The 57,671-nt window shown below is 51.5% G+C and carries 49 protein-coding genes (2 of these 49 running past the window's edge); 33 read left to right on the top strand and 16 right to left on the bottom strand.

Annotation, left to right across the window (positions count from 1 at the left end; translation table 11 throughout):
- The 8 genes from ACYVJQ_RS19600 to ACYVJQ_RS19565 form a co-directional block, all read left to right on the top strand.
- Positions 1-458, top strand: partial view of an ABC transporter ATP-binding protein gene (locus ACYVJQ_RS19600; RefSeq protein WP_460894816.1) — the end only. The gene continues 1,372 nt to the left of window position 1, outside the view; the window shows 458 of its 1,830 coding nt (coding positions 1,373-1,830); the start codon falls outside the window, past its left edge; it ends in the stop codon at positions 456-458.
- A gap of 431 nt (positions 459-889) precedes the next feature.
- Positions 890-1,384 (top strand): hypothetical protein, encoded by a 495-nt coding sequence (locus ACYVJQ_RS19595; RefSeq protein WP_460894815.1) that lies wholly within the window; start codon positions 890-892, stop codon positions 1,382-1,384.
- Positions 1,385-1,984, top strand: a complete 600-nt coding sequence (gene lpcA / locus ACYVJQ_RS19590) for a D-sedoheptulose 7-phosphate isomerase (protein ID WP_460894814.1) — start codon at positions 1,385-1,387, stop codon at positions 1,982-1,984.
- A gap of 182 nt (positions 1,985-2,166) precedes the next feature.
- Entirely contained in the window at positions 2,167-2,703 is a 537-nt protein-coding gene (locus ACYVJQ_RS19585) for a putative periplasmic lipoprotein (protein WP_460894813.1), read from the top strand.
- Positions 2,704-2,956: 253 nt separating this feature from the next.
- On the top strand, positions 2,957-4,495 hold the full coding sequence (locus ACYVJQ_RS19580; RefSeq protein WP_460894812.1) for a YifB family Mg chelatase-like AAA ATPase: 1,539 nt from the start codon (positions 2,957-2,959) through the stop codon (positions 4,493-4,495).
- Positions 4,496-5,047: 552 nt separating this feature from the next.
- The gene (locus ACYVJQ_RS19575; RefSeq protein WP_460894811.1) at positions 5,048-5,608 is read left to right on the top strand and encodes a porin family protein; all 561 of its coding nucleotides are present in this window, start codon (positions 5,048-5,050) and stop codon (positions 5,606-5,608) included.
- 362 nt (positions 5,609-5,970) lie between these two features.
- The gene (locus tag ACYVJQ_RS19570; RefSeq protein ID WP_460894810.1) at positions 5,971-6,618 is read left to right on the top strand and encodes a porin family protein; all 648 of its coding nucleotides are present in this window, start codon (positions 5,971-5,973) and stop codon (positions 6,616-6,618) included.
- A 204-nt stretch (positions 6,619-6,822) separates the two neighbouring features.
- Complete coding sequence (locus ACYVJQ_RS19565; protein ID WP_460894809.1) at positions 6,823-7,473, top strand: porin family protein; 651 nt, start codon at positions 6,823-6,825, stop codon at positions 7,471-7,473.
- Between the two features lie 145 nt (positions 7,474-7,618).
- Here the strand turns inward: ACYVJQ_RS19565 and ACYVJQ_RS19560 are convergent, their stop codons facing one another.
- The 6 genes from ACYVJQ_RS19560 to uvrA form a co-directional block, all read right to left on the bottom strand.
- Positions 7,619-8,986 (bottom strand): dipeptidase, encoded by a 1,368-nt coding sequence (locus ACYVJQ_RS19560; protein WP_460894808.1) that lies wholly within the window; start codon positions 8,984-8,986, stop codon positions 7,619-7,621.
- A 217-nt stretch (positions 8,987-9,203) separates the two neighbouring features.
- On the bottom strand, positions 9,204-9,848 hold the full coding sequence (gene plsY / locus ACYVJQ_RS19555; RefSeq protein WP_460894807.1) for a glycerol-3-phosphate 1-O-acyltransferase PlsY: 645 nt from the start codon (positions 9,846-9,848) through the stop codon (positions 9,204-9,206).
- Between the two features lie 218 nt (positions 9,849-10,066).
- Positions 10,067-15,082, bottom strand: a complete 5,016-nt coding sequence (locus ACYVJQ_RS19550; protein WP_460894806.1) for a hypothetical protein — start codon at positions 15,080-15,082, stop codon at positions 10,067-10,069.
- A 19-nt stretch (positions 15,083-15,101) separates the two neighbouring features.
- A complete protein-coding gene (gene prmA / locus ACYVJQ_RS19545; RefSeq protein ID WP_460894805.1) occupies positions 15,102-15,938 on the bottom strand; it encodes a 50S ribosomal protein L11 methyltransferase in 837 nt (278 codons plus the stop codon).
- 452 nt (positions 15,939-16,390) lie between these two features.
- Positions 16,391-17,155, bottom strand: a complete 765-nt coding sequence (gene tpiA / locus ACYVJQ_RS19540) for a triose-phosphate isomerase (RefSeq protein WP_460894804.1) — start codon at positions 17,153-17,155, stop codon at positions 16,391-16,393.
- Positions 17,156-17,402: 247 nt separating this feature from the next.
- Positions 17,403-20,216 carry an excinuclease ABC subunit UvrA gene (gene uvrA / locus ACYVJQ_RS19535; protein ID WP_460894803.1) on the bottom strand — a complete coding sequence of 938 codons (2,814 nt, stop codon included), beginning with the start codon at positions 20,214-20,216 and terminating at the stop codon, positions 17,403-17,405.
- Between the two features lie 275 nt (positions 20,217-20,491).
- Here uvrA and ACYVJQ_RS19530 point away from each other — a divergent pair, with 275 nt between their 5' ends.
- Positions 20,492-20,617, top strand: coding sequence for a 30S ribosomal protein THX (locus ACYVJQ_RS19530; RefSeq protein WP_460894802.1), 126 nt, complete (start codon positions 20,492-20,494; stop codon positions 20,615-20,617).
- A 365-nt stretch (positions 20,618-20,982) separates the two neighbouring features.
- Here ACYVJQ_RS19530 and ACYVJQ_RS19525 read toward each other — a convergent pair whose 3' ends face one another.
- From ACYVJQ_RS19525 to ACYVJQ_RS19510, 4 genes are all read right to left on the bottom strand, one after another.
- On the bottom strand, positions 20,983-22,140 hold the full coding sequence (locus ACYVJQ_RS19525) for an efflux RND transporter periplasmic adaptor subunit (protein WP_460894801.1): 1,158 nt from the start codon (positions 22,138-22,140) through the stop codon (positions 20,983-20,985).
- Positions 22,141-22,142: 2 nt separating this feature from the next.
- Positions 22,143-26,510 (bottom strand): CusA/CzcA family heavy metal efflux RND transporter, encoded by a 4,368-nt coding sequence (locus ACYVJQ_RS19520; protein WP_460894800.1) that lies wholly within the window; start codon positions 26,508-26,510, stop codon positions 22,143-22,145.
- Between the two features lie 382 nt (positions 26,511-26,892).
- Entirely contained in the window at positions 26,893-27,276 is a 384-nt protein-coding gene (locus tag ACYVJQ_RS19515) for a hypothetical protein (protein ID WP_460894799.1), read from the bottom strand.
- A 617-nt stretch (positions 27,277-27,893) separates the two neighbouring features.
- The gene (locus tag ACYVJQ_RS19510) at positions 27,894-29,153 is read right to left on the bottom strand and encodes an MFS transporter (protein ID WP_460894798.1); all 1,260 of its coding nucleotides are present in this window, start codon (positions 29,151-29,153) and stop codon (positions 27,894-27,896) included.
- Positions 29,154-29,328: 175 nt separating this feature from the next.
- Here ACYVJQ_RS19510 and ACYVJQ_RS19505 point away from each other — a divergent pair, with 175 nt between their 5' ends.
- A complete protein-coding gene (locus tag ACYVJQ_RS19505; RefSeq protein ID WP_460894797.1) occupies positions 29,329-29,763 on the top strand; it encodes a hypothetical protein in 435 nt (144 codons plus the stop codon).
- A gap of 79 nt (positions 29,764-29,842) precedes the next feature.
- On the opposite strand, the gene ACYVJQ_RS19500 is transcribed toward ACYVJQ_RS19505, so the two are convergent.
- A complete protein-coding gene (locus ACYVJQ_RS19500) occupies positions 29,843-31,495 on the bottom strand; it encodes a peptide MFS transporter (RefSeq protein ID WP_460894796.1) in 1,653 nt (550 codons plus the stop codon).
- Positions 31,496-31,680: 185 nt separating this feature from the next.
- On the opposite strand from ACYVJQ_RS19500, the gene ACYVJQ_RS19495 reads away from it, so the two are divergent.
- The 12 genes from ACYVJQ_RS19495 (at position 31,681) to ACYVJQ_RS19440 (ending at position 40,718) form a co-directional block, all read left to right on the top strand.
- Positions 31,681-32,076, top strand: a complete 396-nt coding sequence (locus ACYVJQ_RS19495; RefSeq protein WP_460894795.1) for a group III truncated hemoglobin — start codon at positions 31,681-31,683, stop codon at positions 32,074-32,076.
- 113 nt (positions 32,077-32,189) lie between these two features.
- Positions 32,190-32,525: an ArsR/SmtB family transcription factor gene (locus ACYVJQ_RS19490; protein WP_460894794.1), complete on the top strand. Its 336-nt coding sequence runs from the start codon at positions 32,190-32,192 to the stop codon at positions 32,523-32,525.
- Between the two features lies 1 nt (position 32,526).
- The gene (locus tag ACYVJQ_RS19485; protein WP_460894793.1) at positions 32,527-33,087 is read left to right on the top strand and encodes an ArsI/CadI family heavy metal resistance metalloenzyme; all 561 of its coding nucleotides are present in this window, start codon (positions 32,527-32,529) and stop codon (positions 33,085-33,087) included.
- Positions 33,088-33,242: 155 nt separating this feature from the next.
- Entirely contained in the window at positions 33,243-34,013 is a 771-nt protein-coding gene (locus tag ACYVJQ_RS19480) for a metallophosphoesterase family protein (RefSeq protein WP_460894792.1), read from the top strand.
- Positions 34,014-34,138: 125 nt separating this feature from the next.
- Positions 34,139-35,185: an ACR3 family arsenite efflux transporter gene (gene arsB / locus ACYVJQ_RS19475; protein WP_460894791.1), complete on the top strand. Its 1,047-nt coding sequence runs from the start codon at positions 34,139-34,141 to the stop codon at positions 35,183-35,185.
- 769 nt (positions 35,186-35,954) lie between these two features.
- Positions 35,955-36,587, top strand: a complete 633-nt coding sequence (locus tag ACYVJQ_RS19470; protein ID WP_460894790.1) for a DUF6799 domain-containing protein — start codon at positions 35,955-35,957, stop codon at positions 36,585-36,587.
- A gap of 25 nt (positions 36,588-36,612) precedes the next feature.
- Positions 36,613-37,500, top strand: a complete 888-nt coding sequence (locus tag ACYVJQ_RS19465; protein WP_460894789.1) for a YitT family protein — start codon at positions 36,613-36,615, stop codon at positions 37,498-37,500.
- Between the two features lie 292 nt (positions 37,501-37,792).
- The gene (locus tag ACYVJQ_RS19460; protein WP_048922433.1) at positions 37,793-38,392 is read left to right on the top strand and encodes an RNA polymerase sigma factor; all 600 of its coding nucleotides are present in this window, start codon (positions 37,793-37,795) and stop codon (positions 38,390-38,392) included.
- Positions 38,367-38,597 (top strand): hypothetical protein, encoded by a 231-nt coding sequence (locus ACYVJQ_RS19455; RefSeq protein ID WP_460894788.1) that lies wholly within the window; start codon positions 38,367-38,369, stop codon positions 38,595-38,597. The genes ACYVJQ_RS19460 and ACYVJQ_RS19455 overlap by 26 nt, the downstream gene beginning before the upstream one ends.
- Positions 38,598-38,615: 18 nt before the next feature.
- Positions 38,616-39,290 (top strand): endonuclease III, encoded by a 675-nt coding sequence (gene nth / locus ACYVJQ_RS19450; RefSeq protein WP_460894787.1) that lies wholly within the window; start codon positions 38,616-38,618, stop codon positions 39,288-39,290.
- Between the two features lie 215 nt (positions 39,291-39,505).
- Positions 39,506-39,958, top strand: a complete 453-nt coding sequence (locus ACYVJQ_RS19445) for a nuclear transport factor 2 family protein (RefSeq protein ID WP_460894786.1) — start codon at positions 39,506-39,508, stop codon at positions 39,956-39,958.
- 118 nt (positions 39,959-40,076) lie between these two features.
- Entirely contained in the window at positions 40,077-40,718 is a 642-nt protein-coding gene (locus ACYVJQ_RS19440; RefSeq protein WP_460894785.1) for a hypothetical protein, read from the top strand.
- Positions 40,719-40,789: 71 nt separating this feature from the next.
- Here the strand turns inward: ACYVJQ_RS19440 and ACYVJQ_RS19435 are convergent, their stop codons facing one another.
- Together ACYVJQ_RS19435 and gldB are read right to left on the bottom strand one after the other, a co-directional pair.
- The gene (locus ACYVJQ_RS19435; RefSeq protein ID WP_460894784.1) at positions 40,790-41,989 is read right to left on the bottom strand and encodes a glycosyltransferase family 4 protein; all 1,200 of its coding nucleotides are present in this window, start codon (positions 41,987-41,989) and stop codon (positions 40,790-40,792) included.
- A 216-nt stretch (positions 41,990-42,205) separates the two neighbouring features.
- Entirely contained in the window at positions 42,206-43,195 is a 990-nt protein-coding gene (gldB, locus tag ACYVJQ_RS19430; protein WP_460894783.1) for a gliding motility lipoprotein GldB, read from the bottom strand.
- A 61-nt stretch (positions 43,196-43,256) separates the two neighbouring features.
- Here gldB and ACYVJQ_RS19425 point away from each other — a divergent pair, with 61 nt between their 5' ends.
- Complete coding sequence (locus tag ACYVJQ_RS19425; RefSeq protein ID WP_460894782.1) at positions 43,257-43,955, top strand: porin family protein; 699 nt, start codon at positions 43,257-43,259, stop codon at positions 43,953-43,955.
- 110 nt (positions 43,956-44,065) lie between these two features.
- Here ACYVJQ_RS19425 and ACYVJQ_RS19420 read toward each other — a convergent pair whose 3' ends face one another.
- The 3 genes from ACYVJQ_RS19420 to ACYVJQ_RS19410 all read right to left on the bottom strand — a co-directional run bounded on the left by ACYVJQ_RS19420 (position 44,066) and on the right by ACYVJQ_RS19410 (position 47,135).
- Positions 44,066-45,670 carry an Rne/Rng family ribonuclease gene (locus ACYVJQ_RS19420; protein WP_460894781.1) on the bottom strand — a complete coding sequence of 535 codons (1,605 nt, stop codon included), beginning with the start codon at positions 45,668-45,670 and terminating at the stop codon, positions 44,066-44,068.
- Between the two features lie 217 nt (positions 45,671-45,887).
- Positions 45,888-46,769, bottom strand: coding sequence for a tetratricopeptide repeat protein (locus ACYVJQ_RS19415; RefSeq protein WP_460894780.1), 882 nt, complete (start codon positions 46,767-46,769; stop codon positions 45,888-45,890).
- A gap of 60 nt (positions 46,770-46,829) precedes the next feature.
- Positions 46,830-47,135, bottom strand: coding sequence for an HU family DNA-binding protein (locus tag ACYVJQ_RS19410; protein ID WP_048922421.1), 306 nt, complete (start codon positions 47,133-47,135; stop codon positions 46,830-46,832).
- Between the two features lie 189 nt (positions 47,136-47,324).
- Here ACYVJQ_RS19410 and mutY point away from each other — a divergent pair, with 189 nt between their 5' ends.
- The 10 genes from mutY to ACYVJQ_RS19360 form a co-directional block, all read left to right on the top strand.
- On the top strand, positions 47,325-48,401 hold the full coding sequence (gene mutY / locus ACYVJQ_RS19405; RefSeq protein WP_460894779.1) for an A/G-specific adenine glycosylase: 1,077 nt from the start codon (positions 47,325-47,327) through the stop codon (positions 48,399-48,401).
- 45 nt (positions 48,402-48,446) lie between these two features.
- Complete coding sequence (locus tag ACYVJQ_RS19400) at positions 48,447-48,932, top strand: single-stranded DNA-binding protein (RefSeq protein ID WP_460894778.1); 486 nt, start codon at positions 48,447-48,449, stop codon at positions 48,930-48,932.
- 26 nt (positions 48,933-48,958) lie between these two features.
- Positions 48,959-50,320 carry a transporter associated domain-containing protein gene (locus ACYVJQ_RS19395; protein ID WP_460894777.1) on the top strand — a complete coding sequence of 454 codons (1,362 nt, stop codon included), beginning with the start codon at positions 48,959-48,961 and terminating at the stop codon, positions 50,318-50,320.
- A complete protein-coding gene (gldD, locus tag ACYVJQ_RS19390; RefSeq protein ID WP_460894776.1) occupies positions 50,307-50,906 on the top strand; it encodes a gliding motility lipoprotein GldD in 600 nt (199 codons plus the stop codon). The genes ACYVJQ_RS19395 and gldD overlap by 14 nt, the downstream gene beginning before the upstream one ends.
- Positions 50,907-50,985: 79 nt before the next feature.
- Positions 50,986-51,288, top strand: coding sequence for a nucleotidyltransferase family protein (locus ACYVJQ_RS19385; RefSeq protein ID WP_460894775.1), 303 nt, complete (start codon positions 50,986-50,988; stop codon positions 51,286-51,288).
- Entirely contained in the window at positions 51,278-51,610 is a 333-nt protein-coding gene (locus ACYVJQ_RS19380) for a HepT-like ribonuclease domain-containing protein (protein WP_460894774.1), read from the top strand. The genes ACYVJQ_RS19385 and ACYVJQ_RS19380 overlap by 11 nt, the downstream gene beginning before the upstream one ends.
- A 124-nt stretch (positions 51,611-51,734) precedes the next feature.
- Positions 51,735-52,538, top strand: coding sequence for a pseudouridylate synthase (locus tag ACYVJQ_RS19375; protein ID WP_460894773.1), 804 nt, complete (start codon positions 51,735-51,737; stop codon positions 52,536-52,538).
- 76 nt (positions 52,539-52,614) lie between these two features.
- Entirely contained in the window at positions 52,615-55,440 is a 2,826-nt protein-coding gene (locus tag ACYVJQ_RS19370) for a M16 family metallopeptidase (protein WP_460894772.1), read from the top strand.
- Positions 55,441-55,697: 257 nt separating this feature from the next.
- Positions 55,698-56,681: a hypothetical protein gene (locus tag ACYVJQ_RS19365; protein ID WP_460894771.1), complete on the top strand. Its 984-nt coding sequence runs from the start codon at positions 55,698-55,700 to the stop codon at positions 56,679-56,681.
- Between the two features lie 800 nt (positions 56,682-57,481).
- A protein-coding gene (locus tag ACYVJQ_RS19360; RefSeq protein ID WP_460894770.1) for a hypothetical protein crosses the window boundary here: on the top strand, positions 57,482-57,671 show its start. The gene runs 209 nt beyond the window's last position; the window shows 190 of its 399 coding nt (coding positions 1-190); the start codon lies at positions 57,482-57,484; the stop codon falls past the right edge of the window.

The following is a 57,671-nucleotide window of genomic DNA, read 5'->3' as shown; positions in this document are numbered from 1 at the left end:
TCAATGACACCATTTTCAACAACATCGCCTTCAACAAGACAGACGCCACCGAGGCCGAGGTCATGGCCGCCGCCAAGATTGCCAATGCCCATGAGTTTATCATGCAGTCTCCAGAAGGGTACCAGACCATGATTGGCGACCGCGGCGGCAAGCTCTCGGGGGGCCAGCGCCAGCGCCTGAGCATTGCCCGCGCCATTCTCAAGAACCCGCCCATTTTGATCATGGATGAGGCCACCTCGGCCTTGGACACCGAGTCTGAGAAACTGGTGCAGGAAGCCCTCACCAACCTCATGAAAAGCCGCACCTCTATTGTCATTGCCCACCGCCTCAGCACCATTCAGCATGCAGATGAGATCATTGTCTTGCAGGGCGGCCGCATCGTGGAGCGCGGCAACCACCAGGAGCTGGTACGCCAAAGCGGCCTGTATTATAAGCTTACCCAGATGCAGACTACTTAATTGATTGCTGGTTGTTGATTGCTGATTGTTCGCATTTCGTCCCCCTTTGAAGGGGGTTGGGGGATGATTACACCTACTGGGCTAATTTTATAAGTACTTTGAAAAAAGCATTTGAGGCTCTCGCCTTACTGAAGTTGAAAACTTCAGTCCAAGGTAGGTCCAAGTTAAAAACTTGAACCAGAAGACATGGGTTAGTGAATCTCAGCACACGAAGTCATCCCCTTAACCCCTTCAAAGGGGGACGATATGTGTGTACTGCAACTGGTGAAACAATTAGCAATCAACAATCCCTTTTAAGCCTGTTTTCCTGAAAGTAGCCCCAAACCATACACCGTTTCCAAAAGAAACAAACAGAACCACAGCTAAATCCTGGTTTTCCCGTAAAGGTTAGAATATTCATAATATCTAATGTTTATTCAACCTCAGCCTATATGGAATCATTGAAAAAGCTCTTAAATATTCTGGTGATGGCCTACTTGCTGGTCGCTTTTCTGTTTTTGCTGCGCATTTTAAGCGTGTCTAAGTTTGTGGCCCTGTTTGACATGACAGACAACGCCGAGTTCTTTAACCGCATGCTGTGGATGGGCGCTATCTTGCTGCTGGCAGAACTGATTGTGGAAAACACGTATATTGCTACCCTAAAGCGGGGCCTGGAGAAAGAGCACCGGCAAATTACAGAGCTAAAGGCCCAGCTGTATGACCAACGCCTGAAGGCTACCCCAGTAGTGCCCGTGACCGCTGTTCCAGACCAAACCTGGACCAGACCCGAAGACACTACTTATACCCAGACTTCCAACCCGCACCACACGGATACCACTTTTGAGGACGAACAGGGACCTATCATCACGCCGGCTCCTATTCCGCCCACGCTTAACCCAGACGAGAACCCAAACCTGCCGCCGACAGACCACCGGCCTCATTACTAAATGGAAACCACCCCTTCCGCCCTCATTCTGCAGGAACTGCAACAAGCCCAACAGGTACTTTCTGATTTTTTAGCCCAACCCAGCACCCTGGCTTCTATTGAGCAGGCGGCGCAGTTCATGGCTACCTGCCTGCAGAACGGAGGCAAAATCTTGTCTTGCGGCAACGGCGGCTCCATGTGTGACGCCATGCACTTCGCTGAGGAATTGACCGGCCGTTACCGCGATGACCGCGCGCCCATGGCCGCCATCTCCATCTCAGACCCCAGTCACCTAAGCTGCGTCTCCAATGATTATGGCTATGACCAAGTGTTTTCCCGCTACGTGCAGGCCCTCATTCGTCCCGGCGATGTGCTCCTGGGCATAAGCACCAGCGGCAATTCAGGCAACGTCTTAAAGGCAGCCCAGGTAGCCAAAGAAATGGGTGCCCACGTGATCACGCTCACCGGCAAAGACGGCGGCCAGCTGGCTCCTTTAAGCGAGGTAGAAATCAGGGTTCCCCACTTCGGCTACGCCGATAGAATCCAGGAAATCCATATCAAGGTCATCCATATTCTCATTCTGCTCCTGGAAAAGCACATGGCTATTTCTATTGCCCGGTAGGCCGGACAAGAGCAGCGTATACCGATAAAAAAGCAGCCCTTATGATCCGTCAGTTCCTGATGCTTTTTCTTGCTGTGTCTTGTCTGGCCTGTGGCCGCCCTGAACAGGAAAAGCAACCCTCTCTGCCAGCATCAACGGCCGGAGAGCCTGTTCAAAGGCCTGAAGAAAAGGTTTCCAAGCCGTTGGCCCCGCTAGAAGATACCGCTTACCTTATCATACCAGGTGAACAGATAGGCCAGCTCAAACTGGGTGACTCCCCGGAAAAAGTGCAGGCTGCCCTGGGCAAGCCCGATGCCGGAGATGCCGCCATGGGAAAGGCCCTTTCGTCCTGGTTCAGCTATCAAAAAGATTCCACTATTCTGCACAGAGTAGATGTGTTCACCGTTAGGGAGCACACCGGAATGCCAGATGAAACCGTGGGTGTTAATCAGATACGGATCACCTCGCCCCGCTTTTCACTACAAGGCCACCAGTTGCAAGTGGGTAGTACTTTGGCGAACCTAAGACCTCAGTTCCCTGGAATCAGGCCCGTGGCTTATTATCTGGGAGAGGAGAAAAAGCGGGTCTATGTGTATGACGCCCCTACCCAAGGGATTGTGTTTGAGATTAATGGTTCAGACAGCATCTGTGTTGCCATTAGTATTCATGCCAAAGGCCAAGAGATCAAAGGCCGCTATCTGCCTGTTCACCCAAACTTGGTTAACCTAAATGAGAAGTAGTGATCCGTTTCTGTTTAAACCTGTTTTCTGAAAAACAGGCTCAAAACAGAAAGCTATTTTGGCAAGAATTCATCTTCTGCGCAGGAGATCAAGGAAACCTACCAAGGTGTAAAGATTTCTATTGTCTGGTTTTGACCTGTTTTCCAAAAAACGGGCTTAGAATATACTTGACCAGAAATAGGTAAAGGAATTATTTCCAGCCCTTTACTGTTGGCCCACTCAAGTCAAATACAATATTGGATCTATAAATTATATGCTGGTAAAAACCTTCGGTAGTGCGGTGCAGGGTGTTAATGCCTATACCATTACCATTGAAGTAAATGTATCTGCGGGTACCAAGTATTACATGGTGGGCCTGCCAGACAACGCCGTAAAAGAGAGTGAGCAGCGCATTGAGTCGGCGTTAAAGCACAATGGCTACAAGATGCCGCGCCTGAAAGTGGTCATCAACATGGCGCCGGCCAACGTAAGAAAAGAAGGTTCGGCCTATGACCTACCCATTGCCATTGGTATTCTGGCCGCCTCTGAACAGCTACCCTTACAGCATCTGGAGCAATACGTGATCATGGGCGAGTTGGCCCTGGACGGCGAGCTTCGGCCTATCAAAGGCGTGCTACCCATTGCCATACAGGCCCGAAAAGAAGGTTTTAAAGGGATTATTCTTCCCATCCAAAATACCCAGGAAGCCGCTATTGTCAATAACCTGGAAGTCATTGGCGTCTCTAACCTCAAAGAAGCTATAAATTTTCTGAGCGGAAACCTGGCCATTGATCCGGTCCGCATTGACACCCGTGATGTGTTCCAGGCGACTGTTCACCAATACACCGCCGACTTCGCGGATGTCCAGGGCCAGGAAAATATTAAGCGTGCTTTGGAGATTGCGGCTGCAGGTGGCCATAACGTGATCATGATCGGTCCGCCCGGTGCGGGTAAGACCATGCTGGCCAAGCGCCTGCCTTCCATCTTACCGCCCCTTACCTTGCATGAGGCCCTGGAAACCACCAAAATCCATTCGGTGGCTGGCAAGTTGGGGGCGCAGGGTTCTTTGCTGGCGCAACGCCCGTTTAGGTCGCCGCACCACACTATTTCAGATGTGGCTTTGGTGGGCGGGGGTGGCAATCCGCAGCCCGGCGAAATATCTTTGTCACATAACGGGGTGCTGTTCTTAGATGAGTTGCCGGAGTTTAAGCGGTCGGTGCTGGAAGTGATGCGCCAGCCGCTGGAAGAACGCAGGGTCACCGTTTCACGGGCCCGCCTCACCATTGATTTCCCGGCTAACTTTATGCTGGTGGCCAGCATGAACCCCTGCCCCTGTGGCTTCTACAATGACCCCAACAAAGAATGTGTCTGCGGCCCCGGCGTGGTGCAGCGCTACCTTAACAAAGTCAGTGGCCCGCTATTGGACCGCATTGACCTGCACGTGGAAGTAACACCCGTCTCCTTTGACCAGATGACCGAGACGCGCAAAACAGAGACCAGCGGTGACATTCGGGAACGCGTGGAACGGGCCCGCAAGTGGCAAGCCGAACGGTTCCAGGAGTTTCCTGATATTCACTCCAATGCCATGATGCCGCCACAGATGGTGAAGGACCTGTGCCGTATCAATGAGGCCGGCCGCCGGCTGCTGAAAGCCGCCATGGAGAAACTGGGCCTTTCGGCGCGCGCCTATGACCGTATATTGAAAGTGAGCCGCACCATAGCCGACTTGGCCGGCTCTGAGGAAATAAAGATTGAGCACCTGGCAGAAGCCATCCAATACCGTAGCCTGGACCGCGAAGGCTGGGCCGGTTAAGCACACCTTCCAGTTAAATTTACGAGAGTCTTCTACAATGCACTACCTACAAAAGGTAGTGCATTCTTTTTGTAGGCCCTGGATGTCTCTGGCAAACACTGACTTCACTAATTGATACTGGGAAGGGCTTTCTAATAAAGGGAAATGCCCGCCGGCGGAGATAAAGATGGTTTTCCTTTAAACATAAAGCGGCTTTAAGAGCTGTGTCCATAAATCTATGTGGGTAAAACGCCGGTTTTTCCGCTTTACTTGAGGTGTACCATAAGGCATCGCTCTCCCTTTAACACACACCGCAGATAGGGGTAAGCCAGAGACGAACTGTCTTATAGTAAGTTCATTACCAGCATTCCCCCATCTCTGGCTGCGGGAAAATAGCAGATAAAGAAGCCTTTTAATTTTTTATCTAAGCCTGAAATAAAACGTAAACACAACCTACTGTCCATCAATTAATCAGCGCCACGCGTCCGCGTTTACACTTCCGGGAACAGTTCCTGTTCAACCCCTAAACACCAAAAGCCTATTGAAACACGCTTACTCTTTAATATAATCCCTATGAAAAAGTTAGTCTTCTTCTTTGCCGCGTTGTTTATTCCATACTTCGCGCAAGCCCAGGGGGGCATCTCCTTAGGCCTGAAAGCAGGCGCCAACTACAGCTCGCTCACCGGCGACAACACCAATAACCTGAAACACAAGTTCGGGTTCCATGGCGGGGGTTTCCTGGACTTCGGCCTCTCAGACATGGTCTCCATAAGGCCAGAGCTTCTTTTTTCTGTGAAAGGATACTCCGTAGAGACCACCAGTGACGATGATGACAACCAAAGCTTCAGTTATATAGACGTGCCCATTCTGGCCCACGTGTACGCTGACGGCATTTTCTTTGAAGGCGGCCCCACCCTTGGGTATATGGTGGCCGTGAAGGAAGGCGACACCGCCGATTTCAAAAAACTGGAGTTCGGCTACGCCGCAGGGCTGGGCTATGAAATGGAAAGTGGCATGGGCTTTGGACTACGGTACCAGGGCGGCCTCACCAGCCTAAGTGATAACGACAATGACCCAAAACAGAAGAACTCAGTCTTTCAATTGTACCTGAGCTATCTGCTGGGAGGCAGGTAATGTTTGTAAACCAGGCCTTTCTGGTTTCCGGCACTACCCCAAATCACGACAAAAAGGTCTTGCACTCACTTCTGTTTTAAGGCTACTTTTCAAAAAACACCTTTAAAACAGCTTCCTATTTTTCTTGCTGGCCTTACCAACAGCAGAGCTTAGCAAAACCATAAACCATTATCTAAGCACCTGAAAACCAACATTTACGAAAACCGTTTTTGGCTTTTTTAAAGTATCTCCCTATTGACCGGCTTCTTCTTTTTTTCAAACCGATAAAATAAAAACAAACATTTAGCGTCTTAGCCGTATAACGGGGAGATTTTACCCGGCTTGTTATCATGACAGGCATTTTACCTTACCAAAATAACCTTATGAAAAAGATTGTATTATTTGTAGCAGCAGCATTATCCTTCAGTTTTGCCAACGCGCAATCTGGTCCACGTATTGGATTAAAGGCCGGTGCCAATTACTCTAATCTTTCTGGCGCAGAAAACCAGGACATCTATGACTACAAGCTTGGGTTTGTGGGTGGCCTTACCGGTAACTTCAGCCTAAGCAGTGACGGCTTCCTTTCTGTGCAGCCTGAGCTTCTTTTCTCACAGCGTGGGTACCAATACAATGATGAGAAATACACAATCAATGGCGTTGAATACAAGAGCAAAGGCGACATTAACTATAACTACCTTGATTTACCCGTGCTCTTGAGAATCAATGCCGGTGGCTTGTTCTTTGAAGGAGGTCCGCAGGTGTCTTACCTGTTAGGTATTAAAGACAACACAGAGACCAAAATTGGAAGCAGAGACTATGATACTTCCAGAAGAGTTGACAAAGATGACCTGGCTGAACTGGAGATTGGTTACGCGGCTGGTTTGGGTTACCAGATGGAAAACGGCCTTAGCTTAGGCTTGCGTTACACCGGTGGTATTAACAAACTGGCCAAAGAAGGAAATGATGAACTGACCAACGCCCGTTCACAGGCCTTCCAACTGACCTTAGGATTTTTATTCCCAAGCAGATAATATCTGATTATCAGATTCCTAAAACAAAGGGGCTTCATGTGCATGAAGCCCCTTTGTTTTTACCCTGCTCAAAGCCTGAAAAAAAATTCTCAGATTCTTCGTCCAAAAAAATTTCTTACCGTATAGAGGGCAATTGTTTCAAAAACAGGCACAGTGTTTGATTAGCGTCTGTCAACATTGGAACCGATTCTAAAATTCAAAACCATGAAAAAATTATTCTTCTCTCTGGCCGTGATCGCAGCTTCTTTCACCGCACAGGCGCAGTCTTCTTTTGGGATTAAAGGCGGGGTAAACTATTCTAACCTCTCCGGAGACTTAAAGGACGAGTCTCGTTACAACAATAAAATAGGCTTTGCCGGCGGTCTCTATTTCAATGCCCCGGTGGTAGGAGACTTCTTCTCTATCCAGCCAGAGATTCTGTACTCTAACAAGGGTTACAAATATGATGACAATGAGCAGACTACCTTGCTGGGCCGTGAATACCGCTATGAAGGTACCTCTAACTTCAATTACATAGACGTTCCGGTACTGGCTAAAATCAAAGCTGGTCCCTTGTTCCTGGAAGCAGGTCCGCAGGTGTCTTACCTGATCAATGTGAATGACAAGACCAAAACCTACGTAGATGGTAAATTACAGGACCGTACCGTAAGTGAGAAAAGCAAAGAAGGCTACTCAGATTTTGAGGTGGGCTATGCCGCCGGGGTGGGCTTCGCAACGCAAAGTGGCGTGAGCTTAGGCCTGCGCTACAACGGGGCGTTCACAGACCTGGCAGATGACTCTCCCGCTCGCGGCGATTTCAAAGATGCCCGTCACTCTTTGTTCCAGCTGACAGTTGGTTTACCGCTGAGCAAATAATTTTGAGACACCAGATGTAAGACGCAAGACCTAAGACTTGTGCACGTAAAAAATCCCGCCTTCTAATTAAGAAGGCGGGATTTTTCTGTTTTGGGCCTGTTTTGGCCAAAACAGGCCCAAAACAATATTGTCTTATGTCCTGTGTCTACATTTTGCCGTGCAGCTCCGCGAAATGCTGGTAAAATAACGGGATGGTTTCAATGCCTTTCATGAAGTTGAAAATACCAAAGTGCTCATTGGGTGAGTGAATAGCATCTGAGTCCAGCCCGAAGCCCATAAGTACGGTATCAACGCCCAGTTCAGATTTGAACATGGCCACAATAGGAATACTACCCCCGCTGCGCACCGGCACTGGTTTCTTCCCAAACGTGTCTTCCATGGCCAGGGCCGCTGCCTTGTAGCCTGCCGAGGTAGTAGGCGTTACTACCGGCTCTCCGCCGTGGTGAGGTTTTACTACCACTTTCACGCTGGGCGGCGCAATAGACTCAAAATGCTTCTGGAACAGTTCGCTGATCTCCTCTGAGCTTTGGTGGGGCACCAAACGCATAGAAATCTTCGCGAAGGCCTTAGAGGCAATCACCGTTTTGGCACCCTCGCCGGTGTAGCCACCCCAGATGCCGTTCACGTCTAGCGTAGGCCTGATAGAGTTGCGTTCCATGGTACTGTACCCGGCTTCGCCGTCTACGTCAGATAGATCCAAGGCTTTCTTGTAGGCATCCAGGCTGAACGGAGCGCGGGCCATCTCGGCACGTTCCTCGGGGCTCAGTTCATCAACCTTATCATAGAAGCCTGGGATGGTGATGTGGTTGTTCTCATCGTGCAAAGAGGCAATCATCTTGCAGAGCACATTGATCGGGTTGGCTACCGCGCCGCCATACAGCCCGGAGTGCAGGTCGCGGTTAGGGCCGGTTACCTCTACCTCATGGTAGCTGAGGCCGCGCAGGCCGGTAGTCACCGATGGCACGTCGTTGGCCAGCATGCCGGTGTCTGAGATCACGATCACATCGCATTTCAGAAGGGCTTTATTTTGCTTTACAAACGTAGCCAGGTTCACAGAGCCCACTTCTTCTTCACCCTCAATCATGAAGCGTACGTTGCAAGGCAGGTTCTGCGCATGCATCATAGTTTCAAACGCCTTCACGTGCATGTAGGTCTGGCCTTTGTCATCACAGGCGCCGCGGGCGTAAATCTTTTCGTCCTTGATGACCGGCTCAAACGGCGGCGAGTCCCAAAGTTCATACGGGTCGGCGGGTTGCACGTCATAGTGGCCGTACACCAGCACCGTGGGCAGGCTGGGGTCAATGATTTTATCGGCGTAGACAATGGGGTTTCCGGCGGTCTCAAACAGCTGGGCATTGTCTGCGCCGGCGGCTTCCAGTTTCTGGCGCAGGTAGTCGGCGGCTTTGAGCACGTCTCCTTTAAAGGCAGCGTCTGCGCTCACAGACGGGATACGCAACAGCTCCAGCAGTTCCTGGATAAACCGGTCTTTGTTTTCTTGGATATAGGCTTTCATAGGGTGCGATGGTTGAAAGGTGAAGTTAAAACAAAAAAGCTATTCTCTCTCAAGAATAGCTTTTGAACGCCGTAATGTTCTCAAATCTTGTGGCCTTGATCTTTTGGCTTGGCCTTTTCTCGCGCTTCATCCTGTTTTGAGGGTGTTTTTGAGAAAACAGGCCCAAAACAACTTAAAGCTAAATGAACCAGCAAACCGGCCAATAATCAGTCTGGCTTTACTTACTCTTGAATGGGTTAATGGTGGCTTTGCTTTCCACTCCGCGCAACAGGCGGTCAATGTTTTTCTTGTGCGTGAGTACTACCATAAAGGCTATCAATACCCCAAACACCAACAGCAACGGATCTTCGGGCCGGAACATAGGCAGCAACAACAGCAAGGGGAATGAGATGGCCGCCAGCATAGAACTCAAAGAGACATATCTGGTAAGAAGCAACACCACCACAAAGATACCCAGGCACAGCAAGGCCACCGGCAAATCTACGGCCAGCACCATACCCATGAGGGTGGCAACGCCCTTGCCGCCCTTAAAGCCCACGTACACCGGAAAGATGTGCCCCAATACCGCTACCACTCCCAAGAGCAGTTTAAATTGAATAAGATGGTCTGGTGAAATAGCCCCCCAGTTCACCAATAGAACCGCCAATGAGGTAGCCAGCCAACCCTTGAAGATATCTACCAGCATGACAATAGAACCCGGTTTCTTGCCCAATACCCTAAAGGTGTTGGTAGCCCCGGCGTTGCCGCTGCCGTGCTGGCGCACGTCTATGCCGTAAAAAGACTTGCCTACCCAAACTGCCGTGGGAATAGACCCTATCAAATAGGCCAATAAAACTATCCCTGCAATAATAACGATGTCCATTGCTTTTTTTCCTCCTTTTACGGGCCAGTTGATCTCCCGGCAACCATTCTCCCCAGATAAATATATTTCTCCAAATATAGCAAAAAGGCTCCACCAATGCAGAAGCCAAGCAGGCTCTAAAGGCAACATCCCGTTTTAGGGCTGTTTTCTGAAAAACGTGCCTAAAACGGGATGCGCCGCCAAAAGAGAAGTAGCAGGGTTACCCTGCCTGCGCTAGGTTAGTTGCCGGTTGGGTCAATGTCTGGGCCGCCTTCGCCTTTTTTCTCTTTTTTCTTCTTCTTGGATTTTGAGTCTTCCTCAGTAGTGGTAGGAACCGGTGGCACGCCAAAACCAGCGTCTGTTACCTCGTCTCCTTTTTTCTTCTTCTTGCCTTTTTTGCTATCGTCTTCGCCGAAAGTGTCAAAGGTATTGATGGCGGGCTGCGGGGCGGCTTTGGTAGGAGCCAGGCCCAGGTAGGTTTTCCGGAAGTAGTTCACGAACTCCATCTTGTCAATATCCTCTACCGGGTAGAAAGAGTAAGAACCGGCTATCCCCTGCCCTTTTGACTTGGAAGACACCGCCGCATTGAAGGCGCCATCTGAAGAGGTCATGCCCAGCCCCCCTTCATAGAAGTGGAAGTAGTACCAGATATAGGGGTTCACCTCCAGGTACATAGACACCACATCACTGGAAGCGCCGCGTTTGATCTCAATATAGCCGTTGATCTTGGCGTTGATGTCTGTCTTATCAACACCGGCAATACTGATCTGGCCTACACTGTGCCAGGCATTGGTCTTGGTATTCCATTTCAGCCTTACCTTATTCAACAGCAGGGAGTGAATGAGCTTAGGCGAGATCTTGGATAAATGCACGTAGCCGTTGCGGGTTTGCGTCTTGAAGTCTTCCACGCCTTTGTCGCCAATGAAGGCGGCCAGTTTGTAGAGCAGTGTAGGATCGTTGAGGTCAACGCCTTCGGCAAGGCCACCCGACTCTTTGGCTACTTTCTGACCCATGCTTTCCAGGGCCTGGGATGGTACGTCAAAGTCAAAGGCCATGAAGGTATCCAGCTCATAGGTGCTGCTGTCTGTGCGCCCGCCGCCGGTACCGGCTGCCTTCAACTTGAAGTCCTTCACAGACTTGATCAGGTTGAACTCCCCGTCATAGGTCACGCGCTTGGTGGCGTCATTGTACTGCATCATGTTACCGGTGTAAGACGTGCCATAGGCCCGGCCCTCATCGCCTAGTTTGTACTGCTTGGTTTCCCTGTCAAAAGAGAGCAGCCCCTCTACGTCAAAGACGGTGAGGTCATCATCAAACTGTTTTTTAGAGACAAAGGTGTTGTAGATCTTGCCGTTGGTGGTATTGATGTGGATCCCGGTTTTAAGCGGCGTACCATCGGCTAAGGCCGGTTTCTTCACCTCCAGGCGCACGTCTTCGGGGTCTACGTCTTTTCTCACGTACGGGAACCAGTCGGCGCTCTCCGCGCCCTTGAACAGCAGCTTGGCAAAACCGTCAAAATTGACCGTCTTTTTATTGGAAGACAAAGCCAGGTCACCGTAGTAGCGCACCTTAGGGATGATGAACAAGGTATCTGTCTGCTTCACGGTGGCTTCAGCTAACCAGAATGCGGTGCCTTTTTCGCCGTTGCGTTCATCCCTTTTGCTTACGTCTTTGGTCTGCCAGGTAAACTTATTGAATTTGATCTTATAGGCGTCTCCGCTGCCATTGGTGTATTTGTAAATGGCGTTACCGGTAAGGCCCAACCGGTCATCAATGTGGATTTCACCTTTAGAAAGCTGATGGTATTTCTGCAGGGAGTCCATCAAGAGTCCGGCGTTGCGGAAGGTCCTGAGTTCGGCATCTTTCATGAACTGTACCTTGCCGCTGTCTGGCACCAGGTAACTGTCGCCTACCGGAATGTACGGCACCCCTGAGGCCATTAAGGTATAGTTGCTGAAATCATACACCGCCTTGGTGGCTTTAAAAGCCAAGGAATCCTGACCGGACTTCATGGAATAGAAATAAGAATCAGCGGTGCTTTCTTTGTCACCGGTCAACGTCAGTTTTCTTGATTTGAAGTCCCAACGCCCAGAGCTTAGCGATGATTTGTATTTGGCGAAGGGGAATTCGGTGGAGACAGCCCCTTTCTTTTCGGTGCTGTACTGGGCGTATCCTTCATCCATGTAGAAATCAAGGAACACGTCTGTGGTGGTAAGCGCCGGGGTTGTTTTGTCTGCCGAGGCCACTTCCATAGACGCCTGGTTGCCATGGATCAAGCCTTTCTTGAACACAAACTTAGGCGACTTTATGGCCACCTCTTTGTTTTCGGCCACGCCGCTGCCAAAGAGCGAAGACGGCGTAAAGCCCAGCATTCCTTTGTACGTAAACCGGTCACTGAAAATGCTCATCAGTTCTTTGCCCACGGTTTCTATCTGGAGGGTGTCTTTGTAAGGTTTCCAATCCATGGTGAAGGATTTGAACGTACCGCTGGGGTAAGAGCCCTGCGCCACAGAACCTGCCTTGAAGCTCCCTCGCTTCCCTACCGCGGTAACCGCAGAATCTACAAAGAAGACAAAGGCCGGCGAGTACATAGAGGCGGTCTGGTAGCTGAGGGTTCCCTTGCCCCTTAGACCTTTAGTGTCCATGGTGAGGGTGTCTGTGAAACGTCCTTTACCGCCGTACATGGCAAACCCGCTTTTTGGCACCACATAATTAAAACCAAGGGCTCCGTCTGGCTGAATGTTCAATTTGGTCTCAATAGGCGGAAAAATGCCCCCCGAGTTGAAGGTACCCTTGAACCCAATCACGTTGGTCTTGGACTTGGAACTGGCCAGGCTGTCTATCTTGAACGGCGGAATGCTGAAATACACGCTGGTGTCATACACCCCACCCAAAATCTCTGGTTTGTTGAAGTACACGGTAGCCCCAGAAATAGCATCCAGCGCCGGATAGCCCAGTGATTTCTTACGCCCTGATTTGTTGTCTGGACGGTTGAGGTACAGCTTGGCCTGGCCCTTGCCACCGCGGTTCACCAGCGTGAAAGGCGTATCTTTCTCTTTGCCGTCTTTGCCCTTGGTGGTGGTGGTGAGCACGGTAGAGTCAATCTTGGCCAGGTTAATGAAGAAGCCGTCATAGTCAAACAAAAACTCCTGGCCCTTAAAGGTGAAGTTGGTGGCCTTTACCTTTCCGTTGAACAGGATATTGCGGTTTTTCTGGATGCGTACTGTCTGGCTGTCTGGCTCAGCGATCACGGTAGAGTCTGTATGGAAGGCAAAGCTTTTCACGCCGTGCAGCACCAGGTCACCGGAGGCCAGGTCTAGGGTGGCGTTTTTACCGGCCGGCGACAAGGCGTTCAAGTGAATGTAGTCAAAGTCTTTCTTGTCGCGCGAGGCGTCTACGTAATGGTAGGCCTTGTCTAGGAGGCGCACTTGCCCGGTAGCGGGGTCATACTCCACAAAGCTGCCCTGCGCCAGGGTGGTCATGGCATTATGCAGTACCTCTGGCTTAATCTTCATCTCTTCGGCCATGTTGGCCAGGAAGAACGTACGGGACCCACTCTTTAACCCGTAGGCCACCGCGGTGTACAGCGGGTGGAAATTTGAGATGGTCTTAATCTGCTGGAACTTGGTTTCTGTGAAGTATTCCTTAGAACTTACCTGGGCCGGCACCTGGTTTTTGGCCGTCAGCATCCCGAAATTGATAGTAGGCTCCGTGATCTTCCAGTCGGCCATATCAGTAGTGAGTTCCACCTGGTTATAGGAGTGCGAATACGGCGTGAGTTTGTAAAGGCCTTCGGGGTTGAGGAGCACCAGGCGTTTGGAGTCGCGGTTGTACTTGAATTTTACGCCTGGGTGTGTAATGGAGTCTTTGCCCTGAAACATAGTGATACCTGCTTCAGGAGCGGTAAGCAGGGTATCGCCGATGGTGTAGTTACGCGAAGAGGCCCTGAACTTGCGCTCGCCTTTGTCTGACACCGTAATAGAAGACGGGCTACCGTCCAGGGCGGCGCTCATAAGCGTGTTGCCGGCCAGGGAAAGCCCTCCTATGTACTGGATGTCTGTTCCAAACCGTTTGATTTTGGCATCATTGGTATGCGAAATAAACTTAGGGAACCCGTTATCGCCGTTAGGCTTAGGCTTGGTGAGTTTGTACTCCAGGTTACCCTTGATACTGTTCTCCAGTACAGCCGGAAAAGTAAGGGTCACGTCTTCCGCCTTAAAGGCCGGCTTGGCTACCTCAAAAGAGAAACCGCTAAGTTCTGCCGTGGCATCACCGCCCAGAGAATTCCAGACCAGTTTACCGCCTTTACCCACAAATACACCGTTAGACAGGGCCACCGCGCCATTCACTTCCTTGAGGTTTACAGAGTCTGCCGCCGAGGTGAAATACAGGTTCACTTTCTCTAGTACCACTACCGGCCCGGCCAGCGTTGGCAAAGGCTGCGCGAAGTACTTCTGCTTTTCTACCGGGGTCGCCTTTACTGGTTCCTTTGCTAAGACCGGCGTTTTGGTGACAGTACTAGTGGTTTTCTTGGCAGTAGTAGTTTTTTTAGCTGCAGGTTTAGTGACTTTCTTTGGGGTTTCCCAGGCTGCCCACGGGTCTTCCTCTACCTTCTTCACCTCTTTTTTGGGGGCTGGCTTTGCTGCGGGCACCGGGGTTTTGGCGGTTGTTGTCTTAGGGGCGGCGGAGGCCGGAGCCGGGGCAGCGGGTTCGTTTCCCCAGTCAGCACCTGAGGCGGCCTCGGCCGTGCCATCACGATACTCAAAGGCCATGGTTCCGCCAATTACCTGCAGGCTATTGGTGGGGCCTTTGTAGAGCATTTTGGTAGCCAGAAACTGGTGGGAATTCTGCAGAAACCGTTCATACACCTTTACATCCTGCTTCTGAAGCGTCTGGGTCATCACGTTCAGCAACTGGTCCAGCTTTGCCCCGGTAAACTGGTGCACGTTTACGCTGGCGCCTAGGGCGCCCAGAAAATGCTCAAAGTGCGGCCGCGCCTTCAATTTCTTCTTGAGCATTTGCTGTGTGAGGTCCATGATCTGGGTCTTCTGCGGGTTGCTCACCTTGCCGCTGCTCCAGGCCGTTTCCAGACTGGTATAAGTCTGTAAGGCGGCCTCGTTTTTGGCGCCCATCATCATGGCCCGCATGTCCAGCAGGTATTGCTGCGGGTCATCGGTACTTACTTTGTAGACCTGGGCCTGCCCGATGGACACGCTCAGGAAGAAAACCAATAGAAAGGGGAAGAGATGCTTCATAAGGAAAGATGCTATCTGTTTATTGGCTGTTTTTCAGGAAAATGGCTGAAACCCAATTGTTTTTACTTCTGGAATTCTGGAAGGTAAGGCCGCACTCGGTGGCTTTCTCCTGCAGAACGGAGAGGTCTTCAGTATAAAAGCCGCTTAGCACCAGCGGGCCACCCGGCAAAAGCAGTTTGCTGTACACAGGCATGTCTTCCAGTAGCACGTTGCGGTTGATGTTGGCTAGAATCAGGTCAAAAGGTGCTTCTCCTTCCAGTACGCTGGCGTCGCCTAATCTTGCTTCCAGGGTTTGGCAATTGTTGCGCTCGGCGTTCTCGCGGGCGTTCTCTACGGTCCAGTCTTCAATGTCTACGGCCAGCACCTCGCGGGCACCCAGCTGCTCGGCCATGATGGCCAGAATACCGGTACCGCAGCCCATGTCCAGCACCCGCTTGCCGGTGTGGTCCAGGGTAAGCTGGTTCTCAATCATGAGCGTGGTGGTTTCATGGTGACCGGTCCCAAATGACATTTTAGGCGTGATCACAATGTCATAGGCAATGCCCTCGGGCTTAGGGTGGAAATCGGCGCGCACCGATACTTTGTCTGCAATGAGCAAAGGCTCGAAGTTCTTCTCCCACTCCTCGTTCCAGTTCTGTTTGGCAATACTCTTGGTCTGGTACGGGAACTCCCCGGCAAAGCTGTAGCGCTCCAGAAGCTCCTTCAGGGCTTCCTCAGAGAATTTATCCTCTTCGGTATAGGCCTGGAAGCCTTGGTCGGTTTCCTGAAAAATATCAAATCCCAGTTCACTCATCTCTGCGATGAGGATCTCTGAATATTCTGGCGAGGCGGTAATGGTTACTTCAATAAAACTCATAAATAGCTGTAAAAAGGACCTGGCCCAACGGCGGCAGATCTTGAAATAATTTAACGAAAATACGACATAAGAAGTACGTATCTGCCCCGTTTTCTAAAAAAGAGACAAAAAGGGGTTACTTCCTTGCAGCAGCAGCCCTGCCACGACAACAATTGAAGTTTTTAGGGTTGCCTGATTTATCCAAAAGCAGGACCATCTCTCTTCTCTTCACTGCTTTTTCCTGTGTCTGACCCGGTTATCTTTTAGTAGCTCTCCATCAATACTTGCTGCCATTACCGGGCCAAAAAATCAATTTACTCCTTCTTTTGGATTATACACAGGCTCCTGCATTTTGGCCTCGTTCCTTCCCTTCAAAACACCAAAAGCGTTTTGGGCCTGTTTTACGGAAAACAGGCCCAAAACGCTTTTTATAGCCCTAAGGTTACTACCTCAGAAGCTTTGGCACAAATACCTTAGAAGGACTTAATAATGTCTGTGAAGTCTCTGGATTTCAGGGAAGCTCCGCCGATGAGGCCACCGTCAACGTCTGGTTGTGAGAATAGCTCTCTGGCGTTGGCCGGGTTGGCGCTGCCGCCGTACAGAATGGTTTTGTTGTAGGCAGCCTCGGCGTCAAACAGACGGGACAGTTCTTCTCTGATGTAGGCGTGCATTTCCTGGGCCTGCTGGCTGCTGGCCGTTCTGCCGGTGCCAATGGCCCAGATAGGCTCGTAGGCAATCACAATCTGGTCGAACTCCTCGTTGCTCAAATGCCCAACGGTTTCTCTTAGCTGCTGGCCCACGTACTCAAAGTGCTTCTCAGACTCACGCACCTCCAAAGGCTCACCGCAGCAAAAAATAGGCTTAATGCCCTGACCCAGGGCCGCTTTCATTTTCTTCAACAGCAGATCGGCGTCTTCGTGGTGGTACTGGCGGCGCTCTGAGTGGCCTACCAACACGTACTCCACGCCCACAGACTGCAACATGGCCGCCGACACTTCGCCGGTATAGGCGCCGCTCTCATGCGCGCTCACGTCCTGGGCTGCCAGATGAAGGCGGTTATTGCCCTGTATCAACTTGCCCACTGCCTGTAAAAACGGAAACGGAGGCGTGACAATCACTTCTACATTATCGGCCGTGACTTCGTCCTTTACCATGTTGTCAATCTCACTTACCAGCGCCAGGGCGTCTTGGTAGGTTTTGTTCATTTTCCAGTTGCCGGCAACAATCTTTTTTCTCATAGCTGTATTATAATAAAAAGGCCCCTAAAGAAGAGGCTGTGTTTTTAGGTTCTTTTTGAAAAAACAGGCTCAAAACGCTTGCTGCCGTTTCTAACAGGCAGTGTGCAATGGCCGCTAAGTTAATGATTTGTGATTACAATAGAGGATTGGTAGCAGGAAACAAAAAGCCCTGTAAAGTTTACACTTTACAGGGCTTTCAAGAATTTCCGTTTTGGGCCTGTTTTCCTAAAAACGGCCTCAAAACAGATTATAGTTTCGCTTTCAGGTATTTGGCGGTGTGGTTATCTTCTTCTTTCACCATGTTCTCTGGCGTGCCTTCATAGAGTAGGTGCCCGCCGTTGGTGCCGCCTTCAGGGCCCAGGTCAATAATCCAGTCGGCGCACTTGATGATGTCCATGTTGTGTTCAATTATGAGGACCGTGTTGCCGTTTTCTACCAGCGCGTTTAACGCAGTAAGCAGTTTACTGATATCATGGAAGTGCAGGCCGGTGCTAGGCTCATCAAAGATGAACAGGATGTTGCCGTTGTGCGGCGTGGCCCCCTTGGTCAGGAAAGACGCCAGCTTCACGCGCTGCGCCTCACCACCAGACAAGGTGTTGCTGGATTGCCCCAGTCTAATGTATCCCAGTCCCACGTCTTGCAACGGCTTGAGTTTCTCCAGAATCTTAGGCTGGTCCTTGAAGAAAATAAGGCTGTCATCAATGGTCATGTCCAGCACTTCAGAGATGTTTTTCTCATGGTACTGAATGTCCAAGATGTCTTGTTTGAACTTCTGACCGCCGCAGGCCTCACAGGTGAGGTAGATATCAGCCATGAACTGCATCTCAATCTTAACCTGGCCCTCGCCCTGGCAGACCTCACAGCGGCCGCCTTCAATGTTGAAGGAGAAGTGCGAGGGCTTGAACCCACGGGCTTTGGCCAGCGGCTGGTCGGCGTACATGGTTCTTATGGCGTCATAGGCCTTCACGTAGGTCACCGGGTTAGAGCGCGAGGATTTGCCGATGGGGTTTTGGTCCACAAACTCCACGTGCGCCACTTTGTTGATATCACCGCTCAGTTTGTCAAATTTTCCGGTGGCATCGGCGTGGCCGCCGAGGGATTTGATCAATGCCGGGGCCAGAATCTTCTTTACCAGCGTAGACTTGCCCGAACCACTTACGCCCGTCACCACCGTCATGACATTAAGCGGGAATTTGGCGGTTACGTTCTTGAGGTTGTTCTCACGCGCGCCGTGTACTTCTATGCAGTTGCGCCACGGGCGGCGCTGGGCTGGCACCGGCACTTCCATGCGGCCACTCAGGTAACGGCCGGTATAGGTATCACTTTTGAGTAGTTCTTGGAACGTACCCTGGAACATGAGATTTCCGCCGCCAGAACCAGCCTCCGGACCAATGTCCAGTACCTGATCGGCTACTTCCATCATGCCTTCTTCGTGCTCCACCACAATCACGGTGTTGCCCATTTCCTGCAAGGTGCGCAGTACGCCAATTAATTGATCTGCGTCTTTAGGGTGAAGGCCAATGCTGGGCTCATCTAGAATATACATAGAACCTACCAGCGCACTTCCCAACGAAGTGGCCAGGTTAATGCGTTGGCTCTCGCCACCGGAAAGGGTATTGGATAGTCTATTCAAGGTCAAATAACCTAAGCCCACCCGGGTCAGGTAGCTCAGGCGGTTGGTCACCTCGGTTACCAATCTATCGGCTACAGCCTGGTCATGGGCACTTAGCTCCAGGTTCTCAAAGAAGCCCAAGGTTTTGGTGACGGGCATGAGCACCAGGTCGGTGATGCTTTTGCCACCCACTTTCACATAGCTGGCGTCTTTGCGCAGGCGCGAGCCCTTGCAGTCTGGGCAGGCGGTGCGGCCACGGTAACGGCTCAGCATCACGCGGTATTGGATCTTATGCGTCTGCCCCTGAATATGCTTGAAGAAGGTGTTAAGACCGTCAAAGTATTTATTGCCGGTCCAGAGCAGTTCCTGCTGTTCTTCGGTTAATTCATTGTAGGGCCGGTGGATGGGAAAATCAAAGCGCACCCCGTTCTTGAGCAAAGGTTGCAGCCATTCATTCTGTTTTTCAGTGCGCCAGGGCGCCACGGCACCCTCGTACACCGTCAGGCTTTTGTCCGGAATCACCAGATCTGGATCAATGCCCAGTACGCTACCCCAACCCTCGCAGGTTTGGCAGGCGCCGTAGGGGTTATTGAAGGAGAAGAAATTGACGTTGGGCTCTTCAAACACCATTCCGTCCAGCTCAAAGCGGTTAGAGAAAACGCGGGTCTCGTCTCCCATCCTGATGTGGCATTCTTCGTGGCCTTCATAGAAAGCGGTCTGCACCGAGTCAGCCAGGCGCATCTGCAGGCTTTCATCTTCCTCGTCTTGCTTAATGACGGTCCGGTCAATGAGAACATGAACCTTGCCTTTGGGCTCGGGCTTGCCTTCACTAATGAGTTCTTCAATGAAGAAGGGTTCATCATTGAGCATGACCCGGGAATAGCCTTTCTGCAGCAGCAGGTCCAGTTCTTTGCTAAGCTTGCGGTCTTTGGTTTGCTGCAGCGGCGCCATGATCATGATGCGGGTACCGTCTGGCAGCGTCATAAGAAAGTCCACCACGCTACTTACCGTATCCTTTTTCACTTCCTGGCCAGAGACCGGCGAAATGGTCTTGCCAATGCGGGCGTACAGCAGCTTGAGGTAATCATAGATCTCGGTGCTGGTACCTACCGTGGAGCGGTTGTTCTTGATACTTACCTTTTGCTCAATGGCAATGGCCGGACTAATGCCCCGGATGTAGTCCACATCGGGTTTGTCCATGCGGCCCAGGAACTGGCGGGCGTAGGAGCTCAGGCTCTCCACGTACATGCGCTGCCCTTCAGCGTAAAGCGTGTCAAACGCCAGGGAGGATTTCCCGGAGCCCGAAAGGCCGGTCACCACAATGAACTGGTTGCGCGGCAGGGCTACGCTCAGGTTTTTTAAATTATGGACGCGGGCCCGTTTGATGATGATGTTCTCGCGGGCGTCTAGTGCGTCTATTTCTGAATCTTGGATGAGATCTTGTGTCATAAGGAATTATAGCCTCTCTGTAACAACAACCGCGGCAGAATAATTCTGTTTATACGGGTATTCTACAGCGCCAGACCAAGCCGCAAAGGTACGCATACGCAACGGGATTTAGAAGGGTGGCCCGGCACTGCGTTTTAAGGCCGTTTTGCCCAAATCAGGCTAAAAACAAAAAGAGAACTTGCGCTTATTTGGCTTTGTTTGTAACTTTCTCTCCGTAGTTCTCGCATGAGAGTACCTAACACTTATTCATTCACTTAAAAAGAACCAGTACCACCATGGGAAAAGGAGATGTTAAAAGCAAAAAAGGTAAAATCAGCAAGGGTTCATTTGGCAACAGCCGCCCTAAGAAAGCAAAGAACGTGGCTTCCAAAGCTGCTAAGCTGGAAGTAAAGAACGCGTAGTCTTTTTTACATAAAAGCAGCGGGGCCCGCCAGAGATATTCTCTGGCGGGCCCCGCTGCTTTTATGCTGTTTTATGGGAAACGGGCTTAAAACAAAACATCTGCGCTGAGTGCTGGGTATTGAGTTGATCTGCAGAAGTGCTTCTTCCCCCTATCCCCTTCAAAGGGGTGGGGTCGTTAAGTTTTATTAAAAGGTTTCTATTCTAGCAACAATACCTTATCAATTCCCTAAAGTTTGAGGCTGAGGCCTCACTGAAGTTGAAAACTTCAATGCATGGTAGGTCCAGGTTGAAAACTTGAACCAGAGAAAAATTTAGATCTTAACGGCCCTACCTTCAAAGGGACGAGGATTGACAAGACACTGACCTATTCTTCCTCCTCTGTGTTTTCCTGCATGGCCAGTAGGTTATGCGTCCCTTTCACCACCAGTTGGGTAGAGTTCTGCAGTTCACCCGGCAAGTGTACTTCTATAAAACCGTCACCTTTCAGCCCGGTCTGTACCTTTACCCGCTTGAACTGCCGCGGACCGGTACCGGCATACACGTAGGAATCCCCCTGGAACTGCACCACGGCGCTTTCGGGTAGGGCCGTCACCGTACGCGCATTGGTTTGCACGGTGGCGGTCACGTACATGCCGGGCAGGAGTTTGTGCTCGTCTTGCCGGGCCAGGTGGGCGTGCACGGGCACCGTCTTATCGCCTTCCACGCTGTGGCCCACCAGCAGAATTTTGGCCGACCGGGGCGCAGGATCATTGGGAAGCGTGTACGTGAGCGGCTGTCCGGGACTCAGGAAGGGCACGTCTTTCTCAAACGCGTTTAGCTTGAGGTGCAGGTCATCTGTCTTCACCAGTTCAAACAGCACATCTGAGGCGCTTACCATCTTGCCCACGTTCACCAGCGTGCTCTTCACGTACCCGTTGATAGGCGATACCAGGTTGATGGTGCGACTGATGGTACTGTTCTGGAGGCGGGCCGGGTTGATGTTGATCATGAGCAGTTTCTCCTTTAGGGCGGCTAGGCTATTCTGGAGCACTTCACGCTCGGTCTTGATTTGCTGCAGGTTCTTCAAGGCGCTTACTTTCTCCTCAGTGAGTTCCCGCTGGCGCTGGTACTCCAGGTTGGCCAGTTGCAGGCGGGCGCGGCTGTCCAGGTAATCCTGCTGCAGTTGCACGTAGTCCTGGTGTTGGAGGGTGGCCAGCACCTGTCCTTTCTTGACACGCTGGCCAGGTAGCAAATTCATAGTTTTCACAAAACCACCGTAGGGCACCGACACACTCACCAGGCTGGTAGGCGGCACATCTACCTCACCGGAAAGCTGCAGGGTGCTGCCCAAGTTCTGCCGGGAAGGCGCGCCCAGCTCAATGCCGGTGTTCTGCATCTGCTGCTCGGTGAGGGTGACCACGCCGGCCGCGGCTTCAGAAGGGGCCGCCTTCTGGGCCGGAGCCGTTTCAAAGCCGTTTTTCTCAGAACAGGCCGAAAACAGGAAAAGGCCGGCCGTGGCGAAATATAAAAAGGTAGTTCTCATGGTTAGTTGCCTCCTAGGTATTGGAGTTGAAAGACGTTTAGTTGATAGTCCAGCAAGAGCTGGAGGTAATTCTGCTGAGTGCGCAATTGCTGGTCGGCGGCCTGGAGGTAACTCAGGTAACTGGCCTCACCGCTGCGGTAGGCCTTGTCTGCCTGCGTAAGGGCCAAGCGCGCGTTAACCAGCGCCTGCTGGCGGTAAAACTGCAGGCTCTGGCCCAGCTGCCGGTGCGTTTCCTGGGCGGCCTGCCATTCGCTCTGCAGCTGGTGCTGCTGGTGCTGCAGGGTGGCCTCGGCGGCTTGCTTGCCCAGGGCGGCAGCCTTCACCCGCGCCCGCTGCGGTCCCTGCCACAGAGGCACGGCCAGACCGGCCTCCACACCCTGGAAGCGCCGGCCCCGGTCGGCGGCGGTCTCCACCCGTCCATTGATGTCATAAGTGCCAATCAACGACTGGTTGAAGTAGCCCAGCGTAATCTCGGGGGCCAGTTTGCTTTTCTCCACCTGCCGCTCGCGGTCCGCTACGGCAATTTCCTGCTGGTACACCTGCAGCAGCGGGTGGCTGCCAGGGTCAGTGCCCAGGGCGATGGAGTCAGGTTGCAGGGGCTGGGGCGTGAAGCGCAGCGGCTCCGGGGCCTGCACCAGGGCGTTCAGCTGGGCTTGCGCCACGGCCAAGGCGCTTTGGTTCTGCCGGAGGCGGTCGGTGAGTTCCAGCCGCTGGGTAGTGGCCGTGGTTTTCTCCAGTATGCCGGTCTCGCCAGTCCTGAACCGCACCTCGGCGGCCCGTTCCAGCACATGGAAGATGCTGTCCTGGCGCTGCAGTAGCTGCCCGGCCTGGTGCAGGAACGCCAGCCGCGCATAGGCCTGCTTTACCTGCAGGGCCACCTCCTGCTGCTCTAAGGTTAATTGCCGTTGGCTCAGGTTTTTCTGTTCTTCCAGCAGCTTGCCCTGTGCTTTCCACACCGTGGGCAGCGGAAGGGTCTGGCTTATACCTATGCGGTCATCGGTCACGGGACTGTTTAATTGTCCCTGGCTGTAGGAGACATCGGTTTTGGGCAGGTCCACGGCGGTTTTCTGCAACACGCCCCGCATTTCCACCTCCAAGGCCGCGCTTCTTAATTGCTGGTTGTGCTGCTGCGCCAGCTCCAGCACCTGGGCCAAAGATAAGGTCTGCGGCGGGGTTTGCTGCGCCTGCGAGGTCATCGGCAGGGCCAGAAAGAAAGGTAACAGCCACAACGCCGCCTTTTTCCGGAGCCCACCCAAACCTTTCTCTGAGAAATAATAGATAATGGGCAGCACTACTAGCGTGAGCAGCGTGGCAGAAATAAGGCCGCCAATCACCACCGTGGCCAGGGGTTTCTGCACTTCGGCCCCGGCCGAGTTGGAGAGTACCATAGGCAAAAAGCCCAGCGAGGCCACCATAGCGGTCATGATAATGGGCCGCAGGCGGGCCGCGGTACCCTCGCGGATGATTTGTTCCAGATTGGTCATGCCACCGGTTTTTAATTGGTTAAAGTAGCCTATCATCACAATGCCGTTGAGCACCGCCACGCCAAAGAGCGCAATGAAGCCCACCCCCGCCGAGATGCTGAAGGGCATGCCCCGGAGAAGCAGGGCGAACACGCCGCCAATAGCTGATAGCGGGATAGCCGTGAAGATGAGGATGGATTGCTTGATGGATTTGAAGGCGAAGAACAAAAGCAGGAAGATAAGCCCCAATGCCAGCGGCACCGCCACCGAGAGCCGTTCCTTGGCCTCAATCAGGTTCTGGAACTGCCCGCCATAAGTGATGGTGTACCCCGGCGCCAGCTTCAGCTGGGTATCTATTTTCTGCTGGATTTCAGCCACAATGCTCTGCACGTCTCGGTTGCGCACGTTAAACCCAATGGAGATGCGGCGGCGCGTGCCGTCCCGCTGAATCTGGTTGGGGCTTTCCTGCATCTCTACCTTGGCAATCTGCTCCAGCGGAATCTGCAGCCCGGCGGCGTTGCTCACGTACAAGCGCTGCACGTCTGCAATATCCTGGCGGTTCTGCCGGTTCAGGCGTACCACCAGGCCAAAGCGTTTCTCGCCTTCGTACACCTGTCCGGCCACCTCGCCGGCAAAGGCCGCGGTGACGGTGCGGTTCACGTCTTCAATGGTGAGGCCGTAGCGGGCCATGCTTTCGCGGTCATAGGCCACCACCACCTGGGGCAGGCCGCTCATTTCCTCAATGTAGAGGTCCTGGGCCCCTTCAATGGGCTGCACCAGCTTGCCTATCTTCTGGGCGTACCCGGCCAGCTGGTCCATGTCCTCGCCGTAGATTTTGAGCACCACGTCCTGGCGGGCGCCGGTCATAAGCTCGTTGAAGCGCATCTGGATAGGCTGTTGCACGCCAAAGGTGGCCTGGGGCAGATTCTGGTGCAGCACATCTGAAATCTTGTTGGCCAGTTCCTCCCGGGAGCTGGCGCTGGTCCATTCGTCGCGGTCTTTGAGCACCACAATCATGTCGCCCAGCTCCACGGGATTGGGTTCGGTGGGCACTTCGGCAGAGCCAATTTTGGTCACCACCTTCTCCACCTCAGGGAAGGTTTCCTTGAGCACTTTGGAGGCTTTCTGCACTACCTTAATAGTCTCGTTGAGGGAACTTCCCGTGAGCACGCGGGTCTCTATGGCAAAGTCGCCTTCGTCCAGTGACGGGATAAACTCCCCGCCCATTTGTGTGAACAGCACCAGGGACAGCGCGAACATACCAACGGCCAGAGCCAGCACCAGGGCTTTGGCGCGCAAGGCGAAGTTGAGCATAGGTTGGTAGGCCCGGTTAATGGCCTTCATGATCTTGTCTGAGATGTTCTCTTTATGGTTGGTATTGCGGCTCAGTACCAGAGAGGCCATCATGGGCACATAGGTCAGCGAAAGCAGAAACGCCCCCAGAATAGCAAAGGACACCGTCTGGGCCATAGGTTTGAACATCTTACCTTCAATACCTACCAGCGCCAGAATAGGCAGGTAAACAATAAGAATAATAATCTGCCCAAACGAGGCGAAGCCCATCATCTTGCCCGCCGAGTTCTGCACCTCGTCGTTCATCTGCGCGCGGCTGAGTTTGGTGATGCCCGTCTCTTTGTATTTGCTTACCTGTATGCTATGGATAACTGATTCCACTATAATGACGGCCCCGTCCACAATCAACCCGAAGTCCAGGGCACCCAGGCTCATGAGGTTGCCAGACACACCAAACACATTCATGAGCGAGATGGCAAACAGCATAGCCAGCGGAATCACGGAGGCTACCAGCAGGCCCGCCCGCAGATTGCCCAATAGCAGCACCAGCACAAACACTACAATAAGGGCACCCTCGGCCAGGTTTTTCTGGACGGTACTAATGGCGCGGTCCACCAGTTTGGTGCGGTCCAGGAACGGTTCCAGCACTACGCCCTCGGGCAGGGTCTTACGTATCTCGGCCACTTTCTCCTTCACCCGCTCAATCACCTGCGAGGAATTCTCGCCCTTGAGCATCATCACAATGCCGCCGGCCACCTCGCCCTGCTCGTTCACCATGGCCCCGTAGCGGATGGCGGTGCCCTCGCGCACCTCGGCCACGTCCCGGATGAGCACCGGCGCGCCACCGGCCGTGTTGGTGACCACCACGCGGCCAATGTCCTCGGGGGTTTTCACCAGCCCTTCGGTGCGGATGAAATAGGCGTTGGGGTCTTTCTCTATGTAAGCGCCGCCGGCGTTGGCGTTGTTTTTCTCCAGAGCGGTAAAAATGTCGGCAATGGTGAGGTTGAAACTGCGGAGCTTCTCTGGATTGATGGCCACTTCATACTGCTTCAGGTTACCGCCAAAGCTGCTGACCTCGGCCACGCCGGGGGTACCCAATAGTTGCCGCCGCACAATCCAGTCCTGAATGGTACGCAGCTCGGTGGCGTCATACTTGGCCTCATAGCCGGGGGCGGGCCGGAGCTCATACTGGTAAATCTCGCCCAGGCCGCTGGAGATAGGCGCCAGCGTGGGAGAGCCCATGCCCTCTGGAATCAGGTCCTCGGCCTCTTTCAGTTTCTCGCTTATCTGCTGGCGGGCCCAGTAAATATCGCGGTCCTCGTCAAAGACCACCGTCACCAAGGAAAGCCCGAACCGGGAGAACGAGCGTATCTCCGTCACCCCGGGCACGCTGGCCACCGCCTGCTCCACAGGGAAAGAGATAAGCCGCTCCACCTCCTGGGCGCCCAATGACGGTGACACCGTGATGACCTGCACCTGGTTATTGGTGATGTCTGGCACGGCGTCAATGGGCAGGCGCTGCAGGTTGTATACCCCCCAGGCCACCAACGCCACCGTGAACAAGCCAATCACCAGCTTGTTCTTAATGGAAAACTCTATAATCTTCTGTAACATGTTTTTCAAATGGGAAAAAAGCCGCCGTCCTCCGCCAGGCATAGCAGCGGGAAGGGACGGTCCAGAAAGCAGTGGTGCTTAGGTTTACCCTAATGCCTCTGAGTGAATGGGATAAGAGTATCTCAGTTGGGAGTGGCTACACGCAGAGGCTTGGGCTGCTTCTGTTTTAGGCCTGTTTTTCTCAAAACGGCCCTAAAACAGCAAGCACACCAAAAGGAAAGCAGAAAGGCGGCTCAATGGATGCCGATTCCTCTAAGTGAAGGCCAACAGGGAGGGACCTTACAAAGAAATGCCAGCCTGAGCGGGGCCAAGGTGCTTTCAGGTGAATCTGCCAAAACGTATAAGAGAAGGTTAGGCCAAAAGGCCTGCCACTACCAGGAAGTTAGCCTAGTTGCGGCGGTTGCCACAGATTGCCGGTAAAGGCTTCCGGTACCCGGGGTTGGGTATGCGTGGCATATTGCGGTGAACCCGGCATTGCCTGCACCCTGAACACAGGCTGCAGCAACGGAAGGGCCACAAAGAAATCATACGCTGAGTTGCCCATCTGCTTGAGCGGGAGCCGGTCATGGTGCTCAGAAGAAGTGTCCTCGGCGCCCAGGTAATGCATGTCCAGAAACTCGTCAAAACCCAACTCGCTGGTTAGGGCTTTATGGGTCTGGTAATGCTGCAGGAGGTAGGAGATTTTGGAAAGCTCATGCAAATCAGAGGACGGCAGCAGCGAGCCTAGAAAAAGATATACCGCAAAAAAGATGACTCTGAATTCCAAGACTGCAAGATGGGTTCTGGGGTAAAGATAGAGAGGATAGCCGTAAGATGGAAACCTTTATCGGCCTCTCCCCTGGCTATAATGCCTGAAGCTGCGTTTTGGGACCGTTTTTCGGAAAACTGAGCCGGCTTCGCCTAGTCCTGAGTCCTGAGTAAATATGCAATAGTTCTTCATCCCCCTACCCCCTTCAAAGGGGGACGACATGCGTACTCTCCTGTGTAAACACCCCCCTTCGCCCCCCTCAAGGGGAGAGTCTGCGCTTAGTAAGCAGTACTGGAAATTGTCGGACAGTACTGCGTTTTGAGCCTATTTTTCTAAAAATGTGCCCAAAACTCCAACGGCCCCTAAAGGATCATCGAAGAACTACATACCCAATCTTCACCACGCATTTCCCAATTCCAGTCTTTACTCCGAGCGCCTCGCTTGTGGCCCTACAGGGGCTTCACTAAGGGCAGACTGCAACTCGGCCGCAAGGGCAGTGCGAGGGGGGAAAGACGGGGCCCCGCGGCCGTGAGCGCTCGGAGAGAGAAGATGAAACAAGAAAGCATAAGGACTTAAGGCGACAGCGGCCGCAACGCCAGCAATGGCAAATTCATTATCCAAAGCGAAAGCAAAAATCAAAAACTCAACTTCCTGAGCTTATCTGCTTTCCAGGCGGTAAACGCCACAATCAGCAACGTCATAGACCCACCAAACACCACCGACGGCACCACGCCCAGCAACTTCGCCGCGAGGCCAGATTCAAAAGAACCGATCTCATTGCTGGAACCTACAAAGATATTGTTCACGCTGGAGACCCGCCCTTTCATGTGCTCGGGGGTAAAGGTATGAATGAGCGTGGACCGGATAATCATAGAGACACTGTCCAGCAGGCCACTGATCAGCAGCAACCCAAACGAGAGCCAGAACACGTTAGACAACCCAAACCCGATGATGCAGGCACCGAACCCCGCCACGCACCACAGCATTTTCTTGCCGGCATTGTGGGTGATCGGCCGGTAGGCCAGGAACAATGCCATGCCCACAGACCCAATGGCCGGGGCCGAACGCAGAATACCCAAGCCTTCAGGACCAACTTTTAAGATATCTGAAGCAAACACAGGCAACAGGATCACAGCCCCCCCAAACAGCACCGCAAACATATCCAAGGCCAGGGCACTCAAAATAATCTGGTTGCCGAACACGAATTTCAATCCGGTCTGCAGGCTTTCCTTGATATTGAGTTTAGGTCCTTCAGTGGCCGGCAGCGGCCGACCAGCAATGAAACTGTAGAAGAGGAACGAGCAAAGCACCAGCGCCGCATCAACTCCAAAGGCCATGGTCACGCCGCCAAAGGCATATACCAATCCGCCAATGGCCGGACCGGCCACCGAGGCCGCCTGCCAGGTAGTGCTGCTCCAGGTAATGGCGTTGGCGTACAGCTTCCGGTCTTTCACCAGCTGCGGCATAAACGAGAACACGGCCGGGCCCATGAACCCGCGGGCAATGCCGCTCAGGAAAATGATGGCGTAAATGGGCACCGTGCCCCAGGCCCGCAGCACGTGGCCAAAATCCAGGGTATACGCCAAAAGCGCCAGCGAGCAGAAGAGCAGCACGGCCAGCACGGTCATGATAATGCGCTTGCGCGGCACCATATCGGCTACGTGACCGGCGTACAGAGCTACCGTGATGGAAGGAATGGCTTCGGCTAAGCCGATGAGGCCCAGGGAAAACGGGTCTTTGGTAATGTCATAGATCTGCCAGCCCACCACCACAGCCTGTATTTGCATGGCCAGGGTAATGCAGAAACGGGCCGAGATGAACCGCCGGAACTCTGGGAGGCGCAATACGGCATACGGGTCATGCCGTTCTTCTGGGGCTGGGAATGGTGTGGTCACAGAGAATAAATATGGAAGGCAAAGGTACGGGTAATTCTGGGAGGGGAAATTAATCTTCCCAAACGGAACGATTCCCAAATATAGGTGTTGGCTATATAGAATTAGACTATGAATTTGGCCTGCATAGCAATGCATAAGGACAAACTCAGTAAGTTTACACGTTAATACTTGGCTTATGTCTCCTATATTTCTAGATGCTATTGCGCTTACCTACCGCCCGGATTTAGACGTGCTGTTTCTGCGCTGGCCCCAGCCGGTGTATGCCTTCCCCACGCGTGAGGTGTACCAGCAGGTGCTGGAATTGGCCCAGGGGACCAACGCCCGCTTCTGGTTGTTTGACATAAGAAGCCGCGGCCCTTTATCTGAGGAAGACGCCCTTTGGGTGCAGGAGTCTTTCTACCCCCAATTGCATGGGCAGCTGGACCGTACCATTCACGTTGCCTATCTGGTTACCCCGGCGCACGCCGAAGACCCGGAAACCATTGCGTACGTAGAACTGCTCCGCACCAAAGCCTGGTACGGCCAGGATGCCGATTTTGAAGGCTTCACCTCTGAAACCGAAGCCCTGCAGTGGCTAGCTGAACGCCAGAACGTAGAGGTACAATCTTAATTTAGCGTAAACTAATAATAGAGAAGGCCCGGTAGTTAACGCTACCGGGCCTTCTCTATTTATGGTCTGTAATCTGGATCTAAGCCCTTCGGGTATGCTCTTCCACAATACCGCGCAGCCACTTGATCATCATGAAGATGGCACCGGCGGCGGCCAGCGTTACGGCGAAGTTGAGCAGGAAGAAAAACGCCTTGTTATCATAGCGGTCCCACATACTAGCCAGCACCCCAGACAGTTTGTTCCCAATAGAAGTAGCCAAGAACCATCCACCCATCAACAATGCAGTTAATCTTGGAGGGCTCAGTTTAGACACCAGCGACAAGCCCATCGGGCTCAAGAAGAGTTCGCCCACGGTTACCACCGCATACGTGCCCACCAACCACCAACCGGCGCTTTTCTCGGCTCCGTTTTCGCTGGCGTACACGGCACCCACCATCACTAAGGTAGAAAGGGCAGTAATGAAAAGGCCCCAGCCAATCTTGGCCGGCGTGCTGGGCTCTTTGCCCCGTCGGCGCAGAAACCCGAAGAACGATACCACCACCGGGGTCAGAATCACCACAAAGAAGGGGTTGATGGACTGAAAGAGCTCCGTAGAGATCAGCGCCAGCGATTCCCCGGCTTTTGGCCAGAAGCCTTTCTCCAGGTTGTTCAGGTACGGGTCCACGCCCTGCTTAGTCACTACCTTGCCGTCGGCATCAGTGGTGGTCCGGAACATAGGGTCGTAGGCAGGAACAGTCTTGGGTTCAGTATCTACGCGCTGCACCATGCCCAGGGCCTCGGCGGGTTTGGCAATAACAGCGGGCATAGTCCGGTCAGTATAGCTTTCGGCCCAGGTGGTAAGGGCGGTGCCGTTCTGTTTGAAGACGGCCCAGAAAACCACTACCACCCCAAAGATGGCCAACAGCGCGGCAATAGGGCGTTTGTCCTCGGCAGAGGCCTTGGCATACAGACTCACGTAGAAGATTACAATAGGCAGCGCCCCGAACAGGAACGCATCTGTAGAGTCTGACCCGAACACGTTGCCCGGAATCAGGAACCAGCTGGCAATACCGCATAGCACGGCTGGCAGCAACACAATCCCGAAGATCTTCCCTAGTGACATATCATTGGCCTGCACGGGCTTGCGCACATCGGCTTCGCGGTATTCTTTGTTGCCCATCCAGAAGACCAGCACGCCTATGAACATACCAATTCCGGCGGCCACAAACGCGTAGCCCCAGCCGTAGTTGTTGCGCATGTAGGCGGCCACGAAGTTGCAGACCATGGCTCCAATATTAATGCCCATGTAGAAGATGTTGTACCCGGCATCTTTCTGCGGCAGGTACTGCGGCTTAGAATACAAGTTCCCCAGCAGCGTGGAGATATTGGGCTTGAAGAAACCGTTACCCAGAATGATTAGGCCCAGGGAAACATAGAAAGCGGTGTCTCCTTTTATCGCCAGGCCGCAATAGCCAATGCCCATTAAAATGCCGCCAAGCGAGATAGAGAGTCTGTACCCCAGCACCCTATCGGCTAAAAGGCCGCCCAGGAAAGGGGTTAGAAATACGAGGGCAATGAAGGTTCCGTAGATGTCTGAGGCCGTGCCTTTGTCCAGTTCCAGGCCGCCTTTCTGGGCGTCTGTCATGTACAGGAAGAAAATACCCACCATGAGGTAATACCCGAAACGCTCCCACATTTCAGAAAAGAACAGGAAATACAACCCGCGCGGGTGTTTTGCGGCTGGTTCAGACATTTGGCAAAGATTACGTGGTAAAAAACGTTGAAAATAGAGAATTTCGGCGCGTTTACCAACTAACGGCTGTTTTAGGGCCGTTTTGGGCAAAACAGCCCTAAACTGATGAATGTCATTTCAGGCCTCGGCACCTTCCCCTAATTTTGCATCCTTTTAGCCAGAGCAGAAGATTAGGAGAAGAAGCAATGCAGGAGATTACCAAGCCAGACCTTACCACCGAAGAAGACATTAAATTACTGGTAGACACCTTTTATGACCACGTGAACCAGGATGATTTGCTGGGCCCGGTGTTCAATGACTTTGCCCAGGTAGACTGGGACCACCACCTGCCTAAGATGTACCATTTCTGGAGCACTGTGCTGTTTGGGTCCATGGCCTACAAGGGACAGCCGTTTCCCAAGCATCTTTCCATGCCCATTGACCGCACCCACTTCACCCGCTGGATTGCCCTCTTCAACAAGACCGTTGAAGAATTGTTTGAAGGCCCCATGGCTAACCAGGCCCGGCAGAAGGCTACCAGCATTGCCAATATCTTCCAGATGAAAATGGGCATTTATAGCGCACCGCTGGTAAAGCCGTAAACCTGTTTTAAGCCCGTTTTTTCAAAAACAGCCCCAAAACGGAATGTTTTTTCAGGGACAGCCGTTTCTTTTTTAGATATCAATCGTATATTTACGATAAACAATAACAAACCATGGCCTATACCAAGACCGAAGCCTTTGATGTGGAGAGCGTGGAGCTGGCCAAGATAGCCAAGGCCCTGAGCCATCCCGCCCGCATTGCCATTCTTAAGCTGCTGGCCCAGCGCCAAAGCTGCATCTGCGGCGACATTGTGGCCGAACTTCCGCTGTCTCAGTCTACGGTGTCACAGCACCTGAAAGAACTGAAACAGGCCGGCCTTATCACCGGCGACATTGACGGCCCTCGGGTCTGCTACTGCCTCAACGTGAAGCAATGGCAGGTGGCCCGCACCTTCTTTGAGAAACTGTTCACCCAATTAAATTCATGTACCGCCAATAACTGTTGTTAATATGAACACTACCGCTGTTTTCCCAAGAATGCACGTGAGCTACTACGTGTCAGACATTACCAAAACCGTAGCTTTCTACAACTCCTTCTTCGGGCAGGAGCCCGTGAAACAAAAGGCCGACTACGCCAAATACGTGCTGGAGTCGCCGTCTCTGATTATCTCCTTTGTGCAGAACCCAGAGCGGGTGCAGGCGCACTTCGGGCACTTAGGCTTTCAGGTAGAAACCGAGGCCGAGTTGCACGCCCGCCTGGCCGCCATTAGAGAAAGAGGCCTGCCTATCTTAGAGGAAATGGGCACCAACTGCTGCTACGCCACCCAGGATAAGTTCTGGGTCACCGACCCAGACGGTGTGCAGTGGGAAGTCTACTATTTCCACGCCGATGCCGAGTTCAATGACCCGCATTACTCCTCTGAGGAAGCCAGCGCCTGCTGCATGCCTCCGGCCCAGGCTACCATTGAAATGCCGGCCCAGAAACCAGCAAAAACCTTCATGCCACTCACCTCTTTAGGCATAGCAGAAGCTGAAGGCGCCAGCTGCACCCCAGGCAGCGGTTGCTGCTAAAGTGATTGAGTGATTGAGAGATTGAGTGAGTGAATGAAAAAGCGCCCTCATGGCTCCGTTTCGGGCCTGTTTTTCAGAAAACAGGACCAAAACGATTTTCCGTCCCTCTCGCTTCAGGTCTTTGCCTTTTATCTCTCTGACCAGAAATATACCCTATGAAAATAGCTTTCTTCTCTGATATCCACGCCAACCTGCCGGCCCTGGAGGCGGTATTGGCCGACCTAGACGTACAGAACCCAGACGCTGTCTATTGCCTGGGTGATTTAGTGGGCTATGCCACCCAACCCAACGAGGTGGTGGAGCTCATCAAGTGCCGCCGCATCCCCACCATTGCCGGCAATTATGATGAGGGCATTGGCCTGGCCAACGGCGAATGCGGCTGCGCCTACAAAACCGATCAGGACAAAGACCTGGGCAGCCAGTCCATTGCCTACACAGATGCTACCGTCACCCCTGAGACCCGGCAGTACCTGCGCATGTTGCCCCGTCACATCAGGCTGGAGTTTCAGAACCCTGAGATTAACCTGATGCTGGCACACGGTAGCCCACGCAAGATCAATGAATATCTGTTTGATGATCGGCCGGAGGCTAGTTTGCTGCGCATTATAAGAGATGCCCACACAGACGTGCTCCTCTTCGGGCACACACACAAGCCCTATCACCGCGTGCTGGCTTATGAACATGACGGCCAGACCCGCTACTGCCACGCCATTAACCTGGGCTCGGTGGGCAAACCCAAAGACGGAAACCCGCAAGCCGGCTACGTCATCCTGCACCTGAATGAGAACACCTCTACCATTGACGCCCAAAGCCTGCAGGTAGAATTCAGACGTGTAGACTATGACGTGGAAAAAGCCGCCCAGGCCATTGAAGCCAGCCCCCTGCCCAATGAATTTGCTCAGATGCTCCGCACAGGCGGGAAGTAATTGAATGATTAAGAGGTTGAATGATTGAGAGAATAGAAACATGCTTTCCTAAATCATCTCCATATCAATCCATCTCTCAACTATTCATTCTCTCACTCTCTCAATCATTCAATCTCTCAATAAAAATGGCTCAAACCTCTACTCCCCGGCTTTCTTTCCTGGACCGTTACCTTACCCTCTGGATTTTTCTGGCCATGGGGGTGGGCGTGGCCGTTGGGTATTTTTACCCTACTGTTACTAAAGGCCTGGATAGGTTCCAGAGCGGAAGCACCAACTGGTTAATTGCCGTGGGCTTGATTCTCATGATGTATCCGCCGCTGGCGAAGGTGCGCTATGAACAGTTGGGCCGGGTGTTCAAAGACGTGAAAATCCTGCTGCTGTCCTTAGTGCAGAACTGGTTGCTGGGGCCGTTGCTCATGTTCTTTCTGGCCATTACGCTGCTTCCAGACAAGCCGGAGTTTATGGTGGGCCTTATTTTGATAGGGTTAGCGCGCTGTATTGCCATGGTGCTGGTCTGGAATGACCTGGCTAAAGGCGACCCTGATTATGTGGCGGGACTGGTGGCGTTTAACAGCATCTTCCAGATTGTGTTTTATAGTGCCTACGCGTACTTATTCATTACGGTCTTGCCGCCGCTGTTTGGCCTTGAAGGCAGTTTGGTAGAGATTAGCATTGGCGAAGTGACGCAGAGTGTTTTGATCTACCTGGGCATTCCATTTGCGGCCGGGGCGCTTACCCGGTTGGTGTTACTGCCCATGAAAGGGAAAGAATGGTATGAGCAGAAATTTATTCCGGCCATTAGCCCCATGACGCTGGTGGCGCTGCTCTTCACCATTGCCGTGATGTTCAGCCTGAAGGGAGATTTGATGGTGCGCTTGCCGCTGGATGTGGTACGGGTAGCCATTCCGTTGTTCATCTACTTTATCATCATGTTCTTTATTGCCTTCTGGATGGGCCGCAAAGCCGGCGCCGACTATGGCAAGACGGTTTCTCTGGCCTTTACTGCCGCCAGTAACAACTTTGAGCTGGGTATTGCCGTGGCCATTGCCGTGTTCGGGATTGACTCTGGGGTAGCCTTTGCCACCGTCATTGGCCCTTTGGTGGAGGTGCCGGTGCTTATCAGCCTGGTGAATGTAGCCCTGCGCTGGAGATCTAAGTTCACGCCTACCTAAGTTCAATAGACATATAGGAAAAAGGGTATAAAGCAGAAGCGGCAGCCTTATGGGGCTGCCGCTTCTGCTTTATATATATAATTAAGATGGAAGCCGTTTTGTACTACAACCGGTGTGGGCAACTTCCATTCTGGAGGAGGGGAAAAGAAATGAGGGGCTCTGCATTCCAACAGCACGACTCCTATCCGCCGCCTCACTTCTTTTTGCCTTTACAAGCAGTCTTCTACTGCGTTTTCATCTTTCTATTTTCTTAAGCAGAAGGCAGAGGCTTTGTAGCCTCTTTCATAACTTCTTACTCATGTCCTCCTTTTACAAAAGAGAACCTGCTTGGCAGGTTATTTTTTAAGGTTCTTGCTCAATGCCATAAGTAGCATTATTGCTATACATATCAAATTGCCAAACCCATACTTTCCTGCAGCCGATTCTTGACTTACAAAGAAATAAAGCAAAGGTCAATTAAGCCAAACCAGGGACTTAGTTGCTAACTCTACCAGAAAATGGCCAATCCATCTTTCTAGCAAGCTTTCAGTCTGTCATCTCTTTACGGTTAAATCTGGTTCCATATCCAGAAAACCTTTCAGGTGCTGCTCACCTTGCCCTTGTATATACGCCCCCTTCCTTTGAAGGATACGCCATAAATTGAACTTTTAAAAGAAGATGGCTGCATCTTTATGATGATATAGATACCAACCCCAACATTGAGAAGCTCCTGACTCATCGCAGAAAGGATAAATGCGTATAAACAGGCTCTAAACTATTCAGCACCGCTATGAAAAGCTTTCTCCTTTCGGTCTGCCTGTTCCTGGGCACTTCCTTTTCTTTCCCCCTGGTTAGTGGGGCCCAACAAGGCCAGGACTCGCTGGTTACCCGGTCCAACATCAAAGACAACACCATCTTCTGGCAACAAGGCAAGCTGGTACAGCACAGGGGCGGCAAGCTATATGCCGTAGAGGCACCTGTACAATACAGCAACGGCACCACCGTGACTCCAGACGGACAGGTACACCTGCCAGATGGCAAAACCTACACTCTTAAACAAAAGAACGCCGTAAGTCCGCAGGGCCGGGTAGTGCTGGTAGCTGATGATATTTTCACCCACAACACCATTATAGAGCAGGAAAAGAAAGTGGTAGGTGATACAGAGACCCGTATTGTCACCGTAAATGGAAAGATAGTATCTGCCGGAAACAACAAAAACACCATCACCTATCCCCAGGGTCTGGATAAACGCACCCAGTTACTGGAGCAGCGGGCCAAGCTGCTGGAGGAACGCGCTGCCCTTCTGGAGAAAAACCTGTCAAGCCAGGAACGCAAAAGCATTGAAGCGTACTACAATGGCCTTAACAAGCAATTGACCGTCGTCAACCAGAAGCTGCAGGCGTTGCCCGCCCAAGCCAAATAAAGATCTCTAAACGCATTACCAGCCTTTGAATCCTTCATTGCCTCCCCTTCCGTCTTCTTTAAAAGTAAAGCGCCCCTGGGGCAGGATCAGAGACCTTGTTCTTATATTGATTGGCATTGCCTCTGCCGCAGTAGGCCTGAAAGGTTTTCTTATCCCTAACCACTTTATAGACGGCGGCGTGACTGGCTTGTCTATGCTGCTCTCCAAAAGTAGCGGCCTGCCCCTGCCTTTGCTTATTCTTTTGATTAATGTGCCGTTTCTACTGGCTGGCTATAAGCAAGTAGCTAAATCTTTTGCCATTAAAAGCCTTTTTGCGGTAATGGGGCTGGCCACGCTACTTATTTTCCTTGATTTCCCATCTATTACAGATGACAAACTGCTTACGGCCGTTTTTGGCGGTTTTTTCCTGGGCGCGGGAATAGGTCTTTCTATTAGGGGAGGCTGCGTACTGGACGGCACCGAGATTCTGGCCCTGCTCCTGAGCAAACGCACCAGCCTCACCATTGGTGATGTAATCCTGCTCATCAACCTTATCCTTTTTATGGGAGCAGCCTTTTTACTGGGCGTTGAACCGGCCATGTACTCGGTGCTCACTTACCTTACTGCCTCTAAAACCATTGACTTTATCATTCACGGTATTGAAGAGTACACCGGGGTGACTATTGTGTCAGTGCACAACCAGACCATCCGGCAGGCCATCCTTACCCAGTTGGGTCGGGCAGTGACTATCTACAAGGGCCAGCGAGGCTTCTCTGGAGACGAGGTAGACATTCTGTACTGCGTGGTAACCCGCCTGGAGGTGCAGCGCCTGAAGGTGCTCATCTCTGAACTGGACCCTTCGGCCTTTCTCATTATGCAAAGTATAAATGATACCTCGGGGGGCATGATCAAAAAGCGTCCCCTTTCGCATTAAGAAAATACCTCGCGCCACTTATTTATCCACATCTTTGCTTTTTTGCGGGCCAACAACATTACCTTTACATTTTTGGTGCAGTATTTGAGGCTTATTTTTTAACTTATTTCCTGTTTTAAGCCAGTTTTTGAGAAAGCAGGCCCAAACCAGAAAAAAATTAACACGCAAAGAGGTTTCCACCCTTTGCTTTTGAAGGGCTCGTTTTCTATATTTGATCATAATAAAACCTATCTAATCACGCTAACCTCACAATATGGCCTAGACCTCTACGTTACCTTAATTGTAGATTTAGATGAATACAGTACAGCTCAACGATTCGGCGTTAGTATCGTCGTATATTGCTGGTAACGAGAGCGCATTTGAGGAATTGGTTAGCCGCCACAAAAGCAAAGTTTATACTACCGTTCTGCTCATAGTAAAGGATACCTACACCGCTGAAGACCTGTTACAGGAGACTTTTGTGAAGGCAATCCATACCATGAAAGGCGGCCGTTACAACGAGGAAGGAAAATTTTCATCCTGGATCTGCCGTATCGCCCATAACCTGGCTATTGACTATTTCCGACGGGAGAAACGGAGCCCTTTGATTACCCTGGAAGATGGCAGCAATGTGTTTAACACCTTGAGCTTCTCTGAGGAATCTGTGGAATCTGTGAGGATCAAAGAGGAAACCCATGCCCACCTGCGTGAACTTATTCAACAGTTACCGCCGGCGCAGAAAGAGGTGCTGATAATGCGCCACTACGCAGACATGAGCTTCCAGGAGATTGCAGAGGCTACCGGTGTTAGCATTAATACCGCTTTGGGCAGAATGAGATACGCATTAATCAATTTGCGGAAAAAAATGTCCATTGATAAAACAGCCTATGATCAAAACCTTTACTCAACATGATCTTGTACAGTATCTTTATAACGAACTGCCCAAAAAGCAGCGTCTAGACCTGGAAGAAGCCTTAATGGTGGACCAGGAACTGGCCGAGTGCTGTGCCGACCTGCTCCTCACCCAGCTAAGCCTGGAAGACGCCCTGACCCAACCTAGTGACCGGGTCACCAACGCTATCATTAGTTACTCCAAATCTGTAAGTTTGCATCCGTAAAGGATGCAAACTTTTTTTATGCGCAAACCAGAACGGTACCGGCACCTCATCTCCTATTTCACAGAGCACTTTCCAGAACCTGAAACGGAACTGGACTACCGCACACCCTATGAGCTGCTTATTGCCGTGGTCTTAAGCGCCCAATGTACCGACAAGCGGGTAAACCTGGTGACGCCGGCGCTGTTTGAAGCATATCCCTCGGCAGAAGTTCTGGCTACCGCCACGTCTGAGGAGATTTTCCCGTTCATTAAAAGCATCTCTTACCCCAACAACAAAGCCAAGCACCTGGCCGGGCTGGGCAAGATGCTGGTAGAGCGCTTCGGGGGCGAGGTACCCAGCACCATAGAGGAACTGCAGCAACTCCCCGGCGTTGGCCGTAAAACCGCCAACGTCATCTCCTCGGTGATTTTCAACATGCCCGCCATGGCCGTAGACACGCACGTGTTCAGGGTCTCTAAACGGCTAGGCCTGGTAAGCGCGAAAGCCCGCACCCCGCTGGAAGTGGAGAAGGAGCTGCTCCAGCACATACCCGTAGACCTGGTGCCAAAGGCCCACCACTGGCTTATCCTGCATGGCCGCTACATCTGCCTGGCCCGCACCCCGCAATGCGAACGCTGCCCCCTCACCCACTTCTGCGCCTACTACCAAAAGAACTGGCCCAACAAACCAGAAGACCCAGAGAACAAACTATAATCTGTTTTAGGGCTGTTTTTGCGAAAACGGTCTCGAAACAGATAGAGTGATTTTGTAAGTGGCTAACTATCTAGCGGTACCTTATTCAGTTTATTTGTAGATTTTGACAGATAAGCCGAATAACTCGGTTTGGCAGCCAGTTGGCAGCATGCTTCAAGAAGACCTGATTGCATTGAGAAAATTAACGTAGCTTAATGCAATAACCCATATGACTTATGAAGCTGTACATTCTTACATTCTTAATTCTGTTGTTTTCTTATTCTGTGACTTCTGGACAGAGAAATAATGACCTCAGAAAGGAAATTGAAAAGCTTGATCTTGCCCACGCAGAAGCAATTTTTAAAGGCGATGCGAAAGCGTTAGACAAATTAATGGATGATGAAGTAACCGTTAATCATCCCACCAACAAGATTGTAAATGAAAAAGCAGAATTGCTTCGGCTTATAAAAAGTGGGGTAATTAGATACACGTCATTTAAAAGATATCCTGAGAAGTTCTTATTCTTTACGGATATGGTCATTGTGATGGGAAGCGAAGAAGTTACTCCTGCCAAAGGAGCCCCGAATGCCGGCAAGAAGCTGAAACGCAGGTATACAAATGTCTGGATGAAAAAGAAAAATACTTGGAAGCTAACCGTTCGGCATGCTAATAATGTCTGCGCAGAGTAAAATGATATTCTAAATATATCTGCCTCAACTACACCTTTATAGCAGCTATAAACTTCAAAGCCAAATTGTCACAAGACACACCCTAACAAATACAATATTCTATAAAATATTAAATCGCATGAAAAAATATCCTCTCATACTATTGCTGCTAGCTCTCAGTCTACACTTGCAGGCCCAGCGCATTCAATTTGATATTTTTGGCGATCTGCAATATGCTTCACAAGACCAACGGTACACCGCTACCCTAAAAAAGGACATCTTTGGCGCCCTGATCTTTTCAGACAACAGCAACAACACGGTTACTTTCAACAAGGAATACCTTGACCTGAAATTTAAAGGCCTCTTGCAGGATGAGGAAGCAAAGAGAGATTTCTTCAAGTCCTTGATTGGAGAAAACAAAGTTAAAAAAGGGTATCAGGCCTCTCATGTTGTGGACATATTTGGCAATGTGGTTTTCCAAGACAACCGCAACAACAAAATTGAAATAGGAAAGGACATCTTCGGGAATTCAACTTATGAGGAGAAAAGAAGCGGTGTCCACATCTCTATGAAGAAAGACGCATTTGGGAATTTAGAGTACACCACAAATAAAGAAAAGGCCTACCTGAAAAAGGATATCTTCAATAAGTGGAACTACACAGACAGCAGCGGAAATAAATTTGAGTTCGGTGCCAAAGCCTGGGCTAGGCTGACTTATTTGTATTCAACAGAAGAGGATATTTTCTTCTACTTGATCAACGAATTTCTACCCAAAGCATAACCAGGCTCTGGGGTTTGGCCGCACTAGCCTCATCTACAGTTACCCATTCTGCTACCCCAACCGAATTTCTCTTAACCGCCGTTAACCACCTTCTCAAAAATCTCTTCCAGTTGGGGCACCATCTGCAGCCGGTCAAACTGGTTCTTAGCCACCTGAGCCGCCTGTACCCGCATCACTGCCATCTCCTGGCTGTTGCTTAAGCGCTGTACCAAAGAGGCAGCCAAAGTCTCGGCGGCCCCGGCCGGAACATACCAGCCACAGGCATGGGTCTCCACCAGAGCCTTGGTCCAGCCCGGGTTAGTCACCACCACGGGCGTGCCCACGGCCAGGCTGTCAAACAACTTGCCCGGCGAATTGGCCGCCAGCACGGGTAAATCAATAAATGATACCACAGACACGGCCGCAATAGAAAAGAGGTTGAATATGGCATGCCGCGGTTGCGGCGGGAGGAGAATGATGTTCTGTTGCTGCCGGGCCGCTTCTTCCAGCAAAGGCGCATCATACCCCTGGCCGGTAAACACGAAGCAGATATCGGGGTGGCCCTGCAGGAGCTTGGCGGTCTGTACCAGCATAGGAATATCATTGGCCCGCCCGTAGGTTCCGGCGTACAACACCACCTGCTTACCTTCCAGCCCCCATTGCCTGCGTAAGGCTTCTTGCTCTGCTGGGGCAATAGGCTGGGCCGGAATCTCGGTGCCGTTCACCAAGGTGGTAAGCTTATCACGGGAGATGCCTTGGTCCAGGATGTACTGCTCCATGTCAGTAGAAAGCGGAATGATATGGGCCGCTTTTCTGTACAAAGAGGCTTCCATCTGGTACAGTTGGCGCTGCGCGAGTTTAAAGGGCACCGCTCCCATCTGGACAGGGAAAGAAGGCCATAAATCCTGCACTTCAAACACCCAGGGCACCCGCCTCAGGGAGGCCACTTTACCAGCCGCCCAAGCCGTAGTCAGGGGAGTAGAGACGCCCCAGACTACATCGGGCCGGGGCATTTTTAGTCCTTTTACCAGCGCCTGCGCCGCAAAAGACCCAAACGACTGCAGCCGCTGCACCACGCCCATCTTGTTATGATACGGCGCTTTAATAGAGATGAGCTCCACTCCCGGCGGCACCCATTCATACAGGTTGGTAAGGCGTTTGCTTTCCCAGGCGTTAGAGGTAATGAGCGTAATCTGGTGCCTTTTCGCCAGTTCGGCCATAAACGTGTAGTGCCGGCAGGTAGCCGGGCAGTCTGGGTTATGGTGGTACTGGTGAAAAAGCGCTAGGTGCATGGTTGGTTTAAAACTGTTTTGGGCCTGTTTTACAGAAAACAGGCCCAAAACGGAAGCTGATGTATGGCTTGTTCCTTATTATGCCAATTAAAACGAATCTAAGATCTGCTTACGTAACCTGAGACCGCATCTGGATTGTTGGTGATAACACCAACAATGGCGGGAAGGAGAGTTTATGGATATCGTGCTACGCGATACGTGCTACCCGCTACGCTCTTACTTCTTCTGCGGCTTGTATTTAGACTGCTCCAAAATCTTGCGGGCGTTCTTCTCCTCCATCAATTGCTGAAGGGTTATTTTAGGGTTGTTCTCCATGTACTTACGCACAATCTGCCAGCCTACCCAAGCCGCTACCCTGCCGGGACAGCGCTCACTGATCTCGGGCACGTTGGGCCGCTCGCCAATGTATTTCCTGATGGTGAACTGGCTGGTTTCATATAGCAGGCCCTTCTCAATGAAATGCGCCCAGATTTTACCCTCGTTGTACTGCACATCGGCTAGTTCCTTGCTGGAGTACCACATGATAAGCGAGTCTGGCGTGCAGGGCAGCACCTTTTCCACAAAATAGTAAGACTTGCCGTAGTCAATCATCTCATCCAGCATCTCCTTGTTCACAAAATCAGTCTTGTTGAATTTGTTGGAGACCAGCAGCATGACAGAAGGCACCAGGTTCTCTTTCTCGTAGCGGTTCAGAATGTACTGCGGGGCCTGCGGCCGATAAGAGGCTTTCTTACCGATGAAGTAATCCAGGCCCAGTACAATCAGGCTGTCGCTCACCAGCAGATCACGGCTAAGGCCAGAGACAAAGGTCTGCACCTTGGGCAGATAGAAAGAAGGAAAGTAATGTTTCACGTGTTTGAAGGCGGTCTCCAGTTCCTGCTCCACGTCCTGCATGTCGCCAAAGCGCTGGTCACTTTCTGTTACCAGTTTATGGATGCTGGTATCGGTGGCCAGGCGCAGCAGGCTCTGGGCCATGAGTTCCTCTGAGGGGTACCGGTCTTTGAGCAGAAACTTACTGGTGAACAGCGGCTGCTGGCGCAGAAAGGCCTGCATTTCAGGAACGGTCTTCACCTGGAAGAAAGGTTTTTCCAGCCGTTCTAGCTGTATATCAACTGGAATTTTTGCAATTTCCTCCGGAATCTGGCAGCCCTCTTTTTTACAACCAAAAAATAACAATACTGTTAGTAGCAATAAGTAGCCTCGCATCCTTTTCTTCCTTTATCTTTAGGACAAATTTAACGTAACATTCATTAATTCCTTCTCTCACATGAAGATGATTCGCATTAGTTCCTTGATCGTGGTTATGGCCACCGTCCTATTCTGCTCTCAGGAAGCCGCTGCCCAGGTAGAGATTGGTGTAAAAGTATCCCCCTCGGTTACCTCCACCCGCACCATTGCCAAAGACCAATACAATTTCAAGAATGACGGCGCCGGCGTTGGGTTTGGCCTGGGCGTAATCGCTGACTATTTCTTCGGGACCAACTACGCTTTAAGTACCGGTTTGCAATACAACGTGAAAGGCGGCGAAGTAGCATATGACTACACTTTCCCTACGTCTGTTGGCTCTGGCACTAAGCGGGTTTCTGGCTCAGATGATATTAACCTGCAATACATTGAGATACCGGTAGCCCTTAAGCTGTTCACCAATGAAGTGGCCACAGACACCCGTGTTTATTTCCTGGCAGGTGGCTCTTTAAACACCCTGTTGGCCGCTAAGGTAAACGATAAGAAAGTAGATAGCGAAGGTGATAAGTTCACCAAGCGGTTTAACACCTTTGAGATTGGCGCCTTGTTAGGTGCTGGCGTAGAGTGGCAGTTAGGCGAAAGCACCAAGGTGTTTGGCGGTCTTTCTTACCAGCGCGGCTTAACTGATGTAGACGATGATTTCTACTCCGGCATTTTTGAGGACAGCAAAGTGGAGTTGAAAAACAACACCTTCTCTATTGACCTGGGCCTTAAGTTCTAAATCTGTTTTAAGCCTGTTTTTGCAAAAGCAGGCTTAAAACAGCAGAAGGCATTTTACATGAAAAAGCCCCCGTTTCACAACGGGGGCTTTTTATTTTCAGGTTGAATAAGTTACTCAGTCTCCACGGCGCGGTCTTGCAAGCCGTTTACCTCTGTGTACGCTGATTTCAGCTCAATCTCGTCGCCGTGCTCATCCATCACTTTAAATTCTGTGAGGGCAAGGGCCGTATCTTTCATCACGTTCACCCACTTGAGGTGTTTCAAGAACCATTTCCGCTGTTTGGAAATCAAGCCCTTGGTGTAGTACGCATGCAGGAACGGGTGCACATACAGCGTAATGTTTTTCTGATTCTGGCGCGTGAGCAGATCTTCAATGGTCTGATCTATTTCATCGGTTACCAAAATGCTGGCGGAAATTTTACCGCTGCCTCCGCAGGTAGGACATACCTCACCGGTGACAATGTTTTGCTCAGGCCGTACGCGCTGGCGGGTGATCTGCATGAGTCCGAATTTGGAGATAGGCAGCACCGTGTACTTAGACCGGTCTTTCTTCATCTCCTCCTTCACTACATCCTGCACTTTTTGCCGGTTCTCGGCAGACTTCATGTCAATGAAATCTACTACAATGATTCCGCCCAGGTCCCGGAGGCGCAACTGGCGCGCTACCTCTTTTGCCGCGGTCAGGTTCACATTCAGCGCGGTTGCTTCCTGGTCCGTCTCGGTGTTGGATTTGTTTCCGCTGTTTACATCTACTACGTGCAGGGCCTCTGTGTGCTCAATGACCAGATATCCGCCGCCCGGTATGCTCACTGTCTTCCCAAACAGGGACTTCAGCTGCTTTTCAATGTTAAAGTGTTCAAAGGTTTTCACCTTGCCCGTGTAATGCTTCAGAATCTTCAGCTTATCCGGGGCTATGGTCTCAATGTAAGTCTTGATCTCATTGTACAACTTCTCGTCGTCTACTACAATGTTGTCAAAGCTTTCATTTAAGATGTCTCTCAACATGGAGGAGGAGCGTCCTAGCTCCCCAATCACTTTATCCCGCTCTTTGGCGGTACGTAAAGTGGCAATACCTTCTTCCCAGGTAGCCAACATGGTACGGAGGTCTTTGTCTAACTCCGCCACCTCACGGCCTTCGGCCACGGTACGGATGATCACGCCAAAATTCTCCGGTTTAATGGAAGTAATCAGGCGTTTTAGACGCGTACGCTCCTCTTTGCTCACTATTTTCTTTGACACGCTTACCGTGTTAGAGAAAGGCACGAGCACCAGGTAACGGCCCGCCAGGGAAATCTCGCAAGAAAGCCGGGGCCCCTTGGTTGAAATTGGCTCTTTTACAATCTGTACCAAGATCTGCTGCCCTTTTTTCAGGACATCAGCCATCTTACCCAGTTTGTCTATTTCGGGCTCAAATTTAATCGGGCCAAGCTTGGCGGTGGTGTTCTTCTGGGTTTGCACCATTTTCACGTATTTATTGAGAGTCTTGATGTTCTCTCCTAAATCATGATAGTGCAGGAACGCGTCTTTGGTGTACCCAATGTCAATGAACGCGGCGTTCAGACCCGGCATCACCTTTTTAACGGTTCCCAGAAAAATATCTCCTACAGAGTAGTTGGCATCATCTTTATCAAAATGATACTCCACCAATCGCTTGTCCTGAAGAAGGGCTATTCGTTCTCCATCTTGAGTAGAATTAATAATTAATTCGTTACTCAATGTCTTAGATGCTTAAGTGGAAGAATATACAAAGCCCAGCATCACCAGAAAAGGCGATGTGGGCTTATAGAATCAAAGGCTAGGCCTTATTTTTTCTTATGTCTATTCTTTCTCAGACGCTTCTTTCTTTTGTGGGTAGAGATCTTATGTCTTTTTCTTTTTTTACCGCAAGGCATAGTGTTGATTTTTTATAAGTGAAAAATATTTTAACTCTCTTTTAGTTGGCGCTTTTGAGCTTCTCCAGATAGCTGTCTACAGAGGCCTGCACTTCAGGCTCCTTGCTCAGCTCCTTCACCCGCAGAAACGCCTTTTGGGCTTCCTGCTTTTTGCCGGTCTCTGCCAGTGATACCCCAAGGTAGAACGTGCCGTCTACGTGCGCCGGGTTTACTACCAATAATTCCCTGAACCGGTCCACCGCCTTGTCATACTGATTAGACTGCATGGATAAAACCCCCAGGTTAAAAAGGGCTTTCTCGTTTTTAGGGTCTGTGGCAATCACTTCGCGCAGCAAGGTAATTCCTTTCATGGGATTACTGCTGGAAATAAAGGTCATGGCCAGGTTAGTCTTGGCATCAAGGTTAGCCGGGTTGTTCTTAAGCACCTGCTCATACAATACCTGCGCCTTGTTGCCCAGTGCCTGTGAGCGCTCCTGGGTGGCAGCGAAGGTGAACGCCTCAAAATACTGATCGGCGGCTTTCTGGAAGCTTTTCTCCCCTGGTTTCACTTGGGCGGCCTGCTCATAGTAATAACCGGCGCTGTCATGGCGGGCCAGGGCAATATATTCCTTGGCCAGATCATCAGCTACCTTCACTTTGGCCTGGGGGTTGCTCTCCTGGTTGAACTTTGCTCTAAGCTCTGCTATCTTTTTCACCTGGGCTGGTGAAGCTGCGGCGTGCGCATCTTTAGGGGCCGCTGGTTCCTCGGCGTGGTCTTCATGGCCCGGATGGTTAGGGTCATGCGCCGGTTGGTCCCGGTTAGCGGCAACTCCGTCAGGGGCAAGACCGCCTTTGTCTTTGTTTATAATCACCTTGGGCAATAAAGCCATCAGAACAGCCAGCACTACGGCAGAGAGAATCAGCGCTATCCTTCCTTTAGACATAATATTTATAACCCGAAATAATTAAAACACAATACGTTAAGACTGCAAAGGTACAAAAAACTAAGAAACTACGGCTTCTTTGATCTTTTTGCTGTTTTTAATCTTCGCTACAAACGTCTTAGACGGCTTGAACGAAGGGATAAAATGCTCATCAATGATGATAGACGTGTTCTTGGAGATGTTACGGGCTACCTTCTTCGCGCGCTTCTTGTTCACAAAGCTTCCAAAGCCACGCACGTAAATGTTATTACCATCGGCCATGGAATCTTTCACCACTTTGAAAAATGCTTCTACTGTGGCTGCAACATCAGATTTCTCAATCCCTGTCTTATCCGCAATTTCTGATATAACTTCTGCTTTAGTCACTTGATTAAACGATTTAAGTAATTAAGTAAAGATGAATATGTTTGTACAAACGTTTACTGCATTGCTACAGCACCCTGAAATCGGGGCACAAAGGTAACCGGCCTTTTCGGAAACAAAAACTATTTATGTAAAAATCTGTTGGTTTCACAGCAGCGTAACAACAGCAAACCAACATGTTAAAGCCTTTTCATGGCCCCTCTTCCTCCCTTATTCTTTAGCAATACCCTTATTGCCTGGTACCACCGTCACCAACGGTCCCTGCCCTGGCGTGAGACCACAGACCCATATGCCATCTGGCTTTCTGAGATTATCCTGCAGCAAACCCGCGTGCGGCAAGGGCTCCCGTACTACCTTAAATTCATGGAGCGGTTCCCTACGGTGCACGCCTTAGCAAACGCCCCCGAAGACGAAGTATTGCGTCTCTGGCAAGGATTAGGCTATTATTCACGGGCCAGAAACCTGCATTTCACGGCTAAACAGGTGGTTTCTGACTTTGGAGGACGGTTTCCCGAAAGTTACCAGGGTCTGTTGCAATTGAAAGGCGTGGGCAGTTATACCGCTGCCGCCATTGCCTCTTTTGCCTACCGTGAACCCGTGGCCGTGCTGGACGGAAACGTGTACCGGGTACTGGCCCGCGTGTTTGGCCGGCACGAGAACATTGCCGCCCCAGCCAGCAAGAAAGTGTTTGAGGAGCTAGCCAACACCCTTATTCCCACAGACCAACCCGACACCTACAACCAGGCCATTATGGAGTTTGGCGCCATCCAGTGCACGCCGGTTGCCCCAGATTGCCTGTTCTGCCCGCTGCAGCAAGAGTGCTTTGCCTTCCAGCACGGGCTGGTAAACGTATTGCCGGTAAAGGAGAAGGCCAAAAGCTCGCGCGAGCGGTTCCTGCATTACCTGGTGCTGCAATATAACGGGCAGCTGTACCTGCGCAAACGGCCCGGCCAAGACATCTGGCAAGGGCTCTATGATTTCTTCTCTGTAGAGACAGACACCCTTACCCCTGACCCAGTAGTTCTGCAGGAGCAGGCAGCGCAACAGTTGGGCCTGCCTGAAATAACCCTTAACAGCACCGGCAAGGTGTATAAACACATTCTGAGCCACCAGAAAATTTTCGCGCAGTTTTATCTGGTTTCCTTGAAAGACCGTTTAAGGGAAGAAACAGAAGAGTCTCTGGGGCTTGGCTTATATTCTGTGGAGCAGGCCGAGGAAATTCCCAAACCAGTTTTAATACTTTCTTTTTTAGAAGAGCACTTTTTTTAGTATATTTATAAGCTAAAGCAATATTGAACCACCTGATTTTATTCTATGGCAAGCATTAATAAAGTTATCTTAATTGGCAACCTGGGCAAAGACCCGGAAGTGCGCCACTTAGAAGGCGGCGTGGCCGTGGCCCGTTTCCCGTTGGCAACCTCAGAAACGTTCAAAGACAAAAACGGCGAACGCCAGGAACGCACCGAGTGGCACAACATTGTGGTATGGCGCGGCTTGGCCGAAGTAGCCGAGAAATATGTCAAAAAAGGCCAGTCTGTCTACATAGAAGGCAGAATAAGAACCAATAGCTACCAGGACAAAGACGGCGTGCAGCGGTACAACACCGAGATTGTGGCCGACAACATGACCATGCTGGGCGGAAAGCCGGAAGGCGGCGGCAACCAGGGCGGCGGAAGCTATGCCAATGAGGCGGCCTCTAACAGTGCAAATGCCAGCAACAGCGGTGGCGGTGCCAGCAAAGGCAGCGGCAGTTCTAAGCCAGTGGCCTATGAAGAAGAGCCAGATGATCTGCCCTTCTAATTGATTGTTGAACCAAACGTAGCGTTTTGCAAAGTATAACCTCTTTAGGAGAGCCCTCCAGTTGGGGCTCTCTTTTAACTCTCTCCCTTACCACATTGCCTCCGGCAGAATGGGCTCTCCCTTCTGCCCTTTTTCTGCTCGCTTATATAGGCAGCCTGGCCATTTCCGCGGCCATGGCCGCGTTCCAGACCTACCTCAGCGCCAACCTGCCCGAATCCTCAAGGTTAGAAACCACTGTTAACCACCTCTCTTTTTTCAGGAAGCCGGAGCGGCTTCTTTTAGCCGGGGCTTTTGTCACCACCACGCTTCATTTGCTGCTCGGCATTTTGGGGTATGTGGTCATGACCCGCCTTTTCCCCTTAGCCGGACTCAACACCTGGGCGGCGTACGCCGGTGCCACGGTGGTCATGACAGTGCTTTTGCTGGCCGGCCGGCTGTATTTCTCAGACTGGGGACGGCGCCGGCAACAAAACTCTTCTGCTCCGGTCCTGCTTTCGCTGCTATCAGGCATTTTTGCGGTGGGCAGTCCGTTCGTGTGGCTTATTTTGCCCTTGCAGAAATTGGCCTGGCGCACCCGGGCCGCCTTTGGCGCGCCTTCTCCGTCTGAGGAGCTCTCGCTTTCCCTGGAGCAAACTCCTGCTGAGCCCGCCTCTCCGCAGGAAAAGGGATTACTGAAAGCCATTGTGAACTTCAGTTCCATTACCGTGCGGCAGATCATGCGTGCCCGCGCCGACATGATTGCCTTTCAGAGGCGCATGCCTTTCCCGGTGCTACTCAAGCAGATTCAGCAGTGGGGCTATTCCAGGGTACCTGTGTATTCAGAAGGGCTTGATAAGATTGACGGCCTGCTGTATGTAAAAGACATTCTGCCCTATTTAGACGCCCCCGCCGACTTTGTCTGGCAAAACCTGATCAGAACCCCGTACTTTGTACCGGAAACCAAGAAGATAGATGAGCTGCTGCGTGAGTTCCAGGAGCGCCGCGTGCACATGGCCATTGTGGTCAATGAATACGGTGACACTACCGGCCTACTTACCCTGGAAGACGTGATTGAGGAGATTGTGGGCGAGATTCATGATGAGCTGGACGAGGAAGAAGACCACTACTACACGCAATTAGATGAACATACGTTCTCATTTGAGGGCCGCACTTCTCTGCATGATTTCTGCAAGGTAGTAGACCCGCCCGCAGATCTGATGAAAGAAGTGCGCAATGAGGTAGAGTCGGTGGCCGGGCTGATGTTGCGCCTGTTCTCCCGCATACCCCATACCGGGGAGGAGGTACAGTTTGGCCCCTATCTTTTCCATATTGAGGCCGCAGACAGTAAAAAAATAAAGAAAATACGGGTACATGAGATTGTGCCGCATCCGCAGAATGAAAAAGAATAATCCGCTTCTACTTTTTACCGCCCTTTGCGGACTTCTTCTCTTCACCGGCTGCGCCGAGGAGTACACGCCCAAACCCAAAGGCTTTAACCGCATTGACTTACCCGTAGCCAAATACCAGCCGTTGCAGGAGGCCCACCCTTATACTTTTGAATATTCGGTTTACGCCAAGGTGCTCAAAGACTCTTCACGTATTGCCGAGCCTCACTGGATAGACCTGTATTACCCGCAGTTCAAAGCTAACATCCAGATCACGTATAAGAACTTTAACCAAGACCCCAAGAAGTTCAATGACCTGGTAGAAGATGCTCGCAAGCTGACCAGCCGGCACCAGATCAAGGCCTACGCCATAGAGGAAAGTCAGATCAAAACGCCCACCGGCATTACCGCCAGTGTTTTTGAGCTGCAGGGCGAGGTCCCCAGCCAGTTCCAGTTCTACCTCACCGACAGCACCAAGCACTTCTTCCGGGGCGCCCTCTACTTCAGGACCGCCACCTCCAACGACTCCCTGGCGCCCGTGATTGAGTACCTCAAAAAAGACGCCGTTCATTTACTGAACACCCTGCACTGGACTGATCAGGTGAAGTAAGGAGATTCTGTTTTAGGCCTGTTTTTGAAAAAATGGGCTTAAAACAGGTTACCTCTAAGCATCGTATTTTAAACCGCTTATGAAAATCATCAGTGACCATATCAAGCAAATAAGGAAGCTCTGCGATCAGCATAGCGTGAGAAGCCTTTTTGCTTTTGGTTCTGTTACCAATGATAAATTCAAACTGGAAAGCGATATAGATTTGGTGGTTGATATTGATTCACCAGACCCCTTAGAATATACAGATCATTACTTTGAGCTGAAGTTTCAATTGGAGAAAATCTTTAAAAGAAATATTGATTTACTAGAACAGAAAGCCATTAGAAACCCTGTTCTAAAAGAAGAGATTGACCGCACTAAACTTCTGGTCTATGGCAGATAATAGAAGGTTGTGGCTTGCGGATATAAGGAGGTCTATTCTGGAAATTTATGACTTTCTACCAAAGGAGAGGACCTTTCTCTCCTTCCAACAGGACCTGAAAACTAAAAAAGCGATTGAGCGCAACTTAGAGATAATAGGGGAAGCTTTAAATAGAATCATTAAACAGGAACCTGAAATCTCCATCACCAACGCTCGCCGAATAATAAATACCAGAAACAGAATCATTCATGGCTATGACACAGTTTCTGAAGAAATAATATGGGCCATTGTTATTCAAGACTTACCTAAACTGGAAGAAGAAGTAAACTTTCTACTCTTATAAAAATCAATTAGTTCAGTTCATGTATAGGGTGAACCACAGGATCAACTAAGACTCCCACAAGCCTACTGATTCCCAAATTAACATTCACGATTACCTTAATAAGTTTTCCGCTTACCATTTCCGCTTGACCTCTTCTTTATCTTTCCAGCCCAATCTTTTCACGCCATTCTCCGCCTGCATCGCGGCTTACCCACTGCCTGAAGAATTCACCAACCCTTTCAACCAGGAGCCACATCCGTTGAGCTTATTAGCCGCAGCCGAACTGCAGCAACACCTGAAGACGCAGAAGGACTGGGAGCATAACTTTGGCTTGAACCCTGAGCAGGAAGGAGCAGTAATTGGGAAGATGTTCGGCGTGCTGGTGGTTAGAAACCAGCAGCAGGAGATTGGGTACCTGTCAGCGTTTTCGGGGAAGCTGGCCGGGTGCTTCCATCATAAACGGTTTGTACCGCCGGTGTTTGATAGCCTCACCCAGGGCAGTTTCCTGAACCTGGGCATGCAAGAACTCACCCGCCTGAACGCCGAGATAAAATTATTGCAAGCGCTGGAAGAACCGGCAAACCAAACCCACATTGCCTTGCTCCAGGCCCGGCGTAAAAACCATTCCATCGCCCTGCAGGGGCAGCTGTTTGACCAGTTTCATTTCCAGAATAAAGCGGGAGAGCAGAAAAGCCTGCGCCAAATCTTTAAACATGCCGCCAACGGCAACCCGCCAGCCGGGGCAGGCGAGTGCGCGGCACCTAAGCTGTTGCAATATGCCTTTCAGAATAACCTGGAGCCTTTGGCCTTGGCCGAGTTCTGGTGGGGCCAGTCGCCGAAGTCTGCTTACTGGCAGCACGGCCACTTTTATCCAGCCTGCCGCGAGAAATGCGCGCCCATTCTGGGCCATATGCTGGAGGGCGTCCTTCCTGAAGCACAGCTCGTCTAACCCCTTGCCCCAGAAAGCCAAAGTATTAAGAAACCCTGTTATCTTTACCTTCCACTAACACGCAACCCAACCCTACATGAAATTTATAAAGCAAATCACGTACCTGCTCCTCTTTACGGGGGTGCTCTTTGCCTGCCAGAAGCTGAGCAAGTCCAAGCAGGAAAAGACGGCCTTCAAGGTAGACTATGAGAAATTCACGCTGGACAACGGCCTACAAGTGGTTTTCCACGTGGACAAGTCTGACCCGGTGGTGGCCGTGGCCTTGACCAGCCACGTAGGCTCTGCCCGCGAGAAAGAAGGCCGCACCGGCTTTGCCCACTTGTTTGAGCACTTGCTGTTTTTGGAGTCTGAGAACCTGGGCAAAGGCGGGCTGGACAAGATGAGCGCCCGCATTGGGGGTTCCGGCGCCAACGGCTCCACCTCCCGCGACCGCACCAACTACTACCAGACCGTGCCTAACGACGCCTTGGAGAAAATGCTCTGGGCCGAGGCCGACAAACTGGGCTGGTTCATCAACACCGTGACCGAGGAAGTGGTGAACAAGGAAAAGCAGGTAGTGAAAAACGAGAAGCGCCAGAGCTATGACAACGCGCCCTACGGCCAAACTTCCTACGTGATTGACCAGAACCTGTACCCGGCCAACCATCCCTACCACTGGCAGGTGATTGGCTCTTTGGAGGATTTGCAGAACGCTACCCTGGCTGACGTGAAGGAGTTCTACCGCCGCTGGTACGTGCCCAACAACGTGACCCTGGTCGTGACCGGCGACTTTGAGCCGGGCCAGGCCAAGGCTTGGGTAGAGAAATACTTCGGGGAGATTAAGAAAGGCGAAAGCATCCCGAAGATGGAGAAGAAGCCGGTGGTGCTCTCTGAGACCAAGAAACTCTTCCATGAAGATAACTTCGCGCGCCTGCCCGAGCTGACCATGGCCTGGCCCACGGTGCCAATGTACCACCTGGACTCCTACGCGTTGCGGGTGCTTTCCACCTACTTATCTGATGGCAAGAAAGCGCCCTTCAACCAGGTGCTCATTGACGAGAAGCAGCTGGCACCCCGCGTGAACATGTATAACAACAACGCAGAGATTGCCGGCCAGTTCATGCTCAGCGTGCGGGGCTATGACAAGGTAGACCTGAACAAAATCCACAGCGCCATCTTTGAGGCTTTCGCGAAGTTTGAGAAGGAAGGCCTGTCTGAGAGTGACCTGAGCCGCATCAAGGCCGGGCAGGAAGTGGCCTTTTACAACGGTTTGGCCAGCGTGCAGGGCAAAGGCTTCCAACTGGCCCAGTACCAGATTTTCGCCGGCGACCCGGGCTTCGTGACCAAGGACATCCAGAACATGATGGCCGTTTCTATAGAGGACGTGAAGCGCGTGTATAACCAATACCTCAAAGGCAAGCATTACGTAGTTACCAGCTTCGTGCCCAAAGGCCAAACCAACCTGGTATTAACCGGCTCTAAAAAGGCGAGCGTGGTAGAGGAGAAAATTGTGGAAGGCGCCGAAGGCAAATTTGACCTGAGTGCCAAGACCACCTACGAGCGCACCCCTTCCAGCTTTGACAGAACCAAGGAGCCTGCCTACGGCAAAAGCCCCGAGATTACCGTGCCCGCCGTCTGGGAAACCAAGCTGGGCAACGGCCTGAAAGTGCTGGGCATTGAGAACCGCGAGGTGCCGCTGGTGCAGTTCAGCCTACGCATACAAGGCGGCCTCCTGCTGGAAGACCCCGCCAAGGTGGGCGTGGCCAACCTGCTCGCCGAAAGCCTCACCAAGGGCACCAAAAACAAAACCACCGCCCAGCTGGAGGAAGCCATTGACGCCCTGGGCGCCAGCATCTCCATTACGGCAGATGACGAGGACATTACCGTAAACGGCCGCACCCTGGCCCGTAACTATGCCGCCACCATGGCGCTGGTGCAGGAAATGTTACTGGAGCCCCGCTGGGACGCCAAGGAGTTTGAACTGAGCAAGCAGAAAACCGAAAGCCAGATTAAAGGCCAGAAAGCCAACCCCAACTCCATTGCCGCCAACCAGTACAAGCAGATTCTCTACGGCAAAGACCATATCCTGTCCAACAACATTCTGGGCACCGAGGCCTCGTTGAAAGCCATCACCCTGCAAGACCTGCAGAAGTACTACAACAGCAACCTTTCCCCTACGCTGGCCGCCTTCCACGTGGTGGGCGCCCTGGAGAAAGACCAGGCGGTGGCCGCCCTGAACGGACTGGCCCAGAAATGGCAAGCGAAAGAGGTTTTCATGCCTACTTTCAAGACCCCGGCCGCGCCTACCGCCTCTAAGGTGTACTTCTATGACGTACCGGGCGCTAAGCAGAGCGTGCTGCGCTTTGGCTACCTGGCTTTGCCGGCCACGCACCCAGACTATTATCCGGTGCAGGTGATGAATTACATTCTGGGCGGCGGCAGCTTCGCCTCGCAGCTCACCCAGCAACTGCGCGAAGGCAAAGGCTATACCTACGGCATCAGCTCTTCGTTCTCGGGCAGCGCCCTGTCGGGTCCGTTCACCATCCAGAGCGGCGTGCGCTCCAACGTGACGTATGAGTCCGCTAGCCTGGTGAAAGACATTCTTCAGAACTACGGCCCTACCTTCTCTGCCCAGGACCTGGACGTGACCAAAGGCTTTCTGGTGAAAAGCACCGCCCGCTCCTTTGAGACTATGGGCGCCAAACTGGGCATGCTGCAGAACATCAGTGCCTACGGCTGGCCTTATGACTACGCCAAGCAACGCGTGAACCTGGTCAACGGCATGACCCTGGATAAAATCAAGGCCCTGGCCAGCCAGTACGTAAACCCCAACAAGATGCATTACCTCATTGTTGGCGATGCTGCCACTCAGCTTAAAAAGCTGGAGGAACTGGGCTTCGGGAAACCGGTTCTGTTGAACTAGCCTTATAAGATTCTGTTTTGAGCCTGTTTTTGGGAAAACGGGCCCGAAACGGAAATCACCCAAAAGCCGAGCAGCGTTGAAAGCTGTTCGGCTTTTTGCGTTAAAAAGAACGGGCTGGTTTAGGGCTGTTTTTGGGAAAACGGGCTGGAAACGACAAAAGCCTTAATTTGATTTTACTTCACCCAATCTGGCGGCTCGGCTTTAACCTTTCTTCCCAAAACCGCTCTAAGCAGTCTCTACTACCCTCATACCTAGCAATGATGAAAACCCTTTACCTGCACCTGCTTATTGGCTGCAGTTTGGCTTTGATGGCCGGCTGCAAGAAAGAAGATATCCAAAAGGCAGATACCACCAAAACCCAGGCTATCCTAAAGACCCCGTTGACCGACTTCGGCGATGCCACTTTCCGGGGATTCAAGGGCGGGCTCTACCCAGACGGCGCCAACCAAAGGCCCGCGGCGCATACCGCCGCCGGGGTTGCGATTGCCAAAGCCATCAAACCCCTGGCTGCCTCAGGGGAGGCAGATGAGGCCAGCGGCAAAATCGTGTGGATGTCTATTGGCATGTCCAATACCACCCAGGAAACCCAGGCTTTCCTTTCTGAGATGCAGACCTACCCCAACAAAAACCCCAAACTGGTGTTGGTAGACGGAGCAGAGGGCGGACAAGACATCAACGCCATCACCAGCCCCTCAGCCCCTTACTGGAACACGGTCTCTAATCGGCTGTCCAACGCTGGCCTGACCGCTGCGCAGGTGCAGGTGGTATGGTACAAGCAAGCTGAGGCCCAGCCCACCGACACCGCCTTTGCCACCTACCCAGACGCCCTGAAGCAGAAATACAAAACCGTGATGCAGTCACTCAAAACCAAGTTCCCTAACCTGAAGCTGGTTTACCTGACCAGTCGCGCCTACGCCGGCTATGCCACCTCCAAACTGAACCCCGAGCCGTTTGCCTGGTATACCGGCTGGACGGTCAAACGCCTCATTGAAGACCAGCTAAACGGAGACGCCGCACTGGCCTACGCCGGAAGCAACCCCTCTTCCGCCTGGCTCTCCTGGGGGCCATACCTCTGGGCGAACGGAACCACCCCCAGAAGCGACGGCCTGTTTTGGGTGGCCTCAGATTTCCAATCTGACGGAACGCACCCAGGCACCACCGGTCGGCAAAAAGTAGCCCAACAACTACTAAAGTTTTTCACCACCGATGAAACCACCAAGCCCTGGTTTTTGAAGCCTTAAGCTTGGAAGCCTTGGGAACCAGGACTCTACCTTTCAATGGCAGGGAAAACAAAAGCCCTTACTTGACATTGCCCGGATTATCCTACGCCTTTTGGTAGCCGCCTTTCCGTTTTGAGGGTGTTTTTGGGAAAACAGGCCCAAAACGATAAACACTAAAAGCCGAATAGCTTTAAAAGCTATTCGGCTTTTTCTTTTAAAGGGGAGGGGATGAAGGACTAGGTTGAGAGCAACCGGCCAGGAAAAAATATTTTTTGCCTTATGCCGAGCTGGGAAACCAATTCTTTCCTCTAAAAAGGCCTACTTGTAAATGCGGGCCTATAAGTTAAAAGTGCATTTAGGCAGGGAGACCATCGGTTGCCACAAGACCAGCTACAAGAATAACTTTCTATCTCCTAAGCATTTCCCCAGGAAAATCATTTACCTTAGAGAATCTTTAAATATATAAAATATACTATTTAATAATTTATAGCATTATGAAGTTACCTTTCCCCCTCCTTACCCTTTTTGCCTCCTTTTTATTTTTCACCTCTTGCCAAGAAGAGTTAGATGAACTGGAGGTAAAAGCACGCTCAGTTAACCTGTCAAGCCTTAACGATTCTTGCTCTTACCAGTTAGATGGTAAGAAATATATCCTCACCGGAGTAGGCGGGGACGGCATTGGAAATGCACAAGTTAGATTAGACAGCATAACAGATAAAGGGCATCCTGATTCTGTTTTATACTGGACTAAATTTGAGCTTTGGGGACCTCGTTATGAGCGTATAGAGGTTAGCTTTGTTAGAAAGTACGGCAAAAACCAAATGACAAAACCTAATGTACTTTTCTATATCCCTACCAATAAGTCTGACCTATATGCCAAAGGACAACACCCTTATGCGGTGGATTTCGGGAGATTCAATACCCAGAATGGCATTGCCATAAACGTATCCAATCCAGGTTATCCTTACATGACTTCTTACCTCACGGATAGCCGGAGATGGCTAACCACCA

This window comes from Rufibacter soli (assembly GCF_054781795.1).
Note: the sequence above shows the minus strand (reverse complement) of the source record. Positions and strands in the feature narration are given on the sequence as shown.

What these genes read in the sequence shown, in the direction of transcription:
- ACYVJQ_RS19580 (WP_460894812.1), top strand. Translation starts at nt 2,957, where the DNA reads ATGCTGGTAAAAACCTTCGGTAGTGCGGTGCAGGGTGTTAATGCCTAT.
- ACYVJQ_RS19440 (WP_460894785.1), top strand. Translation starts at nt 40,077, where the DNA reads ATGAAAAAATATCCTCTCATACTATTGCTGCTAGCTCTCAGTCTACAC.
- ACYVJQ_RS19490 (WP_460894794.1), top strand. Translation starts at nt 32,190, where the DNA reads ATGGCCTATACCAAGACCGAAGCCTTTGATGTGGAGAGCGTGGAGCTG.
- ACYVJQ_RS19385 (WP_460894775.1), top strand. Translation starts at nt 50,986, where the DNA reads ATGAAAATCATCAGTGACCATATCAAGCAAATAAGGAAGCTCTGCGAT.
- ACYVJQ_RS19595 (WP_460894815.1), top strand. Translation starts at nt 890, where the DNA reads ATGGAATCATTGAAAAAGCTCTTAAATATTCTGGTGATGGCCTACTTG.
- ACYVJQ_RS19460 (WP_048922433.1), top strand. Translation starts at nt 37,793, where the DNA reads ATGAATACAGTACAGCTCAACGATTCGGCGTTAGTATCGTCGTATATT.
- plsY (WP_460894807.1), bottom strand. Translation starts at nt 9,848, where the DNA reads ATGGACATCGTTATTATTGCAGGGATAGTTTTATTGGCCTATTTGATA.
- ACYVJQ_RS19365 (WP_460894771.1), top strand. Translation starts at nt 55,698, where the DNA reads ATGATGAAAACCCTTTACCTGCACCTGCTTATTGGCTGCAGTTTGGCT.
- ACYVJQ_RS19575 (WP_460894811.1), top strand. Translation starts at nt 5,048, where the DNA reads ATGAAAAAGTTAGTCTTCTTCTTTGCCGCGTTGTTTATTCCATACTTC.
- tpiA (WP_460894804.1), bottom strand. Translation starts at nt 17,155, where the DNA reads ATGAGAAAAAAGATTGTTGCCGGCAACTGGAAAATGAACAAAACCTAC.
- ACYVJQ_RS19445 (WP_460894786.1), top strand. Translation starts at nt 39,506, where the DNA reads ATGAAGCTGTACATTCTTACATTCTTAATTCTGTTGTTTTCTTATTCT.
- gldB (WP_460894783.1), bottom strand. Translation starts at nt 43,195, where the DNA reads ATGCGAGGCTACTTATTGCTACTAACAGTATTGTTATTTTTTGGTTGT.
- ACYVJQ_RS19550 (WP_460894806.1), bottom strand. Translation starts at nt 15,082, where the DNA reads ATGAAGCATCTCTTCCCCTTTCTATTGGTTTTCTTCCTGAGCGTGTCC.
- ACYVJQ_RS19505 (WP_460894797.1), top strand. Translation starts at nt 29,329, where the DNA reads ATGTCTCCTATATTTCTAGATGCTATTGCGCTTACCTACCGCCCGGAT.
- ACYVJQ_RS19380 (WP_460894774.1), top strand. Translation starts at nt 51,278, where the DNA reads ATGGCAGATAATAGAAGGTTGTGGCTTGCGGATATAAGGAGGTCTATT.
- ACYVJQ_RS19415 (WP_460894780.1), bottom strand. Translation starts at nt 46,769, where the DNA reads ATGTCTAAAGGAAGGATAGCGCTGATTCTCTCTGCCGTAGTGCTGGCT.
- ACYVJQ_RS19530 (WP_460894802.1), top strand. Translation starts at nt 20,492, where the DNA reads ATGGGAAAAGGAGATGTTAAAAGCAAAAAAGGTAAAATCAGCAAGGGT.
- ACYVJQ_RS19520 (WP_460894800.1), bottom strand. Translation starts at nt 26,510, where the DNA reads ATGTTACAGAAGATTATAGAGTTTTCCATTAAGAACAAGCTGGTGATT.
- gldD (WP_460894776.1), top strand. Translation starts at nt 50,307, where the DNA reads ATGAAAAAGAATAATCCGCTTCTACTTTTTACCGCCCTTTGCGGACTT.
- ACYVJQ_RS19500 (WP_460894796.1), bottom strand. Translation starts at nt 31,495, where the DNA reads ATGTCTGAACCAGCCGCAAAACACCCGCGCGGGTTGTATTTCCTGTTC.
- ACYVJQ_RS19425 (WP_460894782.1), top strand. Translation starts at nt 43,257, where the DNA reads ATGAAGATGATTCGCATTAGTTCCTTGATCGTGGTTATGGCCACCGTC.
- ACYVJQ_RS19485 (WP_460894793.1), top strand. Translation starts at nt 32,527, where the DNA reads ATGAACACTACCGCTGTTTTCCCAAGAATGCACGTGAGCTACTACGTG.
- ACYVJQ_RS19480 (WP_460894792.1), top strand. Translation starts at nt 33,243, where the DNA reads ATGAAAATAGCTTTCTTCTCTGATATCCACGCCAACCTGCCGGCCCTG.
- ACYVJQ_RS19455 (WP_460894788.1), top strand. Translation starts at nt 38,367, where the DNA reads ATGATCAAAACCTTTACTCAACATGATCTTGTACAGTATCTTTATAAC.
- ACYVJQ_RS19470 (WP_460894790.1), top strand. Translation starts at nt 35,955, where the DNA reads ATGAAAAGCTTTCTCCTTTCGGTCTGCCTGTTCCTGGGCACTTCCTTT.
- mutY (WP_460894779.1), top strand. Translation starts at nt 47,325, where the DNA reads ATGGCCCCTCTTCCTCCCTTATTCTTTAGCAATACCCTTATTGCCTGG.
- ACYVJQ_RS19370 (WP_460894772.1), top strand. Translation starts at nt 52,615, where the DNA reads ATGAAATTTATAAAGCAAATCACGTACCTGCTCCTCTTTACGGGGGTG.
- ACYVJQ_RS19525 (WP_460894801.1), bottom strand. Translation starts at nt 22,140, where the DNA reads ATGAGAACTACCTTTTTATATTTCGCCACGGCCGGCCTTTTCCTGTTT.
- arsB (WP_460894791.1), top strand. Translation starts at nt 34,139, where the DNA reads ATGGCTCAAACCTCTACTCCCCGGCTTTCTTTCCTGGACCGTTACCTT.
- prmA (WP_460894805.1), bottom strand. Translation starts at nt 15,938, where the DNA reads ATGAGTTTTATTGAAGTAACCATTACCGCCTCGCCAGAATATTCAGAG.
- ACYVJQ_RS19565 (WP_460894809.1), top strand. Translation starts at nt 6,823, where the DNA reads ATGAAAAAATTATTCTTCTCTCTGGCCGTGATCGCAGCTTCTTTCACC.
- ACYVJQ_RS19570 (WP_460894810.1), top strand. Translation starts at nt 5,971, where the DNA reads ATGAAAAAGATTGTATTATTTGTAGCAGCAGCATTATCCTTCAGTTTT.
- lpcA (WP_460894814.1), top strand. Translation starts at nt 1,385, where the DNA reads ATGGAAACCACCCCTTCCGCCCTCATTCTGCAGGAACTGCAACAAGCC.
- ACYVJQ_RS19400 (WP_460894778.1), top strand. Translation starts at nt 48,447, where the DNA reads ATGGCAAGCATTAATAAAGTTATCTTAATTGGCAACCTGGGCAAAGAC.
- ACYVJQ_RS19495 (WP_460894795.1), top strand. Translation starts at nt 31,681, where the DNA reads ATGCAGGAGATTACCAAGCCAGACCTTACCACCGAAGAAGACATTAAA.
- ACYVJQ_RS19435 (WP_460894784.1), bottom strand. Translation starts at nt 41,989, where the DNA reads ATGCACCTAGCGCTTTTTCACCAGTACCACCATAACCCAGACTGCCCG.
- uvrA (WP_460894803.1), bottom strand. Translation starts at nt 20,216, where the DNA reads ATGACACAAGATCTCATCCAAGATTCAGAAATAGACGCACTAGACGCC.
- ACYVJQ_RS19560 (WP_460894808.1), bottom strand. Translation starts at nt 8,986, where the DNA reads ATGAAAGCCTATATCCAAGAAAACAAAGACCGGTTTATCCAGGAACTG.
- nth (WP_460894787.1), top strand. Translation starts at nt 38,616, where the DNA reads ATGCGCAAACCAGAACGGTACCGGCACCTCATCTCCTATTTCACAGAG.